At 41.2% G+C, this 57,671-nt stretch carries 53 protein-coding genes and 1 pseudogene (1 of these 54 running past the window's edge); 44 read left to right on the forward strand and 10 right to left on the reverse strand.

The features are described from left to right. The first annotated feature begins 183 nt into the window (after window positions 1-183). From I4V44_RS01255 to I4V44_RS01265, 3 genes are all read left to right on the forward strand, one after another. Window positions 184-651, forward strand: coding sequence for a hypothetical protein (locus I4V44_RS01255; protein ID WP_005340973.1), 468 nt, complete (start codon window positions 184-186; stop codon window positions 649-651). Between the two features lie 34 nt (window positions 652-685). Further along, window positions 686-1,288, forward strand: a complete 603-nt coding sequence (locus tag I4V44_RS01260; RefSeq protein ID WP_005337276.1) for an alpha/beta hydrolase — start codon at window positions 686-688, stop codon at window positions 1,286-1,288. 61 nt (window positions 1,289-1,349) lie between these two features. Next, entirely contained in the window at window positions 1,350-1,718 is a 369-nt protein-coding gene (locus I4V44_RS01265; RefSeq protein WP_118408964.1) for a hypothetical protein, read from the forward strand. A 156-nt stretch (window positions 1,719-1,874) separates the two neighbouring features. Here the strand turns inward: I4V44_RS01265 and I4V44_RS01270 are convergent, their stop codons facing one another. Continuing rightward, window positions 1,875-3,101 (reverse strand): MFS transporter, encoded by a 1,227-nt coding sequence (locus tag I4V44_RS01270; protein ID WP_243280159.1) that lies wholly within the window; start codon window positions 3,099-3,101, stop codon window positions 1,875-1,877. Between the two features lie 164 nt (window positions 3,102-3,265). On the opposite strand from I4V44_RS01270, the gene I4V44_RS01275 reads away from it, so the two are divergent. Continuing rightward, the gene (locus I4V44_RS01275) at window positions 3,266-4,153 is read left to right on the forward strand and encodes an AraC family transcriptional regulator (RefSeq protein ID WP_243280160.1); all 888 of its coding nucleotides are present in this window, start codon (window positions 3,266-3,268) and stop codon (window positions 4,151-4,153) included. Between the two features lie 67 nt (window positions 4,154-4,220). On the opposite strand, the gene hcp is transcribed toward I4V44_RS01275, so the two are convergent. Further along, window positions 4,221-5,819 (reverse strand): hydroxylamine reductase, encoded by a 1,599-nt coding sequence (gene hcp, locus I4V44_RS01280; protein ID WP_196002200.1) that lies wholly within the window; start codon window positions 5,817-5,819, stop codon window positions 4,221-4,223. Window positions 5,820-5,833: 14 nt separating this feature from the next. Beyond that, window positions 5,834-6,553: a 4Fe-4S binding protein gene (locus tag I4V44_RS01285; RefSeq protein ID WP_118340190.1), complete on the reverse strand. Its 720-nt coding sequence runs from the start codon at window positions 6,551-6,553 to the stop codon at window positions 5,834-5,836. A gap of 96 nt (window positions 6,554-6,649) precedes the next feature. On the opposite strand from I4V44_RS01285, the gene I4V44_RS01290 reads away from it, so the two are divergent. The 3 genes from I4V44_RS01290 (at window position 6,650) to I4V44_RS01300 (ending at window position 11,574) form a co-directional block, all read left to right on the forward strand. After that, window positions 6,650-7,315: a Crp/Fnr family transcriptional regulator gene (locus I4V44_RS01290; RefSeq protein ID WP_118408960.1), complete on the forward strand. Its 666-nt coding sequence runs from the start codon at window positions 6,650-6,652 to the stop codon at window positions 7,313-7,315. A gap of 282 nt (window positions 7,316-7,597) precedes the next feature. Then, on the forward strand, window positions 7,598-10,261 hold the full coding sequence (locus I4V44_RS01295) for a GAF domain-containing hybrid sensor histidine kinase/response regulator (RefSeq protein ID WP_196002201.1): 2,664 nt from the start codon (window positions 7,598-7,600) through the stop codon (window positions 10,259-10,261). Between the two features lie 263 nt (window positions 10,262-10,524). Then, entirely contained in the window at window positions 10,525-11,574 is a 1,050-nt protein-coding gene (locus tag I4V44_RS01300) for an NAD(P)H-dependent flavin oxidoreductase (RefSeq protein WP_118408958.1), read from the forward strand. 110 nt (window positions 11,575-11,684) lie between these two features. On the opposite strand, the gene I4V44_RS01305 is transcribed toward I4V44_RS01300, so the two are convergent. Both I4V44_RS01305 and I4V44_RS01310 read right to left on the reverse strand, forming a co-directional pair. Then, the gene (locus I4V44_RS01305; RefSeq protein ID WP_118408956.1) at window positions 11,685-13,046 is read right to left on the reverse strand and encodes an MATE family efflux transporter; all 1,362 of its coding nucleotides are present in this window, start codon (window positions 13,044-13,046) and stop codon (window positions 11,685-11,687) included. Window positions 13,047-13,442: 396 nt separating this feature from the next. Next, window positions 13,443-14,249, reverse strand: a complete 807-nt coding sequence (locus I4V44_RS01310; RefSeq protein WP_196002202.1) for a transglutaminase domain-containing protein — start codon at window positions 14,247-14,249, stop codon at window positions 13,443-13,445. 365 nt (window positions 14,250-14,614) lie between these two features. On the opposite strand from I4V44_RS01310, the gene I4V44_RS17465 reads away from it, so the two are divergent. The 11 genes from I4V44_RS17465 to I4V44_RS01365 all read left to right on the forward strand — a co-directional run bounded on the left by I4V44_RS17465 (window position 14,615) and on the right by I4V44_RS01365 (window position 28,134). Then, window positions 14,615-18,202, forward strand: a complete 3,588-nt coding sequence (locus I4V44_RS17465; RefSeq protein WP_243280161.1) for a DUF5717 family protein — start codon at window positions 14,615-14,617, stop codon at window positions 18,200-18,202. After that, on the forward strand, window positions 18,186-19,433 hold the full coding sequence (locus tag I4V44_RS01320; protein ID WP_020994089.1) for a DUF5716 family protein: 1,248 nt from the start codon (window positions 18,186-18,188) through the stop codon (window positions 19,431-19,433). The genes I4V44_RS17465 and I4V44_RS01320 overlap by 17 nt, the downstream gene beginning before the upstream one ends. A 13-nt stretch (window positions 19,434-19,446) precedes the next feature. After that, window positions 19,447-20,241 carry a hypothetical protein gene (locus I4V44_RS01325; protein ID WP_118571514.1) on the forward strand — a complete coding sequence of 265 codons (795 nt, stop codon included), beginning with the start codon at window positions 19,447-19,449 and terminating at the stop codon, window positions 20,239-20,241. Between the two features lie 107 nt (window positions 20,242-20,348). Continuing rightward, on the forward strand, window positions 20,349-21,245 hold the full coding sequence (locus I4V44_RS01330) for an amino acid ABC transporter substrate-binding protein (RefSeq protein ID WP_022380908.1): 897 nt from the start codon (window positions 20,349-20,351) through the stop codon (window positions 21,243-21,245). Window positions 21,246-21,380: 135 nt separating this feature from the next. Then, window positions 21,381-22,031, forward strand: coding sequence for an amino acid ABC transporter permease (locus tag I4V44_RS01335; protein ID WP_020994087.1), 651 nt, complete (start codon window positions 21,381-21,383; stop codon window positions 22,029-22,031). Window positions 22,032-22,097: 66 nt separating this feature from the next. Next, window positions 22,098-22,784 (forward strand): amino acid ABC transporter ATP-binding protein, encoded by a 687-nt coding sequence (locus I4V44_RS01340; RefSeq protein WP_008704195.1) that lies wholly within the window; start codon window positions 22,098-22,100, stop codon window positions 22,782-22,784. Between the two features lie 128 nt (window positions 22,785-22,912). Next, the gene (purB, locus tag I4V44_RS01345) at window positions 22,913-24,346 is read left to right on the forward strand and encodes an adenylosuccinate lyase (RefSeq protein WP_020994086.1); all 1,434 of its coding nucleotides are present in this window, start codon (window positions 22,913-22,915) and stop codon (window positions 24,344-24,346) included. Between the two features lie 144 nt (window positions 24,347-24,490). Continuing rightward, window positions 24,491-25,771 carry an adenylosuccinate synthase gene (locus I4V44_RS01350; protein ID WP_008704193.1) on the forward strand — a complete coding sequence of 427 codons (1,281 nt, stop codon included), beginning with the start codon at window positions 24,491-24,493 and terminating at the stop codon, window positions 25,769-25,771. A 93-nt stretch (window positions 25,772-25,864) separates the two neighbouring features. Next, the gene (locus I4V44_RS01355) at window positions 25,865-26,692 is read left to right on the forward strand and encodes an HAD family hydrolase (protein WP_243280162.1); all 828 of its coding nucleotides are present in this window, start codon (window positions 25,865-25,867) and stop codon (window positions 26,690-26,692) included. 454 nt (window positions 26,693-27,146) lie between these two features. Further along, a complete protein-coding gene (locus I4V44_RS01360) occupies window positions 27,147-27,662 on the forward strand; it encodes an SEC-C metal-binding domain-containing protein (RefSeq protein ID WP_055057400.1) in 516 nt (171 codons plus the stop codon). Further along, complete coding sequence (locus I4V44_RS01365; protein WP_243280164.1) at window positions 27,601-28,134, forward strand: YdcF family protein; 534 nt, start codon at window positions 27,601-27,603, stop codon at window positions 28,132-28,134. The genes I4V44_RS01360 and I4V44_RS01365 overlap by 62 nt, the downstream gene beginning before the upstream one ends. Before the next feature lie 15 nt (window positions 28,135-28,149). On the opposite strand, the gene I4V44_RS01370 is transcribed toward I4V44_RS01365, so the two are convergent. Beyond that, window positions 28,150-29,022 (reverse strand): shikimate dehydrogenase, encoded by an 873-nt coding sequence (locus I4V44_RS01370; protein ID WP_055052507.1) that lies wholly within the window; start codon window positions 29,020-29,022, stop codon window positions 28,150-28,152. A 295-nt stretch (window positions 29,023-29,317) separates the two neighbouring features. On the opposite strand from I4V44_RS01370, the gene I4V44_RS01375 reads away from it, so the two are divergent. The 3 genes from I4V44_RS01375 (at window position 29,318) to I4V44_RS01385 (ending at window position 32,047) form a co-directional block, all read left to right on the forward strand. After that, window positions 29,318-30,175, forward strand: a complete 858-nt coding sequence (locus I4V44_RS01375) for a sigma-E processing peptidase SpoIIGA (protein WP_118616636.1) — start codon at window positions 29,318-29,320, stop codon at window positions 30,173-30,175. Between the two features lie 17 nt (window positions 30,176-30,192). Then, a complete protein-coding gene (gene sigE / locus I4V44_RS01380; protein WP_020994083.1) occupies window positions 30,193-30,903 on the forward strand; it encodes an RNA polymerase sporulation sigma factor SigE in 711 nt (236 codons plus the stop codon). A 217-nt stretch (window positions 30,904-31,120) separates the two neighbouring features. Then, the gene (locus tag I4V44_RS01385) at window positions 31,121-32,047 is read left to right on the forward strand and encodes a radical SAM protein (protein WP_243280165.1); all 927 of its coding nucleotides are present in this window, start codon (window positions 31,121-31,123) and stop codon (window positions 32,045-32,047) included. Between the two features lie 173 nt (window positions 32,048-32,220). Here the strand turns inward: I4V44_RS01385 and I4V44_RS01390 are convergent, their stop codons facing one another. From I4V44_RS01390 to I4V44_RS18020, 3 genes and pseudogenes are all read right to left on the reverse strand, one after another. Further along, entirely contained in the window at window positions 32,221-33,660 is a 1,440-nt protein-coding gene (locus I4V44_RS01390; protein WP_118569356.1) for a TrkH family potassium uptake protein, read from the reverse strand. Between the two features lie 12 nt (window positions 33,661-33,672). After that, window positions 33,673-35,031, reverse strand: a complete 1,359-nt coding sequence (gene trkA, locus I4V44_RS01395; protein ID WP_118585463.1) for a Trk system potassium transporter TrkA — start codon at window positions 35,029-35,031, stop codon at window positions 33,673-33,675. A gap of 278 nt (window positions 35,032-35,309) precedes the next feature. After that, window positions 35,310-35,546 (reverse strand): annotated as a pseudogene (locus I4V44_RS18020) (manganese catalase family protein); the annotation flags it as partial. Between the two features lie 139 nt (window positions 35,547-35,685). Between I4V44_RS18020 and I4V44_RS01405 the strand changes: the two are divergent. From I4V44_RS01405 to I4V44_RS01495, 19 genes are all read left to right on the forward strand, one after another. Beyond that, window positions 35,686-36,561, forward strand: coding sequence for a hypothetical protein (locus I4V44_RS01405; RefSeq protein WP_055067932.1), 876 nt, complete (start codon window positions 35,686-35,688; stop codon window positions 36,559-36,561). A gap of 64 nt (window positions 36,562-36,625) precedes the next feature. After that, window positions 36,626-39,679, forward strand: a complete 3,054-nt coding sequence (locus tag I4V44_RS01410; protein WP_196002203.1) for a VaFE repeat-containing surface-anchored protein — start codon at window positions 36,626-36,628, stop codon at window positions 39,677-39,679. Window positions 39,680-39,857: 178 nt separating this feature from the next. Then, the gene (locus I4V44_RS01415; protein ID WP_005423177.1) at window positions 39,858-40,181 is read left to right on the forward strand and encodes a YdcP family protein; all 324 of its coding nucleotides are present in this window, start codon (window positions 39,858-39,860) and stop codon (window positions 40,179-40,181) included. A gap of 15 nt (window positions 40,182-40,196) precedes the next feature. After that, entirely contained in the window at window positions 40,197-40,580 is a 384-nt protein-coding gene (locus I4V44_RS01420) for a YdcP family protein (RefSeq protein WP_196002204.1), read from the forward strand. 13 nt (window positions 40,581-40,593) lie between these two features. Beyond that, window positions 40,594-41,985 (forward strand): FtsK/SpoIIIE domain-containing protein, encoded by a 1,392-nt coding sequence (locus I4V44_RS01425; protein ID WP_196002205.1) that lies wholly within the window; start codon window positions 40,594-40,596, stop codon window positions 41,983-41,985. Window positions 41,986-42,143: 158 nt separating this feature from the next. After that, window positions 42,144-43,376, forward strand: a complete 1,233-nt coding sequence (mobT, locus tag I4V44_RS01430) for a MobT family relaxase (protein ID WP_196002206.1) — start codon at window positions 42,144-42,146, stop codon at window positions 43,374-43,376. Between the two features lie 3 nt (window positions 43,377-43,379). Then, on the forward strand, window positions 43,380-43,514 hold the full coding sequence (locus I4V44_RS01435; protein ID WP_081021271.1) for a DUF3789 domain-containing protein: 135 nt from the start codon (window positions 43,380-43,382) through the stop codon (window positions 43,512-43,514). Then, on the forward strand, window positions 43,511-43,732 hold the full coding sequence (locus I4V44_RS01440; RefSeq protein ID WP_004844214.1) for a hypothetical protein: 222 nt from the start codon (window positions 43,511-43,513) through the stop codon (window positions 43,730-43,732). Before I4V44_RS01435 ends, I4V44_RS01440 begins: the two co-directional genes overlap by 4 nt. Window positions 43,733-43,737: 5 nt before the next feature. Further along, the gene (locus tag I4V44_RS01445; RefSeq protein WP_055200583.1) at window positions 43,738-44,229 is read left to right on the forward strand and encodes an antirestriction protein ArdA; all 492 of its coding nucleotides are present in this window, start codon (window positions 43,738-43,740) and stop codon (window positions 44,227-44,229) included. 57 nt (window positions 44,230-44,286) lie between these two features. Beyond that, complete coding sequence (locus I4V44_RS01450; protein ID WP_196002207.1) at window positions 44,287-44,790, forward strand: antirestriction protein ArdA; 504 nt, start codon at window positions 44,287-44,289, stop codon at window positions 44,788-44,790. A 113-nt stretch (window positions 44,791-44,903) separates the two neighbouring features. Then, on the forward strand, window positions 44,904-45,293 hold the full coding sequence (locus I4V44_RS01455) for a conjugal transfer protein (RefSeq protein WP_005611098.1): 390 nt from the start codon (window positions 44,904-44,906) through the stop codon (window positions 45,291-45,293). Beyond that, complete coding sequence (locus I4V44_RS01460) at window positions 45,280-47,733, forward strand: ATP-binding protein (protein ID WP_196002208.1); 2,454 nt, start codon at window positions 45,280-45,282, stop codon at window positions 47,731-47,733. Before I4V44_RS01455 ends, I4V44_RS01460 begins: the two co-directional genes overlap by 14 nt. Continuing rightward, a complete protein-coding gene (locus I4V44_RS01465; RefSeq protein WP_196002209.1) occupies window positions 47,730-49,877 on the forward strand; it encodes a CD3337/EF1877 family mobilome membrane protein in 2,148 nt (715 codons plus the stop codon). Before I4V44_RS01460 ends, I4V44_RS01465 begins: the two co-directional genes overlap by 4 nt. Then, complete coding sequence (locus I4V44_RS01470) at window positions 49,874-50,881, forward strand: bifunctional lytic transglycosylase/C40 family peptidase (RefSeq protein ID WP_196002210.1); 1,008 nt, start codon at window positions 49,874-49,876, stop codon at window positions 50,879-50,881. The genes I4V44_RS01465 and I4V44_RS01470 overlap by 4 nt, the downstream gene beginning before the upstream one ends. Before the next feature lie 14 nt (window positions 50,882-50,895). Then, window positions 50,896-51,798, forward strand: a complete 903-nt coding sequence (locus I4V44_RS01475) for a conjugal transfer protein (RefSeq protein ID WP_006857581.1) — start codon at window positions 50,896-50,898, stop codon at window positions 51,796-51,798. Between the two features lie 216 nt (window positions 51,799-52,014). Further along, window positions 52,015-52,689, forward strand: coding sequence for a response regulator transcription factor (locus I4V44_RS01480; protein ID WP_020994080.1), 675 nt, complete (start codon window positions 52,015-52,017; stop codon window positions 52,687-52,689). Continuing rightward, entirely contained in the window at window positions 52,677-54,011 is a 1,335-nt protein-coding gene (locus I4V44_RS01485; RefSeq protein WP_006857577.1) for a HAMP domain-containing sensor histidine kinase, read from the forward strand. Before I4V44_RS01480 ends, I4V44_RS01485 begins: the two co-directional genes overlap by 13 nt. A 50-nt stretch (window positions 54,012-54,061) precedes the next feature. Continuing rightward, a complete protein-coding gene (locus I4V44_RS01490) occupies window positions 54,062-54,574 on the forward strand; it encodes a membrane lipoprotein lipid attachment site-containing protein (RefSeq protein ID WP_006857576.1) in 513 nt (170 codons plus the stop codon). A 19-nt stretch (window positions 54,575-54,593) separates the two neighbouring features. Beyond that, entirely contained in the window at window positions 54,594-54,767 is a 174-nt protein-coding gene (locus I4V44_RS01495) for a cysteine-rich KTR domain-containing protein (RefSeq protein ID WP_008704154.1), read from the forward strand. A gap of 108 nt (window positions 54,768-54,875) precedes the next feature. Here the strand turns inward: I4V44_RS01495 and I4V44_RS01500 are convergent, their stop codons facing one another. Then, a complete protein-coding gene (locus tag I4V44_RS01500; RefSeq protein ID WP_006857575.1) occupies window positions 54,876-55,232 on the reverse strand; it encodes a helix-turn-helix domain-containing protein in 357 nt (118 codons plus the stop codon). 563 nt (window positions 55,233-55,795) lie between these two features. Between I4V44_RS01500 and I4V44_RS01505 the strand changes: the two genes are divergently transcribed. From I4V44_RS01505 to I4V44_RS01520, 4 genes are all read left to right on the forward strand, one after another. Next, complete coding sequence (locus I4V44_RS01505) at window positions 55,796-56,215, forward strand: RNA polymerase sigma factor (RefSeq protein WP_008704153.1); 420 nt, start codon at window positions 55,796-55,798, stop codon at window positions 56,213-56,215. 1 nt (window position 56,216) lies between these two features. Continuing rightward, window positions 56,217-56,456 (forward strand): helix-turn-helix domain-containing protein, encoded by a 240-nt coding sequence (locus tag I4V44_RS01510; protein ID WP_006857574.1) that lies wholly within the window; start codon window positions 56,217-56,219, stop codon window positions 56,454-56,456. A gap of 383 nt (window positions 56,457-56,839) precedes the next feature. Then, entirely contained in the window at window positions 56,840-56,983 is a 144-nt protein-coding gene (locus I4V44_RS01515; protein ID WP_006857573.1) for a hypothetical protein, read from the forward strand. An 81-nt stretch (window positions 56,984-57,064) separates the two neighbouring features. After that, window positions 57,065-57,671: the 5' portion of a recombinase family protein gene (locus I4V44_RS01520; protein ID WP_006857572.1), read on the forward strand. It continues 962 nt past the right edge of the window; 607 of the gene's 1,569 nt are visible here — the first part of the coding sequence; its start codon is at window positions 57,065-57,067; its stop codon lies off the right edge, out of view.

Consider the following 57,671-nt stretch of genomic DNA (forward strand, 5'->3'; position numbering starts at 1 on the left):
TGAGGAGCCGTATGCGGGAAAGCCGCACGTACGGATCTGTGAGGGGCTAAGATTGAGAGGTCTTAGTCTACTCGACTACAGAACTGAATCAAAAGAGCTCGAAGGAGCTCTTTTTCCTTTTTTATAATAGTATCATTATGGTATAATAGAGACATTAAAATCGGAATTTCAGGAGGTGTTTTTATGCCACAAATGAATAAGGGAGGAAAATTTATTTTCGGGAAATCACTCATTCGGACGGATGGAACATTGCGGATTCCACCGCAGGCAATGGAAGAATATCACATTGCAGATGAAGGAAAAGTATATCTTTTTACCGGAAGTAAGATTACCGGTGGCTTCTGCGTCACCCGGAAAGGCCTTTTGCATCCGTCAAAACTTGGTCACATTTTGGACGATACTCCACCGTTGCTTGACTACTCAGCAGGTTCTGGCGAATTTATCAAATACAAGGGGCGTTCCTACTGCTGGGTAGAGATTTCACAGGAGGGGCAAATTCTTCTTACGAAGAAAATGATGGATTTTTTGAAGGTGAGACCCGGAATGGAGCTGCTCTCTATCCGCAGTAGCGACATCGCGTTTACGATGGGAGCTAAAGGACCGCTATTGGAAAAAGCAGAAAACTATGATGGTGAAATTCCGCTTTTTTAAGTGTAACAATTTGAATTTGTGGAGGATAACTATTGTGGATAAAGCAGTTATTTATATACATGGAAAAGGTGGTAATGCTGAAGAAGCTATTCATTACAAACCGCTCTTTAGTAATTGTGATGTGATTGGTCTCGACTATACTGCACAGTTTCCATGGGAAGCAAAAGAAGAATTTCCATTACTTTTTAATTCAATTTATAGAAACTACAAGACTGTTGAAGTAATTGCCAATAGCATTGGAGCGTATTTTGCTATCAATGCCTTATCAAATCAGCAAATAGAGAAAGCATATTTTATTTCGCCCGTTGTAGATATGGAAAGGCTTATTGCTGATATGATGATTTGGGCAAATGTTACAGAGGATGAACTCAAAGAGAAAAAAGAAATTCAGACAACCTTTGGAGAGACTCTTTCATGGGATTATCTTTGCTATGCAAGAGAAAATCCTATTATATGGGAAATCCCAACGCACATTTTGTATGGTGAAAAAGATAATCTTACCGCTTATGGAACGATATTTGAATTTGTACAGAGGACTAATTCAACACTTTCTATTATGAAAAATGGAGAGCATTGGTTTCATACGGATGAACAAATGAAATTTCTTGATGAATGGATAATAAAATCTTCCAAATAAATTCAAGTTTTATTGATTAGGAAATTGGGGAGTTATGCATTTTGTAAAGGGGGATCTATAAATGAAAACGTGTTGTTTGGTATGGGAAATTCCTGTAATAGAGGGAGAACATTATAATCCAATTATGAATGTCATTTATATGCAAAAAGCAAAGAAATTTTTGAATCAACTAAATCGATATTTTCAGGATGAGAATATGGATTGGAAGTGTGTTTTAGACCGTTCAGCATGTACTTATAATGAGATTTTTTCCAGTGAAAATCAAGCAGTTATTTTTGCTCCGGAAGCTAAAACAAGACAATGGTTATATAAAAAAGAAATTCAAGATGAAAGTATTCCAAAATATTATTTGAATTTTGCAGAATATAATGAAGGAAAGTTAGATAAAATAGCAATTTTCTTTATGAATTTAAAAAATGATATACAATAGATTTCCTTGTTATGGAGCAATGATATGTTTTGAAGGTAGAAAAAATTACAGGGAAAAGAAAGAAACCAAAGTAAAAAGCCGATGCGGGACTTTTGAATCCAGTATCGGCTTTATTGATCTTACAGAAGTTTTGAAAAATTTACTTTTAATGGTTCATCAGTGCTTTGATATTTGAGGCTGTGTGGATTTTTTTCGATACAGCAGGAATAACATAAACAATAGAATTACTGGAAAAATAAGTCCGAATCCCATGCCAATCCTAATATTATTTCCGGCATTCTGGGTGATACGACCAACAATTCCAGGTCCAATGCTGCCACCTAAATCTCCTGCCATGGCAAGAAGAGAAAACATAGCCGTTCCACCTGTTGGAAAAGTTTTTGAGGAAATACTGATTGTTCCAGGCCACATGATTCCAACTGAAAATCCACATGCAATACAACCGATAAGTCCGATAATCGGGCTGGATGACAAAGCGGCAAGTAGATAACAGACAACGCATAATATGCCTGAACCACTCATAAACTTCATTAAATCTAACTGTTCTCCATATTTTCCAAAAATTATACGGCTGATTCCCATTGTTACTGCAAACATACATGGACCTGCTAAATCGCCCAGGGCTTTTGACAATCCCAGTGCAGCTTCTGCATAAGCAGATGCCCATTGAGCCATTGCAAGTTCAGAAGCTCCGGAACAGATCATCAGACATATTGCAACCCAGAAAAATGGTCTGGAAAACAGATTCTTAATGCCCATTCCAGAACCATTGTCAACCAGAGGTTCAATGGGACAGGTCATGAAGTTATAAGTATTAACTGCAGGAATGATTGCCCATATTACGGCGAGCCATTTCCAGTTGTCTATTCCAAATATCAGGAAAAATAAGCTGGAAATCAAAATTGTCCCAACAGCTCCCCAGCAGTAAAACGAATGGAGCAGACTCATAGTTGCTTCTTTGTTTTCAAACGGACAGGCCTCGATAATAGGGCTGCAAAGTACTTCTATTAAACCACTTCCGATGGCATAAACAATAACACTACATATAATTCCAATAAAAGGATTAGGTAAAAAATCAGGTAAAAATGCCAGTCCAAGCAGACCCAGTGCAGAAAATATTTCTGATGTAACAATGCACACACGATACCCGATATGGTCCACGAATTTGGCACAGAACAGGTCAACCAGAAGCTGTGTGAAAAAGAAGAAAGTGGATATCAGAGCAATATTACCGAGAGAAATATGGTAGTCACTGTGAAATTTCAAAAAAAGAAGCGGTGCGAAGTTTGCCGCAATAGCCTGTGTGATAAACCCCATATAACAGGCGATTTTTGTCTTATGGTAGTCTGTTTTTTTTATAGAATTTCTACATTTAAAAATCATAAGTATACCTCTTTTCTTTTTTTGCTTGATTATATAGCAAATATTAGATATATACATTGAATTAAATTGTAGAAATACTGTATAATATCGTAAAAAAGAAAGAATGTGATATGGAGATGGATTATAATAAAATATATAATAAGATACTTACAGACGAGGAGTTCATGGAAATTAAACAGCATGGAAGCAGTGACTATCCATTCCAGTATTATTATGATAATCTGGAATTGTTTGATTTTCATTGTATTGAGTGGCACTGGCACAGAGAATTTGAGTTTTTATATGTGGAGTCCGGACAAGTTACATGCGGAATAGGAGAAAAACAGATTATATTGTCAGAAGGAGAAGCAATTTTTATTAATTCTAAAATATTGCACCGCTTTTACGCATCATCAGGTGGTATCATTCCTAACTTTGTATGTATGCCGGAATTTATTGCACCGGAGAACAGCCTGATCTATAAGAAATATATCTTGCCAATCATTTCATCGAATATATATTTCCAGCGTTTTCAGACTGATGAACTATGGCAGACAAAGATTATACAAACTATGATAAAAATAATGGAAATACAGGGAAATGAGAAAATAAGAGAACTTGCTACTTTGGCATTGATGCAGGATTTATGGCTGACTTTTTATGAAAATGTAAAGTTATCTGATAAAGGAGATGTACAGACAGTTGATGAAGTTGCACAGAAAAGAGTGCAGTTAATCATGCAATATATACATGAAAACTATAATCATAATTTGTCTCTGGATGAAATTGCTTCACATATAGGAATCAGCAAAAGTACTGCACTTAATTTGTTCCACCGGTTTTTACATACTACACCGGTTAATTATCTGATAGGATATCGACTTCAGGCAGCTTCCTGGTTATTGAAAAATACGAATAAAAAAGTAAAAACGATCGCCTATGAAAGTGGATTTCATAACGTTGATTATTTTTGCAGATTGTTTAAAAAACGTTATCATTTAACCCCATCAGAATATCGCTGCACATGTTTAAAATTGTTGTCGGCAGATCCGAGTCTTCAGATCCATAAATAAAGCCGATGCGGGATTTTTGAATCCTGTATCGGCTTTGTTAATTTGCGAAGATTTTGAAAAATTTATTTTACTGGTTCATCAGTGCTTTGATGTCTTCTTCCGGTGTGGTGATAGGTGCAATACCATAATTTTCCACCAGATAGTTTAGAATATTAGGAGACAGGAACGCCGGAAGAGAAGGACCAAGACGGATGTTTTTGATACCCAGGTGTAAAAGTGTCAGCAGGATACAGACTGCTTTCTGTTCATACCAAGAGAGAACGAAGGAAAGCGGAAGCTCATTTACAGAACATCCAAATGCATCTGCAAGTGCTACAGCAACCTGGATTGCGCCATAAGCATCATTACACTGGCCCATATCCATCAGTCGTGGCAGACCACCGATTTCTCCCAGATCCAGATCATTGAAACGGAATTTTCCACATGCCAGGGTGAGAACAATACTGTCAGAAGGTGTCTGCTTCACGAATTCTGTGTAATAGTTTCGACCTGGTTTGGCACCATCACAGCCGGCAACCAGGAAGAAGTGGCGGATCGCTCCTGATTTTACAGCTTCTACTACAGTATCTGCATGGGAGAGAATAGCTGCATGACCGAAACCGGTTGTCACTTTCGTGCCGCCGTTGATGCCTGTGCGTGTCTGATCTTCTTTGTAACCACCCAGTTCCAGTGCTTTTTCAATAACCGGTGTGAAATCTTTCTTCTCGTCGATATGAACAGCGCCTGGGAAAGCAACCACTTCTGTTGTAAATACTCTGTCAGCATAACTGCTTTTTGGCGGCATCAGACAGTTGGTGGTGTAAAGGATTGGAGCCGGAAGATGATCAAACTCTTTCTGCTGATTCTGCCATGCAGTTCCGAAATTTCCTTTTAAGTGAGAGAATTTCTTTAAGAGTGGATAGGCATGGGCAGGGAGCATTTCACCGTGGGTATAGATGTTGATTCCTTTTCCTTCTGTCTGTTCAAGTAAAAGCTGCAGATCCTTCAGATCATGACCGGTTACTACAATAAATGGTCCTTTTTCTACGGTAAGTGTAACTGCAGTCGGTTCCGGTGTTCCATAGGTTTTGGTATTTGCCTTGTCAAGAAGTGCCATACATTTCAGATTGATTTCCCCTACTTTCAGTACAGTAGGAAGCAGTGTATCCATACTTTCTTCATAACCAATCTTAAATAATGCTTCGCAGAAGAAACGGTTTACTTCGGCATCTTCATAATTCAGAACATTTGCATGATAAGCATAGGCTGCCATTCCGCGAATCCCGAAAAGAATAAGGGACTTCAGGGAGCGGATATCTTCATCTGCATTCCACAGCTGCTGCATGTCATATTCGTCTGATTTACCGCAAGGTGACTGACATTTACTGCAGCCAGGAACCAGTCTTTCTTTTTCTGCTCTGACTTTTTGTATCATATTTTCGATTGCTGCATCGTCAAAACTCACATTTGTAACGGTAGTAAACAGTCCTTCAATTATGACCTGACTGGTACTTTTGGAAATAGCTGCTGTGCTATCGACAGCCCTTGCCAGACCGATCAACGCACCTGTCAGCTCATCCTGTAATTTGGCAGTGCCTGCCTTTTTTCCGCAGACACCTGCATTTCCTGTGCAGCCGGTGCATCCCACTGTCTGTTCACACTGATAACAAAACATTTTTTTATCCATTGTCGTATCCTCCTTTATTCTATAATATTTCCATCAATACCTATGGTTATAACCTGCCAGGGAATGAATTTTCCACTATTCTGAAGTGCTTTTCTGGTTGCCATCTCAAGTCCGCCACAGCATGGAACTTCCATTCTTACAATCGTCACACTTTGAATATCGTTATTTTGGATTATTGCAGTCAGTTTCTCGCTATAATCCACCTGATCCAATTTAGGACAGCCGATTAATGTTACCTTATTTCGGATAAAATCCTGATGAAAGCCTGCGTAAGCGTAAGCAGTACAATCGGCTGCGATTAAAAGCTTTGCGCCGTTAAAATATGGGGCACTGACAGGTGCCAGCTTAATCTGTACCGGCCAGTTCTGAAGATTGGATACCTGACCTGTGTTTGAAGATGGTTTTTCTGATTTGGGTATTTCTGATCGCTGAATCTGCATGCTTTTAGACCCGGGACAGCCGGCATGAGCAGTTATTGCCTGATTTTTGGCAAATATTTTTTTCTGTGCTTCTTTCACAGCCGCTTCATCATATTCAGGTGCTTCCCGTTCCTCAAAGGAAATGGCACCTGTGGGACACTCCGGGAGGCAATCCCCCAGTCCGTCACAGAAATGTTCTCTCACCAATTCTGCTTTTCCATTAATGATATCAATGGCACCTTCGTGGCAGGCATCTGCACAGGCGCCGCAGCCATTGCATTTTTCTTTATCGATTCGAATAATCTTTCTTATCATTTTACCTCCGTCAATAGATTTAACTTTTGTTTCTGTCAGCATTATAGTATGATAAATACAACTTGTATGTTTGATTTCCAACAAGGAGGAATGATTTTGAAAAAATATTTACCCATTCTAAAAAACAGTCCATTCTTTACAGGCCTTACTGATAACGAGATATTATCTATACTGCATTGTGTAAAAGCAACAGCAGTTTCCCAAAAACGAGATTCTTATATTTTCAGAGCAGGAGATTCTACTGAGGTAATGGGACTTGTGGTGTCTGGCTGTGTTCTTGTTATTCAGGAAGACCTTTGGGGGCATCGGAATATTCTGTCGAAATGTCATACCGGTGATTTCTTTGGTGAGCCATATGCAGCAAGCCCGGGTGCTGTTCTGAATGTCAGTGTGGTGGCAGATACGGATTGTGAGATTATTCTGCTAAATGTCCAAAGGCTTCTGATTTCCTGCCCGACTGCATGCGAACACCATCAGAAGCTGATCCGCAACCTGGTCAGCGTTCTGGCAAATAAGATACTGATCCTGAACGACAAAATCACACATGTGGGCAAGCGAACGACAAGGGACAAACTATTGTCCTATCTGTCGGCAGAGTCTATCAGACATTCGTCGTTATCTTTTGATATTCCCTTTGACCGGCAGCAGTTGGCAGATTATCTGTGCATTGACCGTGCGGCAATGTCTACGGAGATATCAAAGCTACAGAAAGAAGGTTTTATAAAAACAAATAGAAATCATTTTGAATTGAAGTTGCAATGAAGTTGCTGTCTGTGATATTATGAAAGTGATATAAGCGAAAATGACTTTTGCAGAAACGAAAGTATCTTTAAATTTTATTTACAAATATACTTCCTCTATTGGTTTAAAGGTAAGTTTTACGGATACAGAGCGGTATAAGTACAAATGAGCAGGAAACAGTAATGTCAATGCTGTATGGACTTCAGAAGTAGGAGAACAGTTCGAACATATGTATCGGCTGTTCTTTTTTTGTTTTCAGGCATTAACGCGGTGGTACTTTCTATATAAGTGTTGGGAGATTATATGAAAAAGTTTAAGGCAAACGATAATAAGAGTGAAGAACATGAAATCAACTACAGACAATTCAACAAAAAGCTGGAACTGCTGAATCAGATCCTGTCTCTGATATCAGACATCAATCAGGCATCAGATGAGAAAGAAGTGAAGGACTGTATTCCTGCATTGCTTCAATACACCGGCGAATATACAGATGCAGACAGGGTATATATTTTTGAACTGCTGTCTGAAAAACAGGATTATTACAGCAATACCTTCGAATGGTGCAGAGAGGGGATCGTCCCCCAGATTGACAATCTGATTCGTATTTCTGCCGATAGTATGCCGGTGTGGCATGAGAAATTTCTTCGTGGAGAAACCATAATTATTCATGATCTGGAGAAAATATGCGAAACCATGCCTTCGGAATATGACATTCTGAAGGTTCAGGACATTCATTCTCTGCTGGTTTTACCTTTGTTTGCAAATACGCAGCTGAGCGGTTTTATCGGTCTGGATAATCCGGAGCTGGTTAATCCCGGCGTTTCCATATCGCTTCTTTCCAATGCAGGTGGACATCTTGCCAGTACACTGAATAATCTGCGTATGTTCAGGATGCTTGAGGAAAAACAGAAAACACTGGAGAGCAATTTGAAGGAACTTCAGAAGGAGAAGCATATCCTGGAAGCTCTCTGCGTAGATTATACCTCATTTTATTTATGTGATCTGGCAAATGATACTATGGAAACGATCAAACAGAGCGTACATTCCAATTGGGCAGAGATTGATGGGATGACGGAGCTGAAATCCGGCTATACCTCCAGAATCAGATATTATTATGACCATTATGTGATCCGGGAATCAGCACCGGATTTCCTCCGGAAGATGGAACGTCACGCTCTCATAGAGTATCTGCGGAATCACAAACGTTTTGCGTATCGTTATCAGTCAGTGAAAAACCATGCCGGACATGAGTATTTTGAATTACAGGTGATCCGTCTGGAGACAGGAAACAGGGATGATTATAAGATCATTATGGGATTTCGCTATATTGATGATATTGTGCAGGAGGATATGAAAAAGAAGCAGCAGATGGAAGAGACTATGGCTGATCTGAAAATGAATAATGAGATCATTTCTGCAATCAGCAAAATGTATTGGATCATCTACCGGATGGATCTGCTCCATGATACCTACGAGGAGATTTCCAGCAAGGAATCCATGCACCGTCTGACTGGCAGAAGTGGAAAAATTTCTGTTCAGTTTACAAAAGCCAGAGAGAAAATCGTAGCTCCCGAATTTCAGGAAAGAATGAGAGAATTCCTGGATGCTTCCACGCTGGCAGAGCGTCTGAAGAACAGAGAGGAGGTTTCCACAGAATACAGAGCCATAACCGGAGTCTGGCATCAGGCCAGATTTATTGTGAAGCTTCGAAACGAAGCAGGGGAGGTAACCAATGTTCTCTATGTGACGAGAGATATTAATGACCAGAAAATATCTGAGCTGGAAAGCCGGGAAGAACTGAGAAGAACCGCTCAGGAGGCGGAGAAAGCCAATCTGGCAAAGACAGATTTCCTGAGGAGAATGAGTCATGATATCCGTACACCGATCAATGGAATTCAGGGCTGTGTGAATATTGCAGACCGTTATCCGGATGATATGAAGCTTCAGCAGGAAGCACGTACCAGAATCAGGACTGCTTCCGGTTATCTTTTAAACCTTGTCAATGATGTGCTGGACATGAATAAGCTGGAATCCGGCAATATACAGCTTGAGAGGAAGCACTTTAATCTGCTGGAACTTTTGCATAATACGAATGAAATCACCAGGATGCAGGCAAATGAAGCTGGTGTCAATTATTATGTAGAAGATGGAGAAATCATCCATACACAGCTGATAGGAAGTCCGGTACATTTCCAGCAGACATTGATGAATATCGGCAGCAATGCAGTAAAATATAATCATGATGGCGGTTCTGTGACAGTTACCTGTCGTGAGGTTTCCTATACGGATACCATTGCGGAATATGAACTGACCTGTACAGATACCGGGATCGGCATGAGTGAGGAATTTCAGAAAAGGGCATTTGAGCCTTTTGCCCAGGAAGGGCAGTCAGCCAGAACAAAATATGCAGGTACCGGTCTGGGACTTGCCATTGCCAGAAAACTGACAGAATTGCAGGGAGGAACTCTTTTCTTTGAGAGCATACAGGGAAAAGGAACCAAATTTATTCTCCATATTTCTTTTGAAATCTCTGCAGAGGAGCAGGAAAAGAAATCTCATATGTATCAGAACTGTTCAGTAGAGGGAATTCAGGTTCTGCTGGTGGAAGACAATGAGCTGAATATGGAAATTGCTGAGTTTCTGCTGAAAGAAGAAAAAATGAAAGTGACAAAGGCATGGAATGGACGGGAAGCTGTAGAAATCTTTGAGAATTCAGAGCCCGGATACTTTGATGTGATCCTGATGGATCTGATGATGCCACAAATGGGAGGGCTGGAAGCTACCCGCAGAATCAGAAAAATGGATCGAGAGGATGCGAAATCTATCCCTGTTTTTGCTATGACAGCCAATGCTTTTCTGGATGATATTGCACAGAGTAAAGCAGCAGGAATGAACGAACATTTTTCAAAACCCCTTCAAATGGAGAAAGTGATAGATACCATTCGATTTTATTGCACAGCCCGATGAGAAACAGTTGGAAGATAATATAATGAGGAAAATTTAATGAAAATAAATAAATCCGCAGATATGATTACATAAATTGATCATATCCGCGGATTTTTTGTCAAAATCTATAAGTTTATATGTTACTGTGAACGGAGTGAACAGTAACGTTTATATAGTATTAAAAACTATATAAACTGGTTTCTCTTGACAAGAACAAATATTATGATATACTTTGAATATCAAAATATTTAAAATACAAACAAAATAACAGGAGAAGAATCACAATGAAGAATTTCAAAATAGGAGATAAAATCACAAGAGTTCCATTGATCCAGGGGGGAATGGGAGTTGGGATCAGTCTTGGCAGACTTGCAGGTTCTGTTGCGAAAGCAGGAGGAGTTGGTATTATTTCCACTGCACAGATCGGTTACAGGGAAGAAGACTTCGACAGAAATCCGGCAGCAGCTAACGAACGTGCCATTGCCGGTGAAATGAAAAAAGCCCGTGAGATTTCAGGAGACGGAATCATAGGATACAATATTATGGTTGCACTGAAAGAATATGCATCTCACGTAAAGGCTGCAGTAAAAGCCGGCGCAGACATCATTATCTCCGGTGCGGGACTTCCCACAGAGCTTCCGGAACTGGTAAAAGGAAGTCTGACAAAGATTGCTCCCATCGTATCTACAGACAAATCTGCAAAAGTAATCCTGAAATACTGGGACAGAAAATACAAAAGAACTGCAGATCTGGTAGTGATCGAAGGTCCTCAGGCAGGCGGACACCTTGGTTTTCATAAAGAAGAACTGGAGAAATATACCGAAGAATCCTACAGCGAAGAAATAAAGAAAATCATCACAACAGTAAAAAGCTACGCAGAGAAATATGAGACAGAAATCCCGGTGATCGTAGCCGGTGGTATCTATAATAGAGAGGATGTCCGAAAAGTGGATAATTTGGGTGCTGATGGCATTCAGGTAGCTACCCGCTTTATCACAACGGAAGAATGTGATGCAGACATCCGCTACAAAGAAGCTCATTTAAAAGCAAAAGAATCCGACATTGCCATTGTAAAAAGCCCTGTTGGAATGCCAGGTCGTGCCATTATGAACAAATTCATGACCCGTGTCATGAACGGCGAACAGATTTCACACAGTCCCTGTCATGGATGTCTTGTAAAATGCAGCCCCAAAGAAATACCTTACTGTATTACTGACGGACTGATCAATGCAGTAAAAGGGAATGTAGATGAGGGACTTCTTTTCTGTGGTGCAAAAGCATGGAAAGCAGAGCGTTTGCAGACAGTACAGGAAGTGATTAATGACTTGTTTTGATCAATCAAGTAGCGAAGCGGATTGTGAATATCCGTTTGACTATAGAAATGCATAATTTAAGGGGTGAACGTTTTGTAATGTTCACCCCTTATTATGGATTGGTACAGTATTTAATTCCGGATTTCTGCCAGCGCCTTTTTAAACTGAAATGTAAATAAAACAGATGTAAAGATCACTGCAGTAATATCTGCAATGGGTTCTGCCATATATACGCCTGTTGTTGGATCAGATACCATATGAGGCATAATATAGATTAGCGGGATCAGCAGTACAAACTTACGGACAACTGCAACAATAATAGAGTTTACTGCTTTTCCAAGTGAGGTAAAGGTCATCTGGCAGGCAATCTGGATACCGAAGAGGAACAGACCACCCAGATAGATCTTCAGCATTGGTGCAGTAAATTCGATAAGACTTGTATCTGCAGTAAAAATGCTTACAAACACTCTGGGAACAAGCTGTACAGCAGCCCAGAGAAGTACAGAATATGACAGACAGGTGATCAGAAGCAAACGGAATGTTTTCTTTACTCTGTCTGCATTTTTGGCACCGTAATTATAACTGGAAATTGGCTGTGCTCCCTGCGCAATTCCCTGAAGAGGAAGCATGGCAAACTGCATAACACTGGTCAGGATGGTCATGGCTCCCACCGCAATATCACCGCCGTACCGAAGCAGGGATGAATTAAAGCAGACAGTTACAATACTTTCACTTGACTGCATGATAAAAGCAGCAAGTCCCAGTGCGATACAGGGAAGAACAACTTTTGCCTCCAGATGGAGATGCTTTTTCCTGAGGTGAAGCTGTGTCTTTTTGCCGCAGAGGAATAAAACTACCCAGAGTGTGGAAATCGCCTGTGAGATAACAGTTGCCAGTGCAGCACCGCGTACCCCCATATGAAAAACAAAGATAAATACAGGGTCTAAAACAATATTGCAGACAGCACCGATCAGGACGGAAACCATGGAAAATGTGGTAAATCCCTGTGCAGTGATGAATGCATTCATACCAAGGGTTAATTGTACGAACAAGGTACCGAAAGCGTAAATATGCATATAATCTGTTGCATAACTGATGGTGTTTTCACTGGCGCCAAAAGTCAGTAATAAATCCCTGCCCCAGATTAATAAAATTGCAGTGAGGATTACAGAGATAATAATCTGAAGAATAAAACAATTGCCTAATATATTCTCAGCAGATTTATTATCCTGTTTTCCCATATAAATAGAAGCCCTTGGTGCACCGCCGGAACTGACCAGTGCCGCAAATGCGGAGACGATCATGATGATGGGCATACAGACTCCCACACCTGTAAGTGCCAGACTGCCTTCCCCCGGGATGTGGCCGATATAAATACGGTCTACAATGTTATAAAGCATGTTGATGAGCTGGGCGATCACTGTTGGAATGGATAGCTTTAAAAGAAGCTTTCCAACAGGTTCTGTGCCCAGAAAATTTTTGTTATCCTGCATGGATGATAACCTCTTTCTTAAAAATATTTTTGAATGAATAATATTTAATGATACGATATAAAGAAAGGAAAGTCAACTCAGGATAGAGAATTTGGGCAACATTACTGAGAACGGAGGTTACTGTTCACACACCACTATCCCGCGAGGTGTTTTGGCATGAATATGCCAAAATCCCGAGACACACAAGCCAAAATTCCATTGCCGCAGGCAATCTGGAATGAATTTTGGCTACGTTACTGTGAACGGAGTGAACAGTAACAGTTCCGGGACATCTGGCAGATACAGATACCCGGAACTTTTTGGATTAAGATGCGTTATTTTAGAGGATTACTATAAATCAGGCAGCGAAGCGTATAGTTTTATCTGCCGGACATGTCAGAAAATGTCCGGATGAGATCAGATTGTAATTACATACGCCCTGTTTCCTCTATAATAGGGACGTCCGTCTACACCGCTGAGGTCATAATTCATACGGTAATATCTTTCGATATGTCCTGTGCCTTTTGCCCAGTTCGGATCGCAGACTTCTCCTTTGATCTCAGCCCATCCATGACCGCCTGATGAGATAACCTTGGCTTCAAATCCGACTGCGTTAGCCAGGTAAGCAAATGCAGATGCAAAAGCGAAACAGTCGCCATGCCCCCGGTAGAACATATCCTCCGCATAGCTGACATCCCAGTTTGAGTAATAGTAACGGAAATCGTAGTCATTGCCGGTGCCACCGTATCCGTAGCTGACTGCCTTCAGATAACATCTCCATAATTTCTCTGGTTTGGACATATTTCTTTTGGTCACACGACGCATGACCTGGTTAGCTGTGACCATAAGGTTCAGTTTTCTTTTTTCTTCACTGTTATAGCGTGCTTCTCCACTCTTGGTAAGATAAATACCATTTACACGCCGGGAAGTTACCATGGAGGCATAACAGCCGTTGCGGATCTGGAAGAAATAATAATCTCCCTTGATCTTCTGCCAGCCGTTTTGCTGGATTCCCTTTTCATTAAAATAATATTTCTTTCCGCGGATCGTGACAAGTCCCTTTACAGTATGTCCGTTTTCATCATAGTAATAAATGTTTCCGCTGGGTTTGTGGTCAAATTTGTTACGTTTTTTTGATGCTGCGGATACTGAAGCTGAAAATAAAAAAGAGCAACAGATAGCAATAAGAATTGCTGAGATAGAAAATACTTTTAATTTTTTCATAGAGCACCTCCGTTCTTTATGAGCAGATACTTATTTCTGATAAATAATGTACAATGAAGAAATTATCTGCTCTAATCATAAGATATATTTTATTATATAAGACAATTTAACTGTGCGCAATATTAAATTAAGGAGAAAAAGCGTTACTGTTCACACACCACTATCCCGAGACATACAAGCCAAAATTCCATTGCCGCAGGCAATCTGGAATGAATTTTGGCTACGTTACTGTGAACGGAGTGAACAGTAACGAAAAAGCTGAAGAGCGGATTGTTGCGCGGATGTGTTTTGTGGTGTATAATTAAATGTAATAGGCTTGTGAACAGTAGCTCTGTAATTTAAGCAAGGATATAAGGTGAACAATTTTGAAAAAGACGATAGAAGAACTATTAAGTGGAAATTTCAGACATGAACATCCGCAGCTCCTTTTTTCGCAGGACAAAATAGAAGTGACTCTGAAAGCAGGTGATGTGTACAAAGGGGAACTGTATTTCGGAACAGAGGATAATCAGAAAATACGTGGATATATTACATCTTCCAACAGGCGCGTGGTACCGGGAACCGAGAAATTTTCGGGAACTACGGTGAGACTGCAGTATGGAATTGACGGTGCGGGGATGCACCCGGGTGAGAGACATGAGGGATGGCTTTGTTTCACCACAGACATTGGAGAATATAAGCTGCCATTTCTTATTCAGACAGAGAAAGCAGAACTGAAAAGTGCAGCCGGAGATGTGCCGGATATGGATACCTTTGTGAATATTGCAAAGGACGATTTTAAAGAAGCATATCGTGTTTTTACAGACCGCAGATTTGAACTTCTGTTAAGAAATGCCGGACAGAAAGAGAAAGCTCTTTATAAGGGACTCTCAAAACAGCCTGTGACATTTCAGCATGTAGAAGAGTTTCTGATCGGAACGGGAAAAAAGGATCCTGTAAAAATTGAACTGAAGGCAGATCAGAACAGCTTTTATGATATCAGTGAATCTGTCCGCGAAACTTTTGCAGTCCAGAGGAGCGGATGGGGACATCTCAGGCTGGAGGTAGAGGCGAAAGGCGATTTTCTGGAAGTTTCCAGGCATGTGGTCACAGATGAGGATTTTATAGGAAGCTATTATCAGGTGGAATATGTAATCCGTAAAGAAAAGCTGAAAAAAGGACGTCAGTTTGGTGAGATCACTGTGAAGAGTCCTTATCAGCAGCTGACTTATCAGATCACTGCATCCATGGAATCGAAAGTGCAGCTCAAAACAGAGATTCATGTGAAACGGCATAAGCTGGAACTGTTACGTGACCTTGCAGAATACTCCTGCAAAAGAATGGACAGTAAGACATGGATCGGCAGCAGCAGATTTGTCCTTAATCAGTTAAGGGAAGAAGGCTGTGATTATCCGGAATATCAGATGTATGAAGCATACATTCTTCATATGGAAGAAAAGGATGAGCAGGCAAGAGAAATCCTGAAGAAATTTAAACATCAGAACTTTGTCAGAGAGAATCTGGAACTGGCAGGTGCTTACCTTTATCTCTGCGTTCTTACAGGATTGCACAAAGACAGAGAACAGGCGATAAGACGTCTGTACAATTTCTTTCTGCAGAAGGAAGACAGTTTCCTGTTGTTTAAACTCTGGCTGGAGATGAATCCGGAGGATAAGGGTTCCCCTTCAAGGCTGGTATTTATGATGGAGGAACTTTTTGAGAAAGGCTGCAGGAGTCCGTTTCTGTATCTGGAAGCATGGAATTATATCAGCAGTGATACAACACTTCTTCACAGAATGAGCAGTTTCTGGACACAGGTATTTTTATTTGCGGGAGAGAAAGGTCTTCTGACAGAAGAGCTGGTGATGAGATTTGCCTATCTTACAGGGTATGAGAGAGAATTTTGTACCAGTATGTACAGAGCACTGGCAATGGGATACGATGCTTTTGAATCCGATGATACGCTGGAAGCAATCTGCAGATATATCATGCTTGGAAATCCGAGAAAACCGGAATATTTCAGATGGTTTTCCCTGGCAGTGGAGAAAGGGATCCGTCTGACAAGGATATATGAATATTATGTGGAAACAATGGATACTTCCTATCAGAGAGAACTTCCAAAGCCCCTTCTGATGTATTTTACCTATAATAATACTTCTCTTGCAGATGATAAAAAGGCATTTATTTATGCAAGTATTGTGGGAAACAGAGGCCGTCAGCCACAGACATATGCGGATTACAGGGATCATATGAAGATTTTTGCCATGCGCAAGGCGAAAGAAGGACGGATGAATGAGAATTATGCGGTCCTTTATCAGGAATTTTTAAGCAATCCCAAAACAGAAGGACAGGCAAAACTGCTCGCGCAGAAGCTGTTTACACACAGACTGTACTGTGATGATAAGAAGATACGCTATGTGATCGTGCGCCATGAACAGCTCAGGGAAGAAGAAATTTACCCATGTATCCAGGGCGTAGCTTATCCAAGAATTTATACAGATGATGCGGTGATCCTGTTTCAGGATGGGAAGCAGAGAAGATATGTATCAACAGTAGATTATAATATCAAGAAATTATTTGATGAGCGTGAACTGACAGATAAGGTTCTTGATTTTCATATTGAAGAGCCGGGACTGGTACTTCACTGCAGTGAGCATACAGAACTGAAACCGGAGAATCTTCAGGCATTCCAGAGGATCCCGGAGTCAGAGGAATTTTCAGATGAATATCAGAAATGTATCAGAGAGAAGCTGCTTTCTTATTATTCCGAACACACCAGAGCAGAAGAAGCAGATAATTATCTGAGACAGATGGATTATAAGAAATATGCGGCTGTAGACAGAACAGCTCTTCTGGAAGTACTGATCTCCAGAGGAATGTATCAGCAGGCAATGTCCATTGTTTCCCAATTCGGATATGAAGGAATCCGCATAGAGAGCCAGCTGAAGCTGACCAGCAGAATGCTGGCAAGATGTGAGATGGAGGAGGATGACGAATTGCTTGCCCTTGCATCGGATGTATACAGACGCGGAAAATATGATGAAGTGATCCTGAAGTATCTTATGGAATACAGATTTGGTCCTGTAGATGAACTGATATCTGTATGGAAAAGTGCGCAGGGCTTTGAGATGGATACTTATGAACTGGAAGAGAAGCTTCTTGGCCTTCTGATGTTTACTTCTGATTACAGGAAAGAGGGAGAGAAGATCCTGGAGGATTATGTTCATCACAGCGGAAAGGAACGTATTACAGGAGCATATCTTACGCAGACTGCATATGGTGCATTTGTAAAAGAATATCCGATGAGTGTTTTTGTAAGAAGTCTGCTGGAGCGGGCTTATGATGAGAAATGGCCGGTTGATTTTGTATGCAGTCTTGCTCTTCTGGAAGCGTATTCCAAAGAAAAAAAACTGGAGAAAAAACAGCTTTGCAATGCAGAGGAGATTCTTCAGAAATGTGTGAAACAGGGAATGTACTTTGCGTTCTTCGGGAAACTTCCGGTATCTGTCTTAAGTCCCTATCAGTTGGATGATAAAACCTTTGTGGAATACCATGCAGATCCGTCTGCAAAGGTGACACTCTATTATGCACTGGATGCAGGCCTCGGAAATCAGGTGAAATATCAGACAGAGCCTTTGCGTGATTTATATGAAGGTATTTTTGCAAAATCATTTACATTGTTCTACGGGGAGACATTGCGGTATTATTTTGAATCAGTAACAGGAGAGCGGGTAAATCGGACACAGGAGAGGGTACTTACAATGAATAAGATTGAGGGTACACCTGTAAGCAAATATCATATGATCAATCAGATGCTCTCTGCACGCAGACTGGATAAAAAGAAAGAAGTGTTTTCACAGGTGAAGAAGTATCTTCGCCAGGAACAGTATGTGAAGAAGATGTTTGTGATCGAGAAAGAAGAGCAGGAACAGATTGTCCTGAAACCGGGAGGAACAAATGAACGAAATTCGTGATTTGATCGTGGGAATTGATTTTGGCAAAGAGTATTCTCAGATATGTTATTATGACAGAAAAGGAGACGAGGCACGTTCTCTTTCTATGAAAGCGGGTGGAAATCAGTATGAGGCTCCCTGTATTCTGTGCTGGAGACCGGAGCAGAAAGACTATTGCGTAGGACTGGAAGCAGATTACTTTGTCCGGGAAAAGGGCGGAGTCATGATCGATGATGTCTATGGAATCTGTGAAAAAAGTGATTCTGTGCTGGTGGAAGGACAGGAACTTGCACCATGGGAGATCCTGGCTCAGTTTCTGCAGGGAATGCTTAAATTTCTGGGAGTGGCAGAACTGGTCAAAAACACTAAATGTGTGGCGGTGACACTGCCCGGGCTGACGGAAATTCAGGTTGAGAATTTCCAGAAAGCATTTGAGATAATTGGATTTCCACATGAGAAATATATGCTGCTGGATTATGGGGAAAGCTTCTATTATTATGTGCTCTCACAGAAAAGAGAAACCTGGAACCGCAGTGTGGGATGGTATGCCTTTACACCGGAGAACGTGTCTTTTCGCAAGATGACAATGAACGGTGCAACAAAGCCTGTCACTGTAAAACTGGAAGAAGCTGTGGAGACAGAACTTCCTGCTGAGGGACAGGAGAGAGATTCAGAATTCGGTAAGTTTGTCCAGAAAACACTTGGCAGAGATCTGTTTTCCAGCATTCAGATCACAGGAGATGGATTTTCACAGGACTGGGCAGAGCAGTCTGTAAGGTTACTTTGTTATCAGAAAAGAAAGGTTTTCTATGGAAATAATCTTTTTGCAAAGGGTGCCTGCGCTGCAGGAAAAGAGAAAACAGAGAACAAGGCATTAAAGGGATATCGCTTTTTAAGCGATTCTCTGGTTATGGCTGATGTGGGGATGGAAATGAGAGTGATGGGTTCTCCTACCTATTATCCGCTGATCGAGGCAGGAAATAACTGGTATGACAGTAAGGCATCCTGTGAATTTATTCTTGATGATACAGAGGAGCTTGTGTTTATTGTAAGCACGTACCACAGACCGGAGAAAAGAAGGGTAGGAATGATGCTGCCCGGTATTCCGCTACGTCCGGACAAGACTACCAGATTACGGCTGGAATTACAGTATGTCTCATCTGCAGAATGTAAAGTGACGGTTACAGATCTGGGATTCGGAGAAATGTTCCCTTCCAGTGGGAAAACCTGGACAGAGACAGTAGAATGGTAAAGGAGATGGAGCAATGAGCGGATATATTTTATGTCAGACAAAAAAAGCACAGCGTCCTTATTTTATAGAGAATATCAGTATGAATATTTATTCTATAGAAGAACTCTGTTATTATCTGTACCACAATCTTTACCTTGCTGATCATACTGTTTTTAATGAAGAATTATGCAACTGGCTCAGAGATGAGCTTGAACTTGTGCATCTGGCTGCAAAGCTGAAACAGAATCTGGAGAGAAATGTAAGTGTGGAAGAGATGATCTATCCTGTTTTCAAGGAGATCAATTACCTTACCTATGAGGAGATGAAAGGCTTTAACAGCAGGATTGTGACTTATGGAAAAGAAAAAGCGGCAGTCCGTCAGAAGAGAAAGGGAGATGCACTGACAGAAAACGGAATGTATGTGAACGCCATCCGGGTATACCAGAAACTCCTGGAAAGAGAGGATCTGTCTGAGCAGAGAAAAGGATTCGCAGCTTCAGTGCGCTATAATCTTGGCTGTGCATACAGTTATCTTTTTCAGATGGAAAAAGCACAGGAATGTTTTCTGGAAGCATACAGAGAAGCACATTCAAAAGATGCCTTAAAAGCTTATATCATAGCATACAGCAGTGTTCATGATAAGACAGATTATGATAAGGTTATGGAAGAGCTTGAAGTAGATGAAGAACTGAAGAAAGGTATAAAAGAAGAAATCAGGCAGTCTCTGAAAGCTTTTGAGTCTGTACCGGAAGAGATAACAGATGAAAAAAATCTGGATGCCCTTCTGGAGAGACTTATGAAAGATTATCACAGAAGTACAGGTTCATAACTTACGCTTGACAGAGGCGAAGGTGTGTGATAGGATTAACACATACTTTCACATGGTAGAGTGGCTGTGTGATAAATAACAAAACAGATAAAGAGGAGATATTTATCATGAAAAAGAGATCTTTAGCAGTACTCATGGCAGGAGTTATGGCAGCTTCTATGATGACAGGCGTTGTTTCTGTATATGCAGATGCTGACAGTAAGACATTAACTGTAGGATTTGATGCACAGTATCCTCCTTTCGGATATAAAGACGATAATGGAGAGTATGTTGGTTTTGACCTTGACCTTGCACAGGAAGTATGCGACAATCTCGGATGGGAACTTGTAAAGAAACCGATCAACTGGGATTCCAAGGATATGGAACTGAATTCCGGTTCTATTGACTGTATCTGGAACGGATTTACCATTAACGGACGTGAGGATGACTATACATGGTCAGATCCATATCTGAACAATGAGCAGGTGATGGTTGTTGCAGCCGATTCAGGGATTGAGAAGCTGGATGACCTGGCAGGCAAGAATGTAGTAGTTCAGGCCGCTTCCGCAGCACTGGATGCATTAAACAGCGATGATAATAAGGATCTTACAGCAAGCTTTGCATCACTGACAGAGAATCCTGATTACAATACAGCATTCATGAATCTGGATTCCGGCGCTGCAGATGCCATCGCAGTAGATATCGGTGTTGCCAAATATCAGCTTTCCCAGAGAGAAGAAGGCAAATATGTGATCCTTGACGAGCCAATCCAGAGCGAAGAGTATGGAATCGGCTTTAAGAAGGGTAACGATGAGCTGAAAGATACTGTATGGGAAGAAGTTCTGAAACTTTATGATGCAGGTGAAGTTGATAAACTTGCTGAGAAGTATGAAGTAGCAGATATGCTCTGCATTGGAGATGATGAGAAATCTGATGATAAAAAAGATGATGCAGCAGAGGATGATGCTTCCGATGCAGACACAGCAAAAGAAGATACAGCTGATACAGCGAAAGATGCTGAATAGTCAGCCGGAACAAAAACAGTTATGATACAAGAGGACAGATCTGTGCAGGCTGTCCGCATTATAAAGGAATGGAGGGTACATTTTGTGCACCCTCTTTTCTTACTGTACAGGAGAAATTTTTCAGGAGGAAAGCTTATGTCTTTAAGTGTAATGCTGCAGCAGCTTGCCAGTGGTATGGTAGTTTCTGTAGAGATTTTTGTAGTGACATTACTTTTTTCACTTCCGCTGGGACTTCTGATCTGCTTTGGCAGAATGTCCAAGAATCCGGCGATACGTGGAATTGTGTCTGCCTACATATCAGTTATGCGTGGAACCCCGTTAATGCTGCAATTGATGGTTGTGTATTTCGGACCATACTTTATTTTTGGAATCCGTATTTCCATGGGATATAGCCTGATCGCTGTGTTTATTGCATTCAGTATTAACTATGCTGCATATTTTGCGGAGATTTACAGAGGAGGAATCGAATCTATTTCAGCGGGACAGTATGAGGCTGCAAAGATCTTGGGATACAGCAAAGCCCAGACATTTTTCAGGATCATCCTGCCGCAGGTGATCAAGAGGATCCTTCCATCTGTGACAAATGAGGTTATCACACTGGTAAAGGATACGTCACTGGCATTTGTTGTTGCTGTTTCGGAGATGTTTACAATTGCAAAACAGATTGCAAGTGCACAGACGACTATGATGCCTTTTGTGATCGCTGCTGTTTTTTATTTTGTGTTCAATCTTCTTGTTGCGATTGTAATGGATAAGATTGAGAAAAAACTGAATTATTATCGCTGACAGGCGGCTGGGGTTATAAAATATTTTTTGACTCTGACATTATTTAATTTAAGAGGAATATTTGCTATGGTATTATTTGAAATGAAAAACATAAAGAAGAGCTTCGGCAGCCTTGAAGTATTAAAAGACATTTCACTTCAGGTAGAGGAGGGTGAGGTTCTTAGTATTATCGGACCTTCCGGTTCCGGTAAATCCACACTTCTCCGCTGTGCCACCGGTCTTGAGACACCGGACAGCGGTGAGATCATCAAGCAGGGGGATGTGGGACTGGTATTTCAGAACTTTAATCTTTTCCCCCATTTTTCCGTACTGAAAAATATCACAGATGCTCCGATCAGAGTGCAGAAGAGAAAGAAAGAAGAGGTTTATGCACAGGCAAGAACTCTGTTAAAGCAGATGGGACTTGCAGACAGAGAGAATGCATATCCGTTTCAGCTTTCCGGCGGCCAACAGCAGCGTGTCTCTATTGCCAGAGCATTATGTATGAATCCGAAGATCCTGTTTTTTGATGAGCCTACTTCTGCCCTTGATCCGGAGCTTACGAGTGAAATTCTTAAGGTAATCAAAGATCTGGCAGCAGAACACATCACTATGGTGATCGTTACTCATGAGATGACATTTGCAAGAGATATCTCTGATCATATTATTTTTATGGATAAGGGACTGATCGCAGTTGAAGGGAGTCCAAAAGAGGTATTTGAATCAGAACATGCGAGAATGAAAGAATTTCTTGGTAAATTCCATCAGGGATAAGGTTTTTGTGGTTGCTTTTAGAGGAATGATGTTATATAATTTCAACGTACGTGGTTGAGAAAAACGTACGTACAGAAGTGAAATAAAAGGATTAAAAATAATATCCTATAAAAAACAGGAGAGTGAAGATGAGTACAGACAGATATGTAAGTCCTTTATCAGAACGTTATGCCAGCAAAGAAATGCAGTATATTTTTTCCCCGGATATGAAATTCCGCACATGGAGAAGACTCTGGATCGCACTTGCTGAGACAGAGAAAGAGCTTGGCCTTAACATTACACAGGAGCAGATTGATGAACTGAAGGCACATGCAGAGGATATCAATTATGACGTTGCAAAGGAACGTGAACGTCAGGTGCGTCATGATGTTATGTCTCACGTATATGCGTATGGCGTACAGTGCCCGAAAGCAAAAGGAATCATCCATCTGGGAGCAACCTCCTGTTATGTAGGTGATAATACAGACATTATTGTAATGACAGAAGCATTAAAGCTTGTGAAGAAGAAACTGGTCAATGTTATTGCCGAGCTTTCTGCTTTTGCAGATAAATATAAAGATCAGCCTACTCTGGCATTTACACATTTTCAGCCTGCACAGCCTACTACAGTAGGTAAGCGTGCAACACTCTGGACACAGGAATTCCTGCTTGATCTGGAGGATCTGGAGTATGTTCTGGGAACAATGAAGCTTCTGGGATCCAAAGGTACAACCGGAACACAGGCAAGCTTTCTGGAACTGTTTGACGGAGATCAGGAGACTATCGACAAGATTGATCCGATGATTGCAGAGAAGATGGGATTTAAGGAATGCTATCCGGTATCCGGACAGACATATTCCCGTAAAGTAGATACACGTGTTGCCAATATTCTTGCAGGAATTGCAGCAAGTGCACACAAGATGTCCAATGATATCCGCCTTCTTCAGCATCTGAAGGAAGTAGAAGAACCATTTGAGAAATCTCAGATCGGCTCCTCCGCAATGGCGTATAAGAGAAATCCTATGAGAAGTGAGCGTATTGCTTCCCTTTCCAGATATGTAATGGTAGATGCCCTTAACCCGGCGATCACATCTGCAACTCAGTGGTTTGAGAGAACTCTGGATGACTCTGCAAATAAGCGTCTGAGTATTCCGGAAGGTTTCCTTGCTATTGACGGAATCCTTGACCTCTGTCTTAATGTTGTAGATGGATTGGTTGTTTATCCGAAGGTTATCGAGAAACATATGATGGCAGAGCTTCCGTTCATGGCTACAGAGAATATCATGATGGATGCTGTAAAAGCAGGCGGTGACCGTCAGGAACTTCATGAGCGTATCCGTGAGCTTTCCATGGAAGCCGGAAAGACTGTCAAGGTAGAAGGCAAAGATAATAATCTGCTGGAACTGATCGCAGCAGATCCTGCATTCAACCTTTCTCTGGAAGATCTGCAGAGATCCATGGATCCGAAGAAATATATCGGACGTGCCAAAGAGCAGACAGAGAGATTTGTAAATACAGTAGTTCAGCCGATCCTCGATTCCCATAAGGAACTTCTGGGAGTGAAAGCTGAGATCAATGTCTGATCAGTAAATACTTAACATAACGGTTTGGAATATTACAGAATCTGATATAAAGATAATAAGCGTTGCTGTTTCCTGATGATGTCCGGCAGGTCATTCTGCAAGGCCGGGTAAACAGTAATCGGTAAATACAGGAGGAATTATATAATGGTAAAAGCAGTTGTTGGTGCTAACTGGGGAGATGAAGGTAAAGGTAAGATTACCGATATGCTCGCTGAGAAGGCTGATATTATCGTAAGATTTCAGGGTGGTGCAAATGCAGGTCATACAATCGTAAATAACTATGGTAAATTTGCCCTTCATACTCTGCCGTCAGGTGTGTTTTATGATCATACTACAAGTGTGATCGGTAACGGTGTTGCACTGAATATCCCGGTATTTTTCAAAGAGTACAATGAAGTGGTAAGCAGAGGTGTTCCGGCTCCGAAGATCCTTATCTCCGAGAGAGCACAGATGGTTATGCCATACCATATTCTTTTTGACCAGTATGAGGAAGAACGTCTGGGCGGCAAATCTTTCGGATCTACAAAGTCAGGTATTGCTCCGTTCTACTCAGACAAATATGCAAAGATTGGTTTCCAGGTAAGTGAACTTTTTGATGAAGAACATCTGAAAGAAAAACTTGCAAGTGTATGTGCGACAAAGAATGTTCTTCTTGAACATTTATATCACAAACCGCTTCTTAATGTGGATGAATTATTTGCTGAACTTATGGAATATAAGAAAATGGTTGAACCATATGTATGTGACGTATCCCTGTATCTGTGGAACGCATTAAAAGAAGGTAAAGAAGTTCTTCTTGAGGGACAGCTTGGTTCTCTGAAAGACCCGGATCATGGAATTTATCCGATGGTTACATCTTCCTCTACCCTGGCAGGATATGGTGCAGTAGGAGCAGGTCTTCCACCATATGAGATCAAACAGATTGTTACTGTATGCAAGGCATATTCCAGTGCAGTAGGAGCAGGTGCATTTGTTTCTGAAATCTTTGGCGATGAAGCAGATGAACTGAGAAGACGTGGCGGTGACGGCGGTGAATTTGGTGCTACTACAGGCCGTCCAAGACGTATGGGATGGTTTGACTGTGTTGCTTCCAAATACGGATGCCGTCTTCAGGGAACTACAGATGTTGCTTTCACAGTTCTTGATGTTCTTGGATATCTGGATGAAATTCCGGTCTGCACAGGATATGAGATTGATGGAAAAGTAACAACAGAATTCCCGACAACTACACTGCTTGAGAAAGCAAAACCGGTTCTGGAGACTCTGCCGGGATGGAAATGCGACATTCGCGGAATCAAAAAATATGAAGATCTGCCGGAGAACTGCAGAAAGTATGTTGAGTTCGTTGAGAAACATATCGGATTCCCGATCACTATGATCTCCAATGGCCCGGGACGTGACGATATCATCTACAGAAATAAATAATAAGGATAAATTTACCTGTCTGATCGGCAGACGGTAAATAAGACTATACGCCGGGGAATTTCTCCGGCGTGTCTTTTATATAACTGGAGGCTTATGAAAAAAGATAATAATAAGATAAAAAAAATCGGGGCATGGATCGCAATCATAATCCTGCTTCTTGCATGTTGTATGCCGATAATTTTTGCATTCGGGAATGGAGAAGATTCGCAGGTCTATTTTAAAGCCTCGCTTGCAGTGGCGATCATGGTTCCCATCATGGCTTATGCAATATGGATGGTTTATAAATTACTGAACAGGAATAAAAAGGTGGTGGATTCGGATATGGAGAATATTATTTTTGACGTTGGACAGGTTCTTGTAAAATATGACTGGGAGACCTATCTGGACAGTTTTGGTTTTCCGAAGGAAGAGCGTGATAAAATTGCGGAAGTGGTATTTCAGAGCAATACCTGGAATGAGAGAGACAGAAGCAGCGAGACTGAGCAATATTATGTAGATCAGATGGTAAAAGCTGCACCGGAGTACGAAAATGATATCCGGGAGGTAATGCGCCGTTCTGACGAGACAATTGAGAAAACAGATTATGCGGAAACCTGGGTGAGATATCTGAAAGATAAAGGATATCATGTTTATATTCTTTCCAATTATGCAACTGACACACTGGAGAGAACGGAGGATAAACTTACGTTTCTTAAATATGTAGACGGAGCAGTGTTCTCCTGTCAGGTGAAGCAGATCAAACCGGAACCGGAAATTTACAAAACCCTGCTCGGACGCTACCATCTTGACCCGGAGAGATCCGTATTTCTGGATGACAGAGCGGAGAACTGTGAGGCAGCCAGAAAACAGGGAATCCATGCAATTCAGTTTAAATCTTTTAAACAGGCAGCAGCAGAACTGGAGAAACTGGGCGTCAATTAAAATTGTTACTGTTCACTCCGTTCTCAGTAACATAGCCAAAATTCATTCTAGTACAGCGTTTCGTAAATAACTATACCAATCGCGTAGGATGCGGATTCGAGTGTGCTGGTATAAAAACGCAGGCGTAGCGGGCTACGCTGAGGCTTTTAGACCTGTGCAATCGGATTCGCAGACAAGCGAGTGGTATAGTTATTTCGAAAACGATGTACTAGATTGCCTGCGGCAATGGAATTTTGGCTTGTATGTCTCGGGATTTTGGCATATTCATGCCAAAAAACCTTGCGGGATAGTGGTGTGTGAACAGTAACTTAAAATTCACTAAAAATACAAAGAATATCATTTGTATTTTTAACTGAAAGATGATATAATAATAAAGCTTGTGGAAGGAATATTTTCCATATGTTTCCGCACAGGCATAATACCTATGAAATATTGGAAAAGAGGATTAAAGGAAATGAGCGATAAAACAATCTTAGAGCAGTGGCGTGCCATCGCCTATGACCAGCAGGCAGACCGTAATAAACTTCAGAGATTTTGGGCAAATTATTTTAATATTGAAAAAGGAATTTATGAGCAGCTTCTTAGCAACCCGGATGAGGTAGTAACCGGTACAGTTAAGGAACTGGCTGAGAAATACGGACAGGAAGTTCTGACAATGGTTGGTTTCCTGGATGGAATCAATGACAGTCTGAAGATTCCGAATCCGATTGAGACAATGGATGAGAACACAAAGGTTTCTCTGTGCTTCGATAAAGAACTTCTTTATAAGAATATGGTAGATGCAAGAGCTGACTGGCTGTATGAACTGCCACAGTGGGATGAGATCTTTACACCGGAGAAGAGAAAAGAACTTTATCTCGAGCAGAAGAAATCAGGAACAGTTGTCAAAGCAAAGAAAATCGGACGTAATGATCCTTGTCCTTGCGGAAGCGGCAAGAAATATAAATATTGCTGCGGTAAGAATGCGTAAGCATCCAAATCTGGAATATATTATCGTGCTTGGTGCCCATGTAGAAGGTACCCGGCTTACAAAAGCCCTTCTGGAACGTACCAGAAGGGCTTTACAATATATGGAAGAGAATCCTGAGACTAAGGCTGTTCTGTCCGGAGGAAAAGGGGACGGAGAATCTATCACAGAAGCTCAGGCAATGTGCAATTATCTTGTGGAACATGGAATTGACAGAGAACGACTGATCCTGGAAGAGAAATCCACCAGCACAACAGAGAATCTGAAGTTCAGCCTGGGACTGATCGGACTGGATCATTCGGTGGGCGTTGTCACCAATAATTTTCATGTTTTCCGGGGAACGGCCATAGGAAAGAAATGTGGATGCAGAGAAATTTATCCCATTCCTTCCAGATACCGTTCATGGAGACTTCTGATATATATTCCAAGAGAAATCCTGGCAATCATCAAAGATAAGCTGATGGGAAATATGTGACTGTTATGCGAATCACTATTTGACAGAGAAATATTTTTCCTTAATAACAGAAACCGGCATTTCCTGTCCGGTCCAGATCTGGAAAGCTTTAGCTCCCTGATGAAGAAGCATATACATGCCATTAAAGGTCTGGCATCCGGCTGCTTTAGCCTCTCTGAGCAGTCGGGTTTCCTGTGGCTCATAGACAACATCTGCCACTACAAGCTCAGGACGGAACAGAGATGTATCTTTGATGATGGTATCGTCGATATCCGGAACCATGCCTACAGAGGTTGCATTGATCAGCAGATAACTCTGTGCAATGGAATCTCGCAATGCAGTATGATCATCATTGTCGAAGAGGCAGACCTGACAACCTGTTTTAGCAGAGAGATTCTCAGCGAATTTCTGTGTGCGATTCCAGTATCTGCTGGTGCGGCGGGCAAAAATATGTACGGAAGCCGCACCGTCCAGGGCAGACTGTGCACAGATGGCCATCGAAGCTCCTCCTACTCCCATGACAGTTATATTTTTACCGGTAATATCATGTCCCGCATCACGTACAGATTGCATAAAACCGTACCCGTCTGTATTGTATCCGATTAACTTTCCGTTATCGTTCAGTACAGTATTGACAGCACCGATCAGTTGAGCTTCAGGGGAAAGCTCATCCAATAATTCTACAATTTTATTCTTATTCGGCATGGTAAGGTTGAAACCGCGAATGCCGCAAGTCTTTAATCCTGCAACTGCTGCAGGAAGAGTTTCTTCATTTACATCAAAACATAAATATACATAGTCAAGCCCGAGAAGGCGAAATGATTCATTATGCATCAAAGGGGAAATGCTGTGTGCCACCGGGCTTCCTAAAAGCGCGGTAAGACCTGTGTGTCCGGTAATATTATTCATGTTAAAATCCTCCAGTCTGTTTTGTAGCAGAGACATAAAATACTGTCTGAATTGTGACAGTATAGAAGATGCCCTTCTAAAACATAGAAATTATCTATCATTTTATTCTAACTTCAATTATATGTCAATACATGTTCATTTTGGTTTGTATGATAGTTACTGTCGATTTAGTGCGACAAATAATAAGACATAATTCCTCCGTTTTGACAAAATCCGCATACTTTATCACGTATAATGAATCTCACTTACCGAAGTGAAGGAGAAGTCAGAGGCAGTATCAGACGGAGGGAAGGAAATGCATTACGAAATATACATAGATGTAGTTTTTTTCACAAATCTCCTGATAGATTACATATTGATCAGATTTACAGGAATATTATTCCGATGTGGAAGAAGCAGAAAAAGAGCTCTTCTGGGAGCTGCTGCAGGTGCGGTGTTTTCCTGCTGGATCATTTATCTGCGATCTTTTCTGGAGTCTGGGATTTTTCTTCCGGCACTTGTCCTGCTACATGGTGGCTGTGCTGCAGGAATGCTTGTGATCGGATGTAATCTGAAAAGGGGAAGTCTGCTGCTTAAAGCAATACTTACACTGTATTTTGCCGCATTTCTGTGTGGAGGGTTCTGGGAAGTGATCGTCAGTGATAAGTTGACAGTCAAAATGTTTCTGATCCTTGCAGCAGCAACGTGGTCCGGCATTACAGCGTTGTCATATCTGATGGATTCCATGAGAATACGGACAAAGAATATCTATCCGATAACCATATACTATAAAGGATGTGGATATCCTTTTCAGGGATTTTATGATTCAGGAAATCTGCTTATGGATTCTGTAAACGGAAAACCTGTATCTGTAGGGACAGAAAAAGTTTTATCTGAAATATGTTCAGAAGAAACCGTAAGCTGTTTAAAACACCTGAAAGAAAATCCCGGGGAGTCTGGGAAACCGGGAACTGCCGGGCTTCATCCACATTTTACCTTTTTTCACAGTATAGGAAAAGAACAGGGAATGATGCTGGCTGTTACTTTTGAGAGACTCTGCATTCAGACTCCCGCAGAGGTTGTCTGCATAGACAATCCGGTATTTGCATTTTCATTTGAAACATCCGCTTTTGGTAAGGAATACGAGGTACTTTTGAATTCCAGATTACTTTAACGGGAGGGGTTGTGACTATGAGCTGTTATCCATTACAGGTAGTGTCAAGAATGGTGATGAACCGTTCAGGAGAAGTTTTTTATATTGGTGGAAATGATGTGCTGCCTGCACCGCTGGAGCCGAAGCGTGAGGCGTTTATACTGCAGAAGCTTGGAACAGGGCAGGAAGAAGAAGCGAAGTCTGTTCTGATCGAACATAATTTAAGGCTTGTGGTGTATATTGCAAAGAAGTTTGATAACACAGGGGTCGGGGTGGAGGATCTGATCTCAATCGGAACGATTGGACTGATCAAGGCGATCAATACCTTTAATCCTGTAAAAAACATCAAGCTTGCCACTTATGCATCCAGATGTATAGAGAATGAGATTCTGATGTATCTTCGCCGCAACAGTAAGACAAAGATGGAAGTGTCCATAGACGAACCGCTGAACGTAGACTGGGATGGAAATGAACTCCTGCTTTCTGATATTCTGGGAACTGATGAGGATGTGATTTCAAGACGTCTGGAAGATGAAGTGGAGATTTCGTTGTTATCAAAGGCAATTAGAAAGCTTTCACCGCGTGAGCAGACGATCATCCGCCTTAGATTTGGGCTGGGAAAGGAGAATGCTGCAGAGAAAACACAGAAAGAGGTTGCAGACCTTCTGGGAATTTCTCAATCATATATTTCTAGGCTGGAAAAAAGAATCATGAAGAGACTGAAAAAGGAAATTGTGAAATATGAATAGACGTAATTGGGGAATGTAGTATAATGATATAAAGGATAGTAACTATTCAGCAATCCGCCTGTAACTGTGAAAGCATTGAACGGTTATAATATAAGCAAACGGTGGGAACTGTTTTGCAGTGGGCGATTCACAGATATCAAGTCGGGGAAAGAAAAAAGGACAGAAGAGAAAAGTGAAGGTAAATAAAATACAGACAGAAAAAAACAAAGATAAAACTCTGAGGCATGATACAGAAAGCTGCATACTGGCAGATTGCAGTTTATGTCCGAGAAATTGCCATGTAGACAGAACAGCCGGAAAAACCGGATACTGTGGAATGGATCAGAAGGTTAAGATTGCAAGGGCAGCTTTGCATATGTGGGAAGAACCATGTATTTCGGGAACCAGAGGTTCCGGGGCAGTCTTTTTTACAGGATGCAATCTGAGATGCTGTTTCTGCCAGAACCGGGAAATTGCCATTGGTGACAGTGGCCTTGAAATCACTGAGGAAAGACTGGCAGAAATATTCCTGGAACTGCAGGAAAAGGATGCTGCAAATATCAATCTGGTAACCGGAACACATTATATTCCACAGATCATCGCAGCTTTGGACTGTGCAAAGAAGCATGGGCTTAATATTCCGGTTGTCTATAACTGTGGTGGATATGAGAACACAGAGACATTGAAACTTCTGGACGGATATGTGGACATTTATCTTCCGGATTACAAATATGCGGAGAGCGAATTGGCGGTGAAATTTTCACATGCGAATGATTATCCTGAAAGAGCTATGGAAGCAGTTAATGAGATGGTACGCCAGACAGGAATGCCACAGTTTGATGCAGAGGGATATATGAAACGTGGGACTATTGTGAGACATCTTATATTGCCGGGGCATACAAGAAATTCAAAAAAGGTTCTGAAACTTTTACATAAGACTTTTGGAAAGCAGATTTATATCAGTATCATGAATCAGTACACACCGGTTTTTGAGCAGAAAGAATATACAGAACTGAATCGTTGTGTAACCAGAAGAGAATATGAAAAAGTTCTGGACTATGCATTTGAGCTTGGGATTGAAAATGGATTTTTTCAAGATGGTGAAACTGCCAGAGAGAGTTTTATTCCTGCGTTTGATTATGAAGGTGTGAGAAAAATGCTATAAAATAAAAAACTCCCATAAATGGAAGGAGGCCGGTACTTTCGTACCGGCGCGTATGAAAAAGAAAAATATTTATAAGAAAGATTCATCATCTTTCTAAAGTTCATTATATCCAATAAATATGAATAAAATATGAATACAGTGTAAAAAATAAAATTTGTTTTACCAAAATATTTTTAGAATTTCTTCCATGTATCCCTTACAAACAATATCAGTAACGGGAAAATCTCAAGACGTCCTGCCAGCATATCAAAAGTAAGGATAAGCTTTGAAAACCAGGAGAACATGCCGAAGTTTCCGGTAGGTCCTACCAGTTCCAGACCAGGTCCGATATTATTAAAGGTTGCCGCAACCGCCGTAAAATTCGTGATCAGATTGAAATCGTCAAAGGCAATCAGGAATATGGAGGATGAAAAAATCAGCATATATACAATGAAGAAAATATTTGTGGAACGAACAACTTCATGTGGGATGGCTTTGCCGTCCATTTTTATTTTCTTTACCGCATTTGGATGCAGAAAAATATGAAGCTCCTTGCGGACTGTTTTGCAGAGAATCAGGATCCTGGATACTTTAATGCCGCCGCCTGTACTTCCGGCACATGCACCGATAAACATCAGCAGTACCAGGATTGTCCGCGAAATTTCCGGCCAGGTATTAAAATCTGTTGTTGCATATCCGGTTGTTGTGATAATGGAACCAACCTGGAAAGCTGCCTGTTGAAAAGCTTTGGCTGCACTTCCGAAAATATGGTAAATATTGCAGGTGATGATAAGAATTGCAATACCGATGATTCCGAAATAATACCGCACTTCTTCCATTTTAAAAGCCTGAGCAAATTTTTTTGTGATAATGAAAAAGTAAGCATTAAAGTTAACGCCAAATAAAATCATAAATACAGTAATGACCACCTGCAGATATGTACTGTAACTGGCCATGCTGTCATTTTTAATACCAAATCCTCCGGTACCTGCAGTACCGAAAGCCGTACATATGGAGTCAAACAGCGGCATACCACCGACCAGAAGAAGCAGGATCTGGATCACTGTCATTACGAAATAAATAGAATACAGAATTTTGGCAGTTGACTGTACTTTTGGCGCAAGCTTGCTTACAGATGGTCCGGGACTCTCCGCTTTCATAAGATTCATATGATAACCGCCGGTAAGTGGCAGAAGGGAGAGGATGAAAACCAGAACACCCATTCCGCCGATCCAGTGCGTGAAGCTTCTCCACATCAGCATACAATGAGGAAGTGCCTCCACATCGCTGAGAATACTGGCTCCTGTTGTAGTAAAACCCGAAACTGTTTCAAATAATGCATCTACAGGATTTGGAATGCTTCGGCTGATCACAAAGGGGATTGCTCCTATGATACTCAGAACGATCCAGCTTAATGCTACAGTCACGAAACCTTCTTTTGTGTAGAAAGCCTTTCTTGTCGGCTTTTTCCTGGTGAGAGGAAGCCCGATGACCAGGCATAAAGCAATCGTGATCAGAAAAGCTACACCGGAAGTTTCCTGATAGATCAGTGCCGTAATTGCGGGCAGAGCCATAAATACAGCTTCAATTTTCAGAATCATTCCGATGATATAGATAATAATGGAATAGTTCATGATTTGGCTCCTTTATTTTTCCAGAATATCTGTGATATCGCGAAGGCCCTTCTGAGAAGTTACTATGATAACGGTATCTCCGACCTGAATGGTATCCTGGCCTCGGGGAATCTTGACCTGACCATTTCGGTTCAGGTAACCTACAAGAAGGTTTTTCTTCAGGTTCAGTTCAGATAATGGAATGCCTGTTACCGGTGAATTTTCGCGGATGGCAAATTCCAGAGCTTCTGCCTGATTATCCAGGATATGATAAAGGGTTTCAATATTGCTGCCGATGCTGTTCTGCATGGCACGTACATACTGCAGGATATAGTCGGCTGTGATATATTTCGGATAAATGACGCTTCCGATATCAAGGTTATCAATGACATCATCAAAGGCAAGGCGGTTTACCTTGGCAACCAGTTTGGCATTGGAAACTGTTTTGGCAAAGAGTGAAAGGAAAACATTTTCCTCATCCATGTTTGTGAGTGATACAAAAGCCTCTGTGCGTGAGAGCCCCTCTTCCATAAGGAGAGAACGATTGGTTCCGTCTCCGTTAATGATAGTTGCCTCCGGAAGCAGATCACTTAAGGTTTCACAGCGGGACTCATTCTGTTCGATGATCTTAACGGAGATGTTCATATCAAGCAGGGCTTTTGTAAGGTAATAGGAAATGGTTCCTCCGCCGACAATAATGGCGTTTTTTACCTGATTGGTTTTCAGGCCGATCTTTTTGAAAAAGGCTGCTGCATTCACCGGGGAAGCAAGAATGGAAACCATATCTCCGTCGTGGATCACCTGATTACCGCCGGGAATAGATACATGATCCCGACTTTCTACTGCGCAGAACAAGACGTCGCATTTCAGGGCTTCCGTAATGCGTGAGATTGTCATGCCATCCAGATTAAATTCAGGAAGCACTTTAAATTTCAGCATTTCCACACGACCACGTGCGAAAGTATCGATCTTGATAGCTGAAGGGAAGCGTAAGAGACGGGAAATTTCCTGTGCAGCTGCAAGCTCCGGGTTAATGATCATAGTAACACCCAGACGCTTCTTGATGAAGCTGATCTCTTTGGCATAGATAGGATTGCGGACACGGGCAATCGTCTGGCAATGGCCGGTTTTCTGTGCAATCAGGCAGCAGAGGAGATTCATTTCATCAGAACCGGTTACGGCAATCAGGATATCTGCATTCTCAATACCTGCTTCCACCAGCGTGTTGATACTTGCACCGTTTCCCACGATACCCATGGCATCAATGTCATTCTGAAGGGAAGTGATCACATTAGAAGAAATGTCTATAAGAGTAATGTCGGATTCTTCTTCCTGAAGCTGTTCTGCCAGGGTACGTCCAACTTTACCGCACCCAACAATAATTATCTGCATAATTCCTCCAATAAGGGGGCTGTCACATAATATCTATGTGAGACAGCCCCTTTTATATCATATTTTTGTTTGTAATTGCTCAATATTTTTGGCAATTACTTTTGTGGCTATTAAGCTAAGAATACTATAGCACCACCAGATATATTTGTAAAGCAAATATGAAATTTCTGTGATTTTTAAGATGGAGCGTATTACTGTTCATTCCGTTCTCAGTAACACGCTTCGCGATGCTAATCGCATAAATTCGCGCAGTATGTCGCAGGTTTTGGCTGCGTACTTTATTTATTGCTGTTGCATGATGCAGTGCAGGGATTATCAAATCCCGGGGTAAAAGCATAGAAGTTTTTGGCATCAAGTTCTTCCTGAATGGACTGAAGAGCTTCCCCAAATCTCTGGAAATGAACAACTTCTCTGGCACGCAGGAATTTGATGGGATCCGCAATCTCAGGTATATTGCGGACTACTCTGAGAATATTGTCATAAGTAGAACGGGCTTTTTGCTCTGGGGCGACTTCGTAAGAACAACATTACACAATATAATATGAAGATAAAACAAGCTATCCTACATAGTTCTAGTATTTTTAATAGAATAAACTTTAAAAAAGGGAGGAAGTGATTTATACTATAAAAAAATAACAAATGAGGATTTAGTAGATGGATAATTTATTTCAATTTTTGGATAAAATATTGCCTTTAATTTCAACATTATTAGGAGCTTATATTACATATTTTGTTACTGTTTCGAGTAAAAAAAGTGAATTAAAAGTAAATGCACAAACTAAGGCAAGAGATGAATATTGGATACCATGTTCTATTGCAATTTCAAATTTGCAGAAAAAAATAGTTGAATTAACAAAAAAAGAAAATTGTTATGTTACCTTTCAAGGTGAAAATAGTTGTGAGCAGGAACTTCAGGAATTACTGAAATATCTTCAAGCTGATAAAAGAATTTACTTTTATGAAAGGACAAGAAACATATTAACTTTATTAAACGAAAGTATAGAAATTTATGAGACAGCAGTAAATGATGATGTACGATCTATTTTAAATATCTTTCGCAAACAATATTATGCTATGATAAAGGAATTTTCAGTATATAAAAATAATAATTGTACTGATTGTGAAATAGCTATTAGAACAACTTTTCCTCAAGAGATAAAAGAAGGAATATTAACCCAAAAAGGTATAATATGGTTTGGACAGGTATATGATGTTGATTTTGTAAGAGGTGATTATTCAAATACATTTTCTACAGACATGACTTATGGTTCTGAGGATTTCTATTATGAGGTATGGTTGCAAATAAAAGAATATGGTAGACAACGAGAAGAATTTGGATTATCCCCAGAACAAGAACTAGGCTTAGATGTCCTTGATTATGAATTTGAAAATTTTAGGAAATTTACTAGTCCTTTAGTTGAATTTATAAAAGGCATAAATTATCAAAACAAATATACTGCAATTTTTGAAACATTATCTTTGTTACAAGATGAAATCTTTAAGAATATTGATGATGTAACAATTTTATAATTTTTAGGCGTTCAGAAATGAGCGTCTATTTTTTTACCCAAAATCGAAAGGAGAAAGAAGAAATATGAATAAGCTAGTAAAGCGATTGCTGACAGGAACGCTTGCTTTTGCAACCATTCTCACGACATTACCTGTGACGGCGGTTCATGCTTCCGGCAATCAATACTGGACAGAATCAGCAGAACGTGTCGGCTACATTGAACACGTTATGAATGATGGTTCTATCAAATCTACATTCAATGAGGGACACATGAAAGTTGAGGGCGAAACTGCCTACTGCGTGGACATCAACACCAATTTCAAGAATGGCTATAAAACACGTTCTGACGCAAACACCCGTATGAGTAGCGATCAGATTGCGGACGTTGCTCTTTCCTTAGAGTACGTCAAGCAATATACCGCTTCTCATACGAACTTGAATTATAAACAAGGTTATCTGTTGGAACAGTGTGTTGTCTGGCAGAGATTGAGTGAACAGCTCGGCTGGCAGTGCGATAACGTCAGAGCTTCCTATAATGAAATCTCACAGGCAGTACAGAACGAAGTTTACGCTGGTGCGAAAGCATTTGTGAAAGCAAATAAGGGACGCTATGAATGTGGCGGTTACATTTATACTGGCGAAGGACAGGACATCGGACAGTTCTGGGCGAAGTTAAATGTAGGAAATGCAAAGGTCAAAAAGACTTCTTCCAATCCAACGGTCACAGATGGCAATGCCAACTATTCCTTTGAGGGTGCGACATTTGGTGTCTATTCTGATAAGGGCTGTAACAGCCAGCTTGCCACACTTACTGCCGATGGAAACGGCGATACCAAAGAAGTTGAGGTAAAAGCCGGAACAGTTTACATCAAAGAACTTTCCGCACCAAAAGGTTACAAGCTGGATTCTACTGTCCATGCCTTAAATGTGGAAGTTGGAAAAACAGCGACATTAACTGTTGCTGACACTCCAAAGGTCACAGAGACTTTGATTGATTTATTCAAAATTGACATGGAAACAGGAAAATCTACTCCACAGGGAACTGCTTCTTTAGAGGGTGCAGAGTTCACATGGAGCTATTATGACGGATACTACAATGCAGATAATCTACCTGCAAAAGCTACCCGTACATGGACAACCAAAACCGTTGCCGAAAAAGACAGTGACGGAACTATCCATTATGTATCCAGACTTGCCGACAGCTACAAAGTATCCGGCGACAGCTTCTATACACAGGACGGTAAAAATGTACTGCCACTTGGTACACTCACTGTCACAGAAACAAAAGCACCAAACGGCTACTTATTAGATGGTGCATATATGCAGGCTGACGGAAGTTCTGAACAAATTAAGGGGACGTACCTTACACAGATTTCCGAAGATGGCGAACTTGCCATACTTTCTGGAAGTAACCAGTATTCCGTATCTGACAAGGTTATCCGTGGCGGTGTAAAAATCCAGAAACGTGACCTTGAAACAAAGGATACCAAAGCACAGGGAAGTGCGACCTTACAGTACACAGAATTTAATATCATTTCCTTAAATGACAGTCCTGTACTGGTAGAGGGAAAATTATACAACAAGAATGAAACTGTCAAGAAGATTCAGACAGGCATTGATGGAATTGCTTCTACTTCTGCTGACTTGCTCCCTTACGGAAATTACAGATTAGAAGAAAGCAAAGCACCAGAGGGTTACTTGACAGACGGTGCAAAAGCAATCGACTTTTCTATCACGGAAGATGGAAAAATCGTTGACTTGACCGACAAATCCCACTCTGTCTACAACCAGATTAAGCGTGGCGATATTGAGGGTGTAAAAATCGGTGCAGGTACACACAAACGCCTTGCAGGTGTTCCATTCAGAATCACAAGCAAGACAACGGGAGAATCCCATATTGTAGTTACTGACAAAAACGGTCAGTTCTCCACTGCTTCAAGCTGGGCTTCCCACAAGGTCAATACCAATGCCGGAAAATCCAGTGAGAACGGTGTATGGTTTGGGACATCTGAACCAGACGACAGCAAAGGTGCATTACTCTATGATACCTATGTGATTGAGGAATTAAAGTGCGATTCCAACGCCGGATTTAAGCTGATTCCAGCCTTTGAGGTGGTCGTATCCAGAAATAAAGTGACCGTAGATTTAGGGACACTGACCGATGAATACGAAAAAGAAATCACAATCCATACCACAGCTACCGACAAGAAAACAGGCGAAAAAATGATTGTTACCGGAAAAGACATCAAGATCGTGGACAAAGTCACACTTGATGGATTGGAAACAGGCAGAAAATATAAGCTTTCCGGCTGGCAGATGTTAAAGGAAGAAAACGCCGAACTTCTGATTGACGGGAAACGTGTAGACAGTGATTATACTTTCACTGCTGACAGTGAAAAAATGACGGTTGAGATTACTTACAGTTTTGACGGTTCATCTCTTGGCGGTCAGAACCTTGTTACCTTTGAGGAATTGTACGATATGAACAATCCGAAAGAGCCTGTCAAGGTTGCCGAACATAAAGACATCAACGATGATGGACAGACGGTTCTTATCACAGAACGTATCATCAAAATCCATACGACCGCTACGGATAAGGACGGCAAGAAAGAAATCGAAGCCGGAAAAGATGTAACGATTGTGGATAAAGTCACATTAGATGGTCTGGAAGTTGGAACAAAATACAAACTTTCCGGCTGGCAGATGTTAAAAGAGGAAAATGCAGAACTTCTGATTGATGGAAAGAAAGTATCCAATGATTATGAGTTTACAGCCGACAATGAAAAAATGACGGTTGAGATTGCCTTTACCTTTGATGGTTCTTCTCTTGGTGGCAAGAGCCTTGTCACATTTGAGGAATTATACGATATGAGCAATCCAGACGAAGCAAAGAAAGTGACAGAACATAAGGACATCACAGACGATGGACAGACTGTGACAATCAAGGAAGTGCCGGAAGTCCCAGACACACCAAAGGATACCGACACGCCGGATACACCATCTACGGTTACTAAGACAAGTGACAGTCCAAAAACAGGCGACAATACCAATATCTATGCTTATCTTGCCATGCTCGGTCTTTCCTGCGTAGGGCTTGGCGGTATGCTTTACTTCAAACGCCGTAGAAAGAAATCGTAAGGCGGTAATGTAGCGGTTGGTAGAGCGTTCAAGGTCGCCACCCTTTTTACAACTTCACGCTCCCGTGAAGCTCTGATTTACGGGAGTGTGAAGTCCACTAGGGGCGTGGGGAGTGTAGCTCCCCACAAAGTACAGCAGGAAAGAACTTACAAATAGAAAGAAAAGAGGTCAATTATTTATGGAATTAAGATTTGTCGTACCAAATATGGAAAAGACATTCGGAAACTTGGAGTTTGCCGGAGAAAATACTACGGAACAGCAGAGAATCAACGGGCGTATGGCTGTCATTACCAGAAGCTACAACCTGTATTCCGATGTGCAGAGAGCTGATGATGTTGTCGTTGTGCTTCCTGCCAAAGCTGGTGAAAAACATTTTTCGCCGGAACAGAAAGTAAAACTTATCAACCCACGAATCACTACCGATGGTTATAAAATCGGGGAACGTGGATTTGTCAATTATATCCTGCTTGCAGACGATATGTTACCAGCAGAAAGTAAATAAGGGGGTATTCAGATTATGAGATTAGCAAATGGAATCGTCATTGATAAAGAAAAGACTTTTGGAGTGTTGAAGTTCTCCGCATTACGCCGTGAGGTTCATGTACAGAATGAAGATGGAACAGTCAGTGAAGAAATCAAGGAACGCACCTATGATTTAAAATGCAACACACAGGGACGCATGATACAGGTATCCGTTCCAGCGACTGTTCCGTTAAAGGACTATGACTACAACGCCGAAGTGGAACTTATCAATCCTGTTGCAGATACGGTAGCCAATGCGAATTACCGTGGTGCAGATGTGGACTGGTATGTAAAGGCAGACGATATTGTTTTGAAGAACAAAGGCACTCATGTCGGAAATCCACAGAACAATGCTCCACAGCAACCGCCGAAGAAATAAGAGGTGTTAGCGTATGACGTGGAAAAAGAAAGGTAACAGGATTCGTGCCAGTGACAAATCGCTGGTCTATCACTTCTGTATCGGTTGGCTGTTGCTCCTGTTCGTTGCGGTGTTCCTGCTACTGAATCTGCGACAGCTCCTTGTTATAGACTGGAAAGATTTTAACCTGCTCCATGCCGGAATTACTTGGACTGCCTACAATTCCATTACGGTTCTGATAGCGACTGGTGTTTGTGCATTGGTCGCTTTCCTCTACTACCGTTACGGATATGACCGTATCAAGCGGTTGCTACACAGACAAAAGCTGGCTCGCATGGTGCTGGAAAATAAATGGTATGAAGCGGAGAACACCAAAGACAGCGTTTTTTTCACTGACCTGCAAAGCAGATCAAGAGAAAAAATCGTGTGGTTTCCAAAGATTTATTACCAGATGGAAAAGGGACTGCTTCATATCTGCTGTGAAATCACAATGGGAAAATATCAAGAACAGCTCCTGTCCTTAGAGGATAAACTGGAATCGGGGCTGTACTGTGAGCTGACCGACAAGACACTGCATGACGGATACATCGAATACACCCTGCTCTATGATATGATAGCGAACCGTATTTCGATTGATGAAGTGGTTGCCGAAAACGGCGGTCTGCGGTTAATGAAAAATCTGGTGTGGGAATACGATTCACTTCCCCATGCCCTTATCTGCGGTGGTACAGGTGGTGGAAAAACCTATTTTCTGCTGACCATCATTGAAGCCTTGCTTAGAACCAATGCGGATTTATACATTCTTGACCCGAAGAACGCTGACCTTGCAGACTTGGGAATGGTCATGGAAAATGTCTACCACACGAAAGACGATATGATTGACTGCGTCAATGCCTTTTATGAGGGCATGGTCACACGCTCGGAAGAAATGAAACTGCACCCGAACTACCGTACAGGGGAAAACTATGCCTATCTGGGGCTTGCTCCACAGTTCCTTATCTTTGATGAATACGTGGCTTTCCTAGAAATGCTCACGACAAAAGAAAGCACCGCCCTGTTAAGCCAGCTAAAGAAAATCGTCATGCTTGGCAGACAGGCTGGATACTTTCTGATTGTGGCTTGCCAGCGTCCAGACGCAAAGTATTTCGGGGACGGTATCAGAGATAACTTTAACTTCCGTGTGGGGCTTGGTCGCATGAGTGAACTCGGCTACGGTATGCTCTTTGGAAGTGATGTGAAAAAACAGTTTTTCCAGAAGCGAATCAAAGGGCGTGGATACTGTGATGTAGGAACAAGCGTCATATCGGAATTTTATACTCCCCTTGTACCCAAAGGATATGATTTCTTGGGTACGATTGGGGAACTTACACACATAAGGCAGGACGGACAAGTGGCGTGCGAAGCGAAAGCCACAGGTACGGACTAGCCTTGCTGGTGTGGCGGTAGCCACGCCAGCATATATCAAGCCCCTCGGTATCTAACAGAGGGGCACAAATCACAAGGAAACATACACAAAAGTTACCGATTCTTGGCTAAAATCAAGCGTTTGGTAGCTTTTTTTACTGCTGTGACATCGGATTAAAAATGTCACAGTTTTTTCGTAAAGGGGGTATCACACTGAATGATACAGAGTGGATACAGGATTTTGCAGACAGGCGTTTGCAGTACGGTGTATCCCAGACGAAACTTGCGGTCATGGCTGGAATCAGCCGTGAACATTTAAGCCGTATCGAATCCGGCAAGGTGGCGGTCACAGAAGAAATGAAAGTGAAACTACTGGAAGCTCTGGAAAAATTCAACCCAGAAGCACCGCTTACCATGCTGTTTGATTATGTGAGGATACGGTTTCCGACACTGGATATTGGACACATCATTAAGGACATCTTACAGCTCAATATCCAGTACATGATACATGAGGACTTCGGGCATTACAGCTACACGGAACACTACTACATCGGAGATATTTTCGTATACACTTCTCCCGATGAAGAAAAAGGTGTTCTGCTGGAACTGAAAGGAAAAGGCTGTCGCCAGTTTGAAAGTTATCTGCTGGCACAGGAACGGAGCTGGTACGACTTCCTTATGGACGCTCTGGTGGACGGCGGTGTGATGAAACGCCTTGACCTTGCCATCAATGACCATACAGGAATGTTGGATATTCCAGAACTGACCGAAAAATGCCGGAATGAGGAATGTGTATCGGTGTTCCGTTCCTTTAAGTCCTATGCTTCCGGCGAACTGGTCAAGCATGAGGAACAGGACAAGGCTGGTATGGGTTATACGCTTTATATCGGCTCGCTAAAAAGTGAGGTGTACTTCTGTGTCTATGAAAAAAACTATGAACAGTACATCAAACTGGGGATTCCCATTGAGGAAGCACCGATAAAAAACAGATTTGAAATACGGTTGAAAAATGAACGTGCTTATTATGCTGTCCGTGACCTGCTGACCTACTATGACGCTGAACGGACGGCATTTTCTATTATCAACCGTTATGTACGCTTTGTGGATAAGGAAGCAGACAAGAAACGGAGCGACTGGAAATTATCTGTCCGCTGGGCGTGGTTCATCGGGGAAAACAGAGAGCCGTTAAAGCTCACGACCAAACCCGAACCCTACACACTGGACAGAACCCTACGCTGGATTCAACGGCAGGTTGACCCGACACTCAAAATGCTGGAAACAATCACAGCGAAAACAGGGATTGATTATCTGAAAGAAATCCGTAAATCCACGAAACTGACGGAAAAGCATTACAAGATAATTGAACAGCAGACCACATCTACCGAAGATGTGATTTTAGAAAAGGAGAATTGAAAAATGCAACGATTATTATTTGACTTCCTGTTCTTCTCTTTAGGGGGAACAGTTGGCGTGGTTGCCATGTGTATTTTACAGGCTGGCAGACAGTCTGACCGAAAAATGATGGAACTGAAAGGAGAAAAGAAAGCATGAATTTTGGACAGAACCTTTATAACTGGTTTTTAAGCAATGCACAGAGCCTTGTGCTGATGGCGATTGTTGTTATCGGTATCTACTTGGGATTCAAGCGTGAGTTTTCCAAACTTATCGGATTCTTGGTAGTTGCCTTAGTAGCCGTTGGTCTTGTATTCAATGCGTCCGGCGTAAAAGACGTATTGTTACAGTTATTCAATAAGATTATTGGAGCGTAAAGCCTATGGAAGAATGTAGCGTATTGATTGAAACGACCAAATCAGCAGAGGATAAAACCTCTCGCTGGTTTGATTTACCCATTGATTATGAGCTGTTCCGTGACCTGCTCGGGGTGGAAGCTGACAGTAAAGATTATCAAATCACAGACATGAAGCTCCCTTTTGCTGGCGACATTGTAAGGACAACTTCTGTCAGACGGTTAAACAAGCTGTACTTTGCTTACACGGATTTATCGCCAGAGGTTCAGCAGGCTTATAAAGAGTTGATTCCCTACTGTGGCGGTGTTGAGGATTTATTGCAGAAGTCGGAAGAATTTCTGTTTTATCCAGAGTGCCACAACATCATGGACGTTGCCCGTTACCGCTTGGAGCATAACATTGAATTTTCTGCTCTCTCCGAAAAGGGAAAGAAATATTTTAATCTGGAAGCCTACGCCCATGAGCTGGAAGAAAAAGGACGTTATGCTCTCTGCAACAACGGTATGTTCAAGCTGTAATGTGCGGTGATTCTTATGGCAGATTTTATGAATACAACCGAAAGGAAGTGACCGCTTATGATTGATGATATGCAAGTCTATATAGCCAATCTTGGCAAGTACAATGAGGGAGAACTGGTCGGGGACTGGTTCTCTTTTCCATTGGACGAAGAAGTGATTGCAGAACGTATCGGCTTAAATGCTGAGTACGAAGAATACGCAATCCATGATACGGACAACTTCCCGATGGAGATTAGCGAATACATTTCCATCGAAGAACTGAACCGTATCTATGAGCAGTTGGAAGAATTACCGGATTACCTGCTGGACGACTTGGACAGTTTTATATCCTGCTATGGAAGTCTGGAAGAACTGGTGGAACATAAGGACGACATCATTCTGTATTCCGGCTGTGAAACGATGACCGATTTAGCCTACTATCTGATTGATGAAGAACAGGTACTCGGAGAAATCCCGTCCTCTTTACAGAACTATATCGACTATGAAGCCTACGGGCGTGACCTCGATATAGAGGGGACATTTATTGCAACAAACGTTGGTATCTGTGAGGTATTGCGTTAAGGGCTGGCAGATCAGCACCGCCACTGGTGCTACTGTCAGCTTTTCTCTTGGGGGCAGTCTGGGAAATCCGGCTGTCCCTGTTGTTAGGAAAATGAAGAAAGGAGCATTTACAAGTGAAGAAAATCCGAAGTTATACAAGTATCTGGAACGTGGAAAAGGTACTGTATGCCATCAATGATGTAAACCTGCCATTCCCCGTGACCTTTACCCAGATTACATGGTTTGTGCTGACGGAATTTATCATCATTCTGTTTGCAGACGTACCGCCACTTTCCATGATTGAGGGTGCATTTTTAAAATATTTCGGGATTCCCGTTGCCCTTACATGGTTTATGTCACAGAAAACCTTTGACGGGAAAAAGCCATACAGTTACATCAAGACGATGGTGCTGTATGCCCTGCGTCCCAAAGTGACTTATGCCGGAAAAGCCGTGAACCTGCATAAGCAGAAATTTGAGGAAACTATCACGGCAGTAAGGAGTGTGACCTATGTTCCCGATTAAATATATCGACAATAACCTTGTCTGGAATAAGGACAATGAGGTATTCGCCTACTATGAGCTGATACCGTACAATTATTCATTCTTATCCCCAGAGCAGAAATACCTTGTGCATGACAGCTTCCGTCAGCTTATAGCACAGTCCCGTGAGGGAAAGATTCATGCGTTACAGATTGCAACCGAAAGCTCAATCCGAAGCATACAGGAACAGTCAAAGAAGCTGGTAACTGGAAAGCTCCGTGAGGTAGCAATCCAAAAGATAGACGACCAGACCGAAGCCCTTGTATCCATGATAGGCGACAATCAAGTAGATTACCGTTTCTTTCTGGGATTCAAGCTCATGGTCACAGAGGACGAAGTCAATCTGAAGAACATCAAAAAATCGGTATTTCTGACATTCCGTGAGTTTTTGAATGAGGTAAGGCATACGCTGATGAATGACTTTGTTTCCATGAGCAATGATGAAATCAATCGTTATGTGAAGATGGAGAAATTACTGGAAAACAAAATCTCCCGTAGGTTCAAAATCCGCCGACTGGAAGCCAAAGACTTTGCGTATCTGATGGAACACCTCTACGGCAGGGACGGGATAGCCTACGAAGATTATGTGTATCCTCTTCCAAAAAGAAAATTAAAAAGAGAAACACTGATTAAGTATTATGACCTTATCCGTCCTACCCGTTGCGTGGTGGAAGAAAGCCAGCGATATTTGCGTCTGGAACATGAGGACAGTGAAAGCTATGTGTCCTACTTTACGGTCAATGCGATTGTCGGGGAACTGGACTTCCCATCATCGGAAATCTTTTATTTCCAGCAACAGCAGTTCACATTCCCTGTGGATACGTCCATGAATGTTGAGATTGTCGGAAATAAGAAAGCCTTAACCACTGTCCGTAATAAGAAAAAGGAATTAAAGGACTTGGACAATCACGCCTATCAAGCCGGAAATGAAACAAGTTCAAATGTGGTGGAAGCCTTAGACAGTGTCGATGAACTGGAAACAGATTTAGACCAGAGTAAGGAAAGTATGTACAAGTTAAGTTACGTCATACGGGTGTCTGCACCCGATCTTGACGAACTGAAACGCCGTTGTGATGAAGTCAAGGACTTTTACGATGATTTGAATGTGAAACTGGTTCGCCCTGCCGGAGATATGATGGGACTGCATGGAGAGTTTCTTCCTGCCAGCAAGTGTTATATCAATGATTATATCCAGTATGTGAAATCCGATTTTTTAGCCGGACTTGGTTTCGGTGCTACTCAGATGTTGGGAGAAAATACAGGAATCTATATCGGATATTCCGTGGATACAGGAAGAAATGTCTACCTGCAACCGTCCCTTGCCAGTCAAGGGGTAAAAGGTACGGTCACAAATGCGTTGGCTTCTGCTTTTGTAGGTTCGCTTGGCGGTGGAAAATCATTCTGTAATAACCTGCTAGTATATTATTCCGTCCTGTTCGGTGGACAGGCAGTTATCCTAGACCCGAAAAGTGAGCGTGGAAGCTGGAAAGAAACTCTGCCGGAGATTGCAGAGGAAATCAACATTGTAAATCTTACCAGCGACAAGGAAAATGCAGGGCTTCTTGACCCGTTTGTAATTATGAAAGATAAAGAGGACGGAGCTACACTGGCAAAAGAAATTTTAACATTTTTAACAGGTATCTCAACCCGTGATGGAGACAAGTTCCCTGTGCTTATCAGTGCAATCAGCAAAGTATCAGAAAGTGAACACAGAGGATTGCTAAATGTTATCACAGAATTACGGAAAGAAAATACGCCTATTGCAAACCATATCGCAAATCATATTGACAGTTTTACAAATTATGATTTTGCACACCTGCTCTTTTCAGACGGAACAGCGAAAAATACTATCAGTTTGGATAACCAGCTCAATATCATACAGGTTGCGGATTTGGTTCTGCCGGATAAAGATACTACTTTTGACGAATACACGACCATTGAACTGTTGTCGGTATCCATCTTAATTGTTATCAGTACCTTTGCCCTTGACTTTATTCACAGTGACCGAAGCATTTTTAAAATCGTGGATTTGGACGAAGCATGGGCGTTCTTAAATGTGGCACAGGGCGAAACACTCTCAAATAAACTGGTGCGTGCTGGTAGAGCCATGAACGCCGGAGTCTATTTCGTGACACAGTCCTCTGGGGACGTATCGAAAGAAAGTCTGAAAAATAACATCGGCTTAAAGTTTGCGTTCCGCTCCACAGATACCAATGAAATCAAACAGACCTTAGAGTTTTTCGGACTGGACAGTGAGGACGAAAACAACCAGAAACGGTTGAGGGATTTGGAGAACGGACAATGCTTAATGCAGGATTTATACGGGCGTGTCGGCGTGGTACAGATACACCCTGTCTTTGTAGAACTGCTCCATGCCTTTGATACCAGACCGCCGATAAAAAGTGAGGTGGATTTGGAATGATGAAATCTGTCACAAAAGAAAAGATATTCCATGTGCTGAAAATGGTTCTGCTTGCCGTGACCGTCACGCTGGTACTGCTGTCCCTGCTTGGGACAGTGGCTCATGCGTCTGGACTGGTCGATGATACAGTCAATGCAGACAACCTGTATTCAAAGTATCCGCTTTCCAATTATCAGCTTGATTTCTATGTGGACAATAGCTGGTCATGGCTTCCGTGGAACTGGCTGGACGGCATTGGAAAATCGGTGCAGTACGGGCTTTACTGTATCACAAATTTTGTCTGGACAATCAGCCTGTATCTTAGCAATGCCACAGGGTATGTGGTGCAACAGGCATATAAGCTGGACTTTATCAATGACATGGCAGACAGTATCGGGAAAAGTATCCAGACACTCGCCGGAGTGACCGAAAACGGATTTTCCAGCAGTGGATTCTATGTGGGATTCCTGCTCATTATCATTTTGATTGTAGGTGTTTATACCGCCTATACAGGGCTTCTCAAACGGGAAACAAGCAAGGCACTTCACGCCGTTATCAACTTTGTGGTGGTATTTATCGTGTCTGCGTCCTTTATTGCCTACGCTCCCAATTATATCCAGAAAATCAATGATTTCAGTTCAGACATCAGCACCGCTTCTCTGGACTTGGGGACAAAAATCATGCTCCCCGATTCACAAAGCAAAGGCAAGGACAGCGTAGACCTTATCCGTGACAGCCTTTTTGCGATACAGGTAGAAAAACCGTGGCTGTTGTTGCAGTTCGGGAACAGCGATACCGAAGAAATCGGGACTGACCGTGTAGAAGCTCTGGTATCTGCCAGCCCGTCCGATGAAGATGGGGAAACAAGGGAAAATATTGTAAAAACAGAGATTGAGGATAACGACAATGACAACCTTACCATTCCACAGGTCGTCAACCGTCTTGGCATGGTGTTCTTCCTGCTCATTTTCAATCTCGGTATCACAATCTTTATCTTCCTGCTTACCGGAATGATGTTATTTTCCCAGATACTATTTATCATATATGCCATGTTTCTACCTATCAGTTTTTTACTGTCCATGATACCGACCTATGAGAACATGGCAAAACAGGCAGTTGTCCGTGTGTTCAATGCCATTATGACAAGAGCCGGAATCACTCTGATTGTGACCGTGGCATTTTCGATTTCCAGTATGTTCTACAACATCTCCACGGACTATCCGTTCTTTATGGTGGTGTTTTTGCAGATAATCTGCTTTGCCGGAATCTATATGAAGCTCGGAGAACTAATGAGTATGTTCAGCCTTAATGCGAATGACAGCCAGCAGATAGGTCGTCGGATATTCCGTAGACCGATGGTGTTCATGCGACACAGGGCAAGACGTATGGAACGCCGAATTGCAAGGGCTGTTGGTACAGGAAGTATGGTCGGAGCTGGTGCTGGTGCAGTCGCTGGTTCTGCTTATAATCACTCTCGTTCTACACATAAAAATACGCCAGCCAGACCACAAAGGAATAATGATGTTTCGATGGGAAGCCGTGTCGGTTCTGCGGTAGGTGCTGTGATGGATACGAAAAATAAAGTCCGTGACAGTGCTTCCTCACTGAAAGAAAATGTGAAAGACCTGCCGACACAGGCTGGTTATGCTGTCCACTCTGCAAAACAGAAAGCAAAGGATAACGTATCTGACTTTAAGCGTGGCGTTGTGGAAGAACGGGAAAACCGACAGGAACAGCGTACACAGAAACGCAATCAGCACAGGGAAAATATCTCACAGAAAAAGCAGGAATTACAGAAAGCACAGGAAGCAAGACAGACAGTTCATGCGAATGGATCAGCGACAGCCGGAGCTACCAGAAGCCATGAACGCCCTGTTGCCACACCTGTTCCAAAACCTGCACAGACCGATACAGTTACTAAGCCGGATATGAAACGTCCTGTTACTTCTTCTGTGATAAAAAATGCAGAAGTCAAGGCTGGAAAAGAAAATGTCCGAACCAATATCAGACAGGAACAACAGGTCAAATCTGTTGCCAGAACGAATCAGTCAAACGTAGCGGAATCCAGAAGTAATCAAAAGAAAACAACCGTACAGAAACAGGTCAACCAAAAACAAAATCGTAAGACTGTTACGAAGCAACCAGAGAAAGGACGGAAGAAATGAGATTAAAACGTATCCTTATCATAGGTACGATATTTCCAGTCCTTTTCTCCATCGTCCTCTTTTTCGGGATATTGATTTCCGGCGAAGATGACGACAGTTCAAACAGCTATTCGCCTGTCTATTCTGGCATGAACCTGTCAGCCGATGTCCTCAAACATCAGCCGATGGTAGAAAGATACGCCAGAGAAAACGGTATCTCGGAGTATGTGAACGTCCTGCTTGCCATCATACAGGTGGAAAGTGGCGGTACGGCTACCGATGTCATGCAGTCCAGCGAAAGTCTGGGACTACCGCCAAACTCATTAAGTACAGAAGAATCCATTAAGCAGGGGTGTAAATATTTTGCGTCCCTGCTTTCTTCCTGTAAAGCAAAAGGCATGAATGACATTAACGTGGTCATTCAATCTTATAACTATGGTGGTGGCTATGCAGACTATGTGGCGAAGAACGGGAAAAAGCACAGTTTCAATCTTGCAGAGAATTTCGCAAGAAACAAATCTGGCGGTACAAAAGTGACCTATACCAATCCGATAGCTGTCAGTAAAAATGGTGGCTGGCGTTATAACTACGGAAATATGTTTTATGTGGAGCTGGTCAACCAATATCTGACCGTGAAGCAGTTCAGCAACGAAACGGTACAGGCGGTTATGAATGAAGCATTGAAATATCAAGGTTGGAAATATGTCTATGGTGGCAGTAATCCGAACACCTCTTTTGACTGTTCTGGTCTTACCCAGTGGTGCTACGGAAAAGCCGGAATCAGCCTGCCACGAACTGCACAGGCACAGTATGACGCAACCCAGCATATCCCATTGTCACAGGCACAGGCTGGCGATTTGGTCTTTTTCCATTCCACTTATAATACCAGTGACTATGTTACCCATGTAGGAATCTATGTGGGAAACAATCAGATGTATCATGCCGGAAATCCAATCGGCTATACCGATTTGACCTCTGCCTACTGGCAACAGCACATCATTTGTGCCGGAAGAATCAAACAATAGAAAGGACTTGAAATATGTTTAAGAAAAAAGAAAAAACAGAGAAAGCACCTAAGAATAAGAAAGTGCGTACCATGAAAGTCGGGACACATAAGAAATCTGTCCTGCTGTTGTGGGCGGTGCTTCTGGCAAGCACCAGCTTTGGTGTGTATAAGAACTTTACCGCCATTGACACCCACACGGTACATGAAAAAGAAATCATTCAGCTAAGATTGAACGATACCAACGGTATTGAGAATTTCGTCAAGAACTTTGCGAAAGCCTACTACTCATGGGATACCAGCAAGGAAGCCATTGAAGCAAGGACAACAGAAATCAGTAAATACCTTACCAAAGAATTACAGGACTTGAACGCTGATACCATCAGAACGGACATACCAACCAGTGTTACGGTTACAAATGTGCTGGTCTGGAATGTGGAACAGTCTGGAATGAACGATTTTACCGTTGCCTACGAAGTAGATCAGCAGGTAAAAGAGGGAGAACAGACACAGGCAGTCACAGAAAACTACACCGTGACCGTTCATGTGGATAAGGACGGTGCAATGGTCATTACCCAGAATCCAACCCTTGCTCCGGCGGTACAGAAATCAAAGTATGAACCGAAAGTACAGGAAGCAGATGTCAGTGTCAGTTCCGACACAGTCAAGGACGCTACCGCTTTCTTGGAAACATTCTTTAAGCTGTATCCGACAGCTACGGAAAAAGAACTTGCCTATTACGTCAAAGACGGTGTGCTTGCTCCTGTTTCCGGCGACTATGTATTTTCGGAACTGGTAAACCCTGTCTTTACCAAAGACGGCGATAACCTCAAGGTCAGTGTGTCTGTGAAGTATCTGGATAACAAGTCGAAAATGACACAAATCTCACAGTATGAGCTTATGCTTCATAAGGACGATAACTGGAAGATTGTAGAATAAATAATCAAGGCTTGCGTCATAAACCGTATAGTATGCTCCGCAAGCCTCATTTCGGTATGATTTGCAAGCTGATTAATATAGTTGTTACATTTCGTTTAAGAGATTATAATAATTAAAATAGCTAAAATCTATCAATTTTTAACAGTAGTATGTGGACATAGTTGATAAAAAATTGCTTTTTCAATGATAAGATATATTTCTAAGGAGGAACGAGATATGGCACAGAGCATTTTGATTGTAGACGACGAAAGAGATATTGTATCAATGCTAAATCAATATTTTTGCAAAATTGGTTATGTAGTATACACAGCAATTAACGGAAAAGAAGCACTGAATGCAATCACAAAACATCCAGATATTATTTTATTAGATATAAATATGCCAGATATGAATGGTTTTACAATTTGTGAAAAAATCAGGAATTTTGTGTCCTGTCCTATTATTTTTTTAACAGCTCGGATTGAGGACTGTGATAAAATCAAAGGATTTGCTGTCGGTGGTGACGACTATGTTGTAAAGCCTTTCTCCGTTGATGAATTAGAAGCCAGAGTTGCTGCACATTTGCGGAGAGAAAAAAGACATGGTTCGTCCGCAATAGTTCAGTTCGATAATAATATAGTAATTGATTATTCATCACGAGTTGTTTTTTATAGAAATGCTGAAATAAATTTTACGAAGAAAGAGTTTGATATTATTGAATTTCTTTCACAAAACAAGGGGATTATTTTTGATCGTGAGACAATTTATGAAAAAGTATGGGGCTTAGATGGTTCTGGCGACAATTCTGTTATTACAGAACATATACGCCGGATAAGAACAAAATTCCTTTCTATAGGCGACAATCCTTATATAGAAACTGTCTGGGGGTGCGGATATAAATGGAAAAAGTAAGGCGAAAAAATTCAAGGCATTATATTGACAACATGAGTATTAAAAATTCGTTTGTTTTTTATGCTCTTATTTCCTTAGTGATTGGTATTGTAATAGGTGTTATATCTATTACTCTTGTAGATGATTACAGAATAAACCTTAACTATAAATATGAGGACATGACAACAAGGTATGATATACCTGAAAATGGTTCATTTACAGCGAAATATAACAAAGACCAAACAGAATACACAATATATAATGCAAGTGAAAAGGAAGTATGTAATTTTGTTGTAGACTATCAAAAGGAACGTCCAGTACAAGAATATATTTATCCTAATCATGTTTCTTACATTGAAGTTTCACCAAAGTTTACTAAACATGATAGAATTGTGGATTCTGCTCTAGGTGTGGTTAATATTGTCACCATTCCTATTGTTCTTTCAATTAGCATGATTCTTTGTGTGACTATCTTTGTAAACCGAAAATTAGTAAGACCCATAAAGTTACTGACGAATGCATACAGAAAAGTCGAAAACAACGAACTGGATTTTACGTTGCCGTACCCTTATAAAGACGAGATGGGGAGGCTGTGTCTTGCATTTGAGAAGATGAAAAATTGTTTATATCAAAACAACCAAAAAATGATACGGCAATTTACTGAACAAAGGAGATTAAATGCTGCTTTTTCACATGATTTACGCACGCCTTTAACAATACTAAAAGGACATACCACAATGTTGTTATCATTTATTCCCAAAGGATTAGTTTCTCAACAGGAGGTACTCGACGAATTATCAACAGTACGCAACAATGTGGAACGGCTTGAAAAATACGTTAGTGCTATGACAAACTTATACCGTTTAGAAGATATAGAAATCGAAAAAGAAAACATAAACTTTGACTTCTTATTAAAAACCTTATCAAATACAACGGAAATGCTCTGTTCTGATATAGAATATACGATTAAAACAAATTGTAATAAACAGCAAACTCTATTTATCAATCTTGAAATTATCATACAAATTTATGAAAACCTGTTGTCTAATAGCATTAGATATGCTAAGTCGATGATAGCTATTGATGTAAATAAACAGGAGGAATTTTTATTGATTACGGTCTCTGACGATGGCTGTGGTTTCAAAAGTACGGATATAGAACGTGTAACATTACCATTTTATAAACCATCGCAAGATACTACGTCTGAACATCTAGGTCTGGGATTAAACATTTGTAAAATATTATGTGAAAGGCATGGAGGTACAATAAAAATTTCAAATAATCATAAGGGGGGAGCCTGTGTTACAGCTTGTATAAAAATTGCATATGTTGATGAAAAATAGACATTTTCCCCATATAATTGCATTAAGCACTTATAAAGGAGGTTTCGATTATGAAAAAAATTATCTGTATTATTTTAATAACTGTCACAAGCATTTTGTCCGGGTGCAATTCAACATCAGATGAAGAAATAATATCATCACAGGATTTCAAAGAGAATTATGAGGTTTCGTCCTATGGAACTGAGGAAAAAATTAATACTTTATCAGATGTTGAGCTTACATCAAGTGAAAAAGAGTATTCTGACTTAGAAAACGCAAAATTTTTTTTAGAAAATAACTCCAACAAAGAGTATCATTATTCTAAAGCCTATTTTGAAATTGAAGCGGAGCAATCAGAAACATGGTATCAATTAACTCAACTTTATGACCCATCAAAAGATAACGAAGATGATGCAGTTATAAATCCCACCGAAAGATTAAGTTTACCATTTGATATTTCCTCGGTTTATGGCGAACTCCCATCAGGGCACTATAGAATAATAGTAAGTATTTCTTATTTCGAATCCCCTAAAGATTGGGATTATGACACTTATTATTTGGCATGTGAATTTACATTAAAATAGTATATCAGAAAGGAAACAAATGGGAACAGCAAAATGGATATACTGTCCTATATGCAAGAATAAAACAAGAACAAAAATCAGAACGGATACTAAGTTGATAAATTTTCCACTGTATTGTCCAAAATGCAAACAGGAAAACCTAATTAATGCCAGCAAATTAAAAATAACAGTAATCAAAGAGCCAGACACTTAGATGCAGAGCCGATAATTCAGAGGATTTCATATCTCATAGATTATCGGCTCATTTTTATTACCTATCACCATATCCCGTATGATTGGCAGGCAAATAAAAATGGAGGAACTAATCTTCCCCCACTTCCTTTGATTTGATGATACCAGCAGCGACGCTCTCCATGACAACCATATCTTTGTCGTCGAAAGTATCAAGCTGTTGTTCCAACTGTCTGCGGCGAGTGCTTTTTACTTTGTCACTGGTCGGCAGGAAAATTTCATCAACAGACACATTAAGTAGAGTTACAAGGTCATAAAACACCTGTAAACTTGGGTGCTGCCCTTTATTCTCAATATTCGTCAGATAGCGTGGGTCAATTTCAATTTTTGCTCCCACCTGTTCACGGGTCAGACCTTGTTTCATCCTTGCCGCTTTGATGGCAAGACCAAAGGCTCTGAAATCGTATTTATCTTCTGTTTTACGCATAATTAATCACCTCACTACATTTTACTGTTCCTAAAGAATTTGTAACAGGTACAGTAAAACGTATTGCAAGGTTTATCAGTTCCTATGAACAGGTAAATAACAATATATGCTGCTTGGCGGTAAAAAAAAAACCGTTGTCAGCAGTAATGCTTTTATACGTCCTTTTAGATAGAACGACGGTTCATACAGCCGCCGTTTTATTTTTGTCCAACGGTGGACAAACTACTGGTTGGTTTTGTTTTAGCGGCTTCAGGAGGTAGCCGCATGGAATGCCTATACATTCAACAACATTCGACCATTGGTAGCTTGTTAAAAAAATCCGTTTAACTTTTGCGGATTATATCGCTCTTGTATATGGTTTTTCACATCACATAGCAGGAACAATTTATAAGGCACAAGAACAGCACGTCAGTATTGCTCTTGTGCTTTTTTGCTACTTAAAAAAATTTTTTGATTTTTTTCTGATTCGGGTTACAAATCACCCCTCCGTGTTGAGTGTTAGTGCGGAAAGAGGTAAAAAGCCTTTTCGCTTTAGCAACTTCAACTTGAAAGGAGGTGAGATTATGAAACCTTCTTCATTTGAGAACGCTATAAGACTTCAATTTGACTGTCTGGCTCGTAAGGTGATTGGCAGAACTGTAAAGAACTACAACAAAGAACTTGCCAGACGTGCAAAGCATGAAATATCTTTCTGTGAAATACCAGAGCTGGAATTAAACCAGTTGGGTGTATCGGACGAATACTCGCTTGAATTTACTTCCTTTGATGTGTTCGGTACAGAAGTTCGTGTCTATGATGAGAAATTATGTGAAGCAATCAAAAAATTAAGTGAAAGACGACGCAATGTTGTGTTGATGTTCTACTTTCTGGAATTACCAGACGCAGAAATCGCAGAGATTTTGGATATTTCCAGAAACTCTGTTTATAGAAACAGAATGTGTTCACTAAAGCTCATTAGAGATATGTACGAGGAGGAATTATAACATGATGAAGTCTACAAAAAAGTGTCCTCTATTCTCCACAATCAGTTTAGCTGCTGATGGCGACGAAGTGGCAATAGAGAAAATTTTAAATCACTATGACGCTTACATATCAAAAGCAAGTTTACGCCCGTTCTATGATGAACACGGAAATATGTATATTGTGGTCGATATGGAACTGAAAGGCAGAATTAGAGCTGCCCTTATTAAAGCAATTCTAGGTTTTGAAGTCAGAGTGAAATAAGCGAATATATACGGAGTGTGATACCACCTCATTCCAGCTCCGTTTTACAAGTGTTCTTTGAAAATTGAATAAAGTAATCAGATACGTTTGATATGCGGTGAGCCGACGGACTGGAACGCCATGACCCATGAAAAGGAGGGATAAAGAAGCGAGCGACCACGCCAGTGATCCGTAAGCGACTGTTGGAAAAGTTGCTGCCATGACCCGTATATCAGAATAATGATACACTCGCATGGTGCGGTTCACCCATCAGAATGGGAATGGTGAAATTCCAGTGGAGCTTTCCAAAGCCATCTGATTACTTCTTACTTTATAGACAAATTCTTTCATAATGTACAAGCATTTTTGCATACTTTGTAAATATATTGTAGTGAGGTGGTTCAATGGCAAATGACGCAAAGGTAGTTTGCAAGAATGTTTTTAAAAATTGTGATAAAGCGGCGTTTACAAAAGCATTTACTCTAAAATGGATAGAGTTGATAAATCAATATGAAAAAAATAAAGGAAGGGCAACTCCTGCCAGATGATAGACAAACTATCCTACAAGATGTTATAATAACATTATGTAGAGATAGTTTGTTTCGTCTTCTCAAAAAGGAGAACGAAGCATGATAGAATCAAAATCAAGAGTTGCTATTTATTGCCGCTTATCAGAGGAAGATAGAAACAAACAATCAGAAACAGACGACAGTAACAGTATTCAGAATCAAAAGTCAATGTTACTTCAATACTCATTAGAGCATGGTTGGGAAGTCTACAACATATACAGTGATGATGATTACACTGGTTCTGACAGACGACGACCAGAATTTAACAGGTTGTTGGAGGACGCAAAGAATCGTAAATTTGATATTGTCCTTTGTAAGACACAATCCAGATTTACCAGAGAACTAGAATTAGTGGAAAAATATATCCACGGTCTTTTTCCTATTTGGGGTATTCGCTTCATCAGCATTGTTGATAATGCAGATACCGCTAATAAAGGAAATAAGAAATCAAGACAGATTAACGGTCTGGTGAATGAGTGGTACTTGGAGGATATGTCAGAGAACATTAAAAGCGTTCTCACTGACAGAAGAAAGAACGGACACCATATCGGTGCTTTTGCTCTGTATGGTTACAAAAAAGACCCTGACGTAAAAGGGCATTTGATTATTGATGAAGAAGCTGCGGAAGTTGTCAGAGAAGTTTTTACACTGTTTTCACAGGGATATG

Origin of the sequence: Blautia sp. 1001283B150304_161114_C9 (genome assembly GCF_015668165.1) — a bacterium.
In the GTDB taxonomy this organism is placed as follows: Bacteria; Bacillota; Clostridia; order Lachnospirales; family Lachnospiraceae; genus Blautia_A; species Blautia_A wexlerae.

Excerpts from the sequence above, each read along its gene's own strand:
- I4V44_RS01255 (WP_005340973.1), top strand. The coding sequence starts at position 184 with ATGCCACAAATGAATAAGGGAGGAAAATTTATTTTCGGGAAATCACTC.
- I4V44_RS01265 (WP_118408964.1), top strand. The coding sequence starts at position 1,350 with ATGAAAACGTGTTGTTTGGTATGGGAAATTCCTGTAATAGAGGGAGAA.
- I4V44_RS01270 (WP_243280159.1), bottom strand. The coding sequence starts at position 3,101 with ATGATTTTTAAATGTAGAAATTCTATAAAAAAAACAGACTACCATAAG.
- I4V44_RS01275 (WP_243280160.1), top strand. The coding sequence starts at position 3,266 with ATGGAAATTAAACAGCATGGAAGCAGTGACTATCCATTCCAGTATTAT.
- hcp (WP_196002200.1), bottom strand. The coding sequence starts at position 5,819 with ATGGATAAAAAAATGTTTTGTTATCAGTGTGAACAGACAGTGGGATGC.
- I4V44_RS01285 (WP_118340190.1), bottom strand. The coding sequence starts at position 6,553 with ATGATAAGAAAGATTATTCGAATCGATAAAGAAAAATGCAATGGCTGC.
- I4V44_RS01295 (WP_196002201.1), top strand. The coding sequence starts at position 7,598 with ATGAAAAAGTTTAAGGCAAACGATAATAAGAGTGAAGAACATGAAATC.
- I4V44_RS01300 (WP_118408958.1), top strand. The coding sequence starts at position 10,525 with ATGAAGAATTTCAAAATAGGAGATAAAATCACAAGAGTTCCATTGATC.
- I4V44_RS01305 (WP_118408956.1), bottom strand. The coding sequence starts at position 13,046 with ATGCAGGATAACAAAAATTTTCTGGGCACAGAACCTGTTGGAAAGCTT.
- I4V44_RS01310 (WP_196002202.1), bottom strand. The coding sequence starts at position 14,249 with ATGAAAAAATTAAAAGTATTTTCTATCTCAGCAATTCTTATTGCTATC.
- I4V44_RS01320 (WP_020994089.1), top strand. The coding sequence starts at position 18,186 with ATGAACGAAATTCGTGATTTGATCGTGGGAATTGATTTTGGCAAAGAG.
- I4V44_RS01325 (WP_118571514.1), top strand. The coding sequence starts at position 19,447 with ATGAGCGGATATATTTTATGTCAGACAAAAAAAGCACAGCGTCCTTAT.
- I4V44_RS01330 (WP_022380908.1), top strand. The coding sequence starts at position 20,349 with ATGAAAAAGAGATCTTTAGCAGTACTCATGGCAGGAGTTATGGCAGCT.
- I4V44_RS01335 (WP_020994087.1), top strand. The coding sequence starts at position 21,381 with ATGTCTTTAAGTGTAATGCTGCAGCAGCTTGCCAGTGGTATGGTAGTT.
- I4V44_RS01340 (WP_008704195.1), top strand. The coding sequence starts at position 22,098 with ATGGTATTATTTGAAATGAAAAACATAAAGAAGAGCTTCGGCAGCCTT.
- purB (WP_020994086.1), top strand. The coding sequence starts at position 22,913 with ATGAGTACAGACAGATATGTAAGTCCTTTATCAGAACGTTATGCCAGC.
- I4V44_RS01350 (WP_008704193.1), top strand. The coding sequence starts at position 24,491 with ATGGTAAAAGCAGTTGTTGGTGCTAACTGGGGAGATGAAGGTAAAGGT.
- I4V44_RS01355 (WP_243280162.1), top strand. The coding sequence starts at position 25,865 with ATGAAAAAAGATAATAATAAGATAAAAAAAATCGGGGCATGGATCGCA.
- I4V44_RS01360 (WP_055057400.1), top strand. The coding sequence starts at position 27,147 with ATGAGCGATAAAACAATCTTAGAGCAGTGGCGTGCCATCGCCTATGAC.
- I4V44_RS01365 (WP_243280164.1), top strand. The coding sequence starts at position 27,601 with ATGATCCTTGTCCTTGCGGAAGCGGCAAGAAATATAAATATTGCTGCG.
- I4V44_RS01370 (WP_055052507.1), bottom strand. The coding sequence starts at position 29,022 with ATGAATAATATTACCGGACACACAGGTCTTACCGCGCTTTTAGGAAGC.
- I4V44_RS01375 (WP_118616636.1), top strand. The coding sequence starts at position 29,318 with ATGCATTACGAAATATACATAGATGTAGTTTTTTTCACAAATCTCCTG.
- sigE (WP_020994083.1), top strand. The coding sequence starts at position 30,193 with ATGAGCTGTTATCCATTACAGGTAGTGTCAAGAATGGTGATGAACCGT.
- I4V44_RS01390 (WP_118569356.1), bottom strand. The coding sequence starts at position 33,660 with ATGAACTATTCCATTATTATCTATATCATCGGAATGATTCTGAAAATT.
- trkA (WP_118585463.1), bottom strand. The coding sequence starts at position 35,031 with ATGCAGATAATTATTGTTGGGTGCGGTAAAGTTGGACGTACCCTGGCA.
- I4V44_RS01405 (WP_055067932.1), top strand. The coding sequence starts at position 35,686 with ATGGATAATTTATTTCAATTTTTGGATAAAATATTGCCTTTAATTTCA.
- I4V44_RS01410 (WP_196002203.1), top strand. The coding sequence starts at position 36,626 with ATGAATAAGCTAGTAAAGCGATTGCTGACAGGAACGCTTGCTTTTGCA.
- I4V44_RS01415 (WP_005423177.1), top strand. The coding sequence starts at position 39,858 with ATGGAATTAAGATTTGTCGTACCAAATATGGAAAAGACATTCGGAAAC.
- I4V44_RS01420 (WP_196002204.1), top strand. The coding sequence starts at position 40,197 with ATGAGATTAGCAAATGGAATCGTCATTGATAAAGAAAAGACTTTTGGA.
- I4V44_RS01425 (WP_196002205.1), top strand. The coding sequence starts at position 40,594 with ATGACGTGGAAAAAGAAAGGTAACAGGATTCGTGCCAGTGACAAATCG.
- mobT (WP_196002206.1), top strand. The coding sequence starts at position 42,144 with ATGTCACAGTTTTTTCGTAAAGGGGGTATCACACTGAATGATACAGAG.
- I4V44_RS01435 (WP_081021271.1), top strand. The coding sequence starts at position 43,380 with ATGCAACGATTATTATTTGACTTCCTGTTCTTCTCTTTAGGGGGAACA.
- I4V44_RS01440 (WP_004844214.1), top strand. The coding sequence starts at position 43,511 with ATGAATTTTGGACAGAACCTTTATAACTGGTTTTTAAGCAATGCACAG.
- I4V44_RS01445 (WP_055200583.1), top strand. The coding sequence starts at position 43,738 with ATGGAAGAATGTAGCGTATTGATTGAAACGACCAAATCAGCAGAGGAT.
- I4V44_RS01450 (WP_196002207.1), top strand. The coding sequence starts at position 44,287 with ATGATTGATGATATGCAAGTCTATATAGCCAATCTTGGCAAGTACAAT.
- I4V44_RS01460 (WP_196002208.1), top strand. The coding sequence starts at position 45,280 with ATGTTCCCGATTAAATATATCGACAATAACCTTGTCTGGAATAAGGAC.
- I4V44_RS01465 (WP_196002209.1), top strand. The coding sequence starts at position 47,730 with ATGATGAAATCTGTCACAAAAGAAAAGATATTCCATGTGCTGAAAATG.
- I4V44_RS01470 (WP_196002210.1), top strand. The coding sequence starts at position 49,874 with ATGAGATTAAAACGTATCCTTATCATAGGTACGATATTTCCAGTCCTT.
- I4V44_RS01475 (WP_006857581.1), top strand. The coding sequence starts at position 50,896 with ATGTTTAAGAAAAAAGAAAAAACAGAGAAAGCACCTAAGAATAAGAAA.
- I4V44_RS01480 (WP_020994080.1), top strand. The coding sequence starts at position 52,015 with ATGGCACAGAGCATTTTGATTGTAGACGACGAAAGAGATATTGTATCA.
- I4V44_RS01485 (WP_006857577.1), top strand. The coding sequence starts at position 52,677 with ATGGAAAAAGTAAGGCGAAAAAATTCAAGGCATTATATTGACAACATG.
- I4V44_RS01490 (WP_006857576.1), top strand. The coding sequence starts at position 54,062 with ATGAAAAAAATTATCTGTATTATTTTAATAACTGTCACAAGCATTTTG.
- I4V44_RS01495 (WP_008704154.1), top strand. The coding sequence starts at position 54,594 with ATGGGAACAGCAAAATGGATATACTGTCCTATATGCAAGAATAAAACA.
- I4V44_RS01500 (WP_006857575.1), bottom strand. The coding sequence starts at position 55,232 with ATGCGTAAAACAGAAGATAAATACGATTTCAGAGCCTTTGGTCTTGCC.
- I4V44_RS01505 (WP_008704153.1), top strand. The coding sequence starts at position 55,796 with ATGAAACCTTCTTCATTTGAGAACGCTATAAGACTTCAATTTGACTGT.
- I4V44_RS01510 (WP_006857574.1), top strand. The coding sequence starts at position 56,217 with ATGATGAAGTCTACAAAAAAGTGTCCTCTATTCTCCACAATCAGTTTA.
- I4V44_RS01515 (WP_006857573.1), top strand. The coding sequence starts at position 56,840 with ATGGCAAATGACGCAAAGGTAGTTTGCAAGAATGTTTTTAAAAATTGT.